Origin of the sequence: Megamonas sp. Calf98-2 (assembly GCF_900110235.1) — a bacterium.
Classification (GTDB): domain Bacteria; phylum Bacillota; class Negativicutes; order Selenomonadales; family Selenomonadaceae; genus Megamonas; species Megamonas funiformis.
In genome coordinates this window covers 1-51,531 of record NZ_FOCY01000021.1, presented here as the reverse complement: position 1 = coordinate 51,531, position 51,531 = coordinate 1, and the positions used below count along the sequence as shown (strand labels likewise).

The window sequence follows — 51,531 nt, the reverse complement described above, 5'->3', positions numbered from 1 at the left end:
AAAAGAGAATATCTGGTGACGATGCCTAAATGGTTCCACCTGTACCCATACCGAACACAGTAGTTAAGCATTTAGAGGCCGAAAGTACTTGCATGGAGACGTGCTGGGAGGATAGGAAGTTGCCAGTTAAGAAAAAGCACTGAATACTTCAGTGCTTTTTTCTTTATATTTTATGAATAATTATTGACAACTCATTAAAAATTTTGCATAATATTTCCATAGAAAAATATTGAATTCGTCATTTTAGACTATAACTTTTTCTGTTTCTGAATAAAACAGAGGAGTTATAGTCTTTTTATTTTATAAAAATTAAAAAAATGGAGGAGCAAATTTATTTATGGAAAAACTTTTGTGGAAAGAGAAATTATCTTATGGAATAGGAGCTTATGGAAAAGATTTTATTTATAATATGATAGCTGCTTTTCTGATGATTTTTTATACTGATGTTGTTGGTGTATCATTAATTTTTGTGAGTACTTTATTTTTAGTGGTTCGCATTGTAGATGCTATTACTAATCCTTTTATGGGTTGGCTTGTTGATAATACAAAAACTAAATGGGGAAAATTTCGCCCTTGGATTTTAATAGGAACAATAATAAATTCTTTCGTTTTAATTCTATTATATTTAAATCCGGCAACTTTTTTACAGGGAATTTTGATAAATGTCTGGTGTATTGTTACATATCTATTATGGAGTCTTACATATACCTTGATGGACGTGCCTTTTTGGGCAATGATACCGGCATTTTCAAATGATGCTAAGGTTAGAAATGAAATTTCTATGTTATCTAGATTATTTGCGACTTTTGGTGGTCAAATGATGTCTACAATTGGTTTATTAGTAATCGCTTGTTTAGGTGTGAATATGGGAGCTAGTGAAAGTGATGGCTATTTGAGATTTGCCGTGATTGTAGCTGTTGTATTCAATATTTGTGAAATAATATGTGTAAGAAATGTTAGTGAACATGTAGTTATAAAAAATAAAAGAGATATTAAACTTAGTGAAGTATTGAATTTTTTGAAGGAAAATGATCAATTATTAATTATTATTTTTATGACGATATTACAGCAAATTGCAGTATTTTTATGGACTGGAATGAATATTTATTTTTTCAAATATGTAGTTTGTCATGAAGAATGGTTTTCTATTTTTGGCATAGTTAATTTTATTGTTGGCTCTATAGGTTTGATAGCTTTTCCATCTTTAGCAAATAAATTTTCACGAAAAGTAGTTTATATTTTATCTGCTGTTTTATTAGTTTTAGGTTTATTGGGTATGTTTTTTGTTGGCGATGACCACAAAGCAAGTGTTGTTTTATTTTTTAGTGTAGCTAGTTTATTTTGTTTAGGAAATGCTTTGGCTGGTGTATCAACTACAGTGATGTTAGCAGATACAGTTGATTATGGTGAATATAAATGTGGTGTTAGAAGTGAAGCAATAGTTTTTTCGGTGCAAACTTTTACAGCAAAATTTGGTTCAGCTATAGCTGGCTTTATAGGGGCAATGGTTTTATCTTTAGTTGGTTATGTACCAAATGTAATGCAAACTGCAGATACGATATTAGGTCTTAGATTAATGATGTTTGTGGCGTCTGCTTCATTATTTATTATTATTTTATTTATCTATCTTAAATTTTATAAATTAAATGGAAGTTTTTATCAAAATATCTTAGATGAATTAGTTATAATGCGTAAAAATAATAATTAGCAAATTGACAGAAAAAATTTTTTTTGATAATCTATTATAAGTAAATTTGCCATGAAAAAGGGCTATAGATTTTGCTGTTTCTGAATCAAACAGCAGTCTATAGCCTTTTTATTTTTAGTTTTAGGAGGTTTTTTTATGAATATTGGTTGGATAAAAATTATAGGAGCAACTTTTTTTGAATTAATCTGGGTAACTGGTTTAAAATATGCTGTATTACCTGTGGAGTGGGCAATAACAATTTTAGCTATCTTGGGTTCTAGTTATTGCTTAATTACAGCAGGTAATACACTTCCCGTTGGAACAGCATATTCTGTATTTGTAGGATTAAGTGCAATTGGTACTATTTTAGTTGAATTTTTAGGTTTTGGTATTTTTCCTAGTTTTTGGCAATTATTATTTATTATTATTTTGATTTTAGGTGTTATTGGCTTGAAATTATTGAATGAAAAAGTAGAAAGATGAGATGATTGATTATGGAATGGATTTATGTTGTTATTGCAGGACTTTTAGAAGTTTTAAGTATAAATTATATGAATAAGTGGCAATTAGTTAAGCATTTAGGGTTAAAAAAATCTGGAATTTTAATTATAAAAATGGTATTAGCTTTTGCTACAAGTTTATTATTATTAAATTTAGCCTTGAAAACTTTACCAATGAGCATTACATATGCAGTATGGTCAGGAATTGGTTCAGTAGGTGGTGTTTTGGTGGGAATTATTCGTTATGGTGAAAGTGCAAATTGGAAAAGACTTGTTTGTATAGCAATGATTTTATCTTCTGTTGTTGGTTTAAAATTAGTTTCTTAAGATTTTATATATTGTAGATTGCGGATATGAGTGAGAAATTTAAAATATTTATTTACGATATTGATGCATTTACCAACAAATAAAGCAGAGATAATAGTACCAATGCCGATACCATTTAATTCGCCAAAGAAGATAAAGGATAATATACAAGCAATTACTATCAAAGTTATATCAAAGTAGATTTTTACTGTACCAAATTTTATTTGTGGCTTTTTCAAAGCAATGACTAAAGCTAAAGCACGGACAACGCCTTCTCCAGGAACAACAATTACATTAGGAGCGACTTCAATAGAAATTCCTATTGCTAAAATAAAGCAACCAATAAAAAGCAATATTAATTTTACGATAAGGGTTTCAGGCTCAAAGGCTGATAGTAAATTCATGCTAACATCAATGAAGAAACTAAATATGATATTGGCTACTATTTGTAAAAATTGTATAGGTTCAAAATCACGGCGTAAAAGTGCTATTTCAATTAAGATAAAAATTATATTGAAGATGAAGGTCGTTAAACCAAAGCTGAAATCGGTATATTCAAGGCTAAAAATATAAGGAATAGATGATATTTGTGAGGTACCTAAATTACTTTTGGTGATAAAAGCTATGCCAAATGAATTTATAATAATACCTAAAAAGAAATAAAAATAACGTAGAGATATGACTTTCAAGATTATTCCTCCTCTAAATTTTTGATTATTGTATTAAGTGTTTTTAAAAGATGTTGTTTTTCTTGAGGTGGAATGTTTTTTAAGGCTTTATCATCAATGCTAAAGCAAATTTCTTTTACTTTATGAGCCATTTGAAGACCTTTTTCAGTCAGATAGATATAAGCAGAACGTTTATCTGTAGAATGTGCTTTTCGCGTAATTAAACCATCTTTTTCCATGCGAACTAATAAACTGGTGATAGTTGATTTGTCTAAGACGCAATAGTTACTTATATCTTTAGCTATAGAGCCATTATGTTCTAAAAGATATTCTAAAATTTTGGGTTGACCAGGTAAAAGCTTTAATGACGAAATCTTTTGGACAATATTTTTGTTACTATGATGAAAACTTTTTAATAAAAGAAAATGCAATTCGTCAGATAACATTTTATTACCTCCAGTATAGTTTGAAATCAAACTATATTATAGAAAGCTATAAATTGAATGTCAACAAATAATATAAATATCCTACTAGACAGAAAATAGAAGTATAGATATAATATATCAGTATTTTTAGTAAGAGGTGATAATATTTTGAGTGTAAAAGAACAGGATTTGAATTTACTTCAAGTGGGGAAAAAAGAACAATATGCAGCTAGAATAATATTTTTTGTTGCAGGTTTTGGTATATCTACATGGGCACCAATGATACCGATTATAAAGGAACGTTTACAAATTGGCGCTGATATATTGGGTTTATTGTTATTATGTATTGGTGTAAGTTCTTTTTTGATGATGCCTATAGCTGGATTGTTTGCACAAAAATTTGGCTGTAAAAAAGTTTTGCGTGTTATGGGTTTGTGCATGGGTGTAGAAATTATAATATTATCCATGTTACCTAATATTTATATGTATGCTATCTTTTTATTTGTTTTAGGTGCTATAGGTGGTATATTGAATGTAAATATGAATATTCACGCAGTAATCGTAGAAAAACTTTCCAAAAAACGCATGATGTCTGGTATGCATGCTTTATGGAGTGTAGGTTGTTTTGCTGGAGCTGGTTTATTTAGTATTTTGGCCAAATTAGGTTTAGGTATTAGTCAAATAGCAATTATACATTGTATTATTATTTTCATGATTATTTTTGCTTTCAGTAGATATTTCTTACCGTATAAAGGTGCTAGTAATGGTAAAGCTATCGCTATACCAAAAGGGATTGTAACTTTATTTGGAGTTTTAGCCGTTATATCCTTTTTGGGTGAAGGTGGTATGATGGACTGGAGTGGTGTATTTTTGACAGAAGCTAAAGGTGTAGATTTATCTTTAGCTGGTGTTGGTTATGCAGTATTTTCAGCAGCGATGCTCATTGGTCGCTTGATTGGTGATAAAGTAGTACAAAAATTAGGTGAACAGCGCGTTGTTATTTTTGGTGGAATAGTAGCAAGTATAGGATATATAATTTCTATTGTTTTTGATAATTTCTTTATGATGCAATTTGGTTTTATTCTTCTTGGTTTTGGAGCTGCAAATATTGTTCCTGTAGTATTCACTTTATTGGGTAGACAAAAAGAAATGCCCATAAATTCAGCAGTAACAGCTGTTACTAGTATGGGTTATTTAGGAGTAATGTTTGGTCCTGCGCTATTAGGTTTTATTGCTCATGGGATTGGTATTGTAACAGTATTTTGTATCTTAGCTGGACTGTTTATTTTGCAAGCAATAGTGTCTTCTTATGTATTTAAAGTTTTAAATTAAATATAATAAAAATAAACCTTGTATAGCTAAAAAAAATTAGGCTATACAAGGTTTTATTATTATAGCTTTTTTTATTAATTTCATATAATATGATATGTATATATAGGAGTTTATCTAAAATAAAAAAAAGAAAAGAGGTTTATTTGTGAGTTTAGAAGACAAAGAGTTAATGCAGTTTAAGGTCGGTAAAAAAGAACAATATGCAGCTAGAATGGCTTTTTTTATACCAGGTTTTGCCATTTCCACATGGGCGCCTATGATACCTATGATTAAAGAACGTTTACATATTGAAGCAGATATTTTGGGATTATTATTATTGTGCATAGGTATAAGTGCTTTTATTGTTATACCGATTGGCGGTCTTTTAGGCAAAAAATTTGGTTGTAAAAAAGTGATGGTTACTACAGGTAGTTTATTTGCGATAGTATTAGTAGCGTTGTCTTGTTTACCTAATGTTTGGTCATATGCTATTTGTTTGATTGTAGTAGGCGCTATTATGGGTTGTATAGAAGTTTGTATGAATATCAATGCTGTTGTTGTTGAAAAATTATCGCAAAAACGCATGATGTCTAGTATGCATGGTTTTTGGAGTGTTGGTTGTTTTTGTAGCGCTGGCTTATTTAGTATTTTAGCTAAGATGGGACTTGATGTATTTTTTATAGCAATTATTCATTGTTTAATAATTTTAGCTATTGTAATTTTCTTTGGCAGATATTTTTTAGATTATAAAAGTGCTAATAGTGAAAGTGCGATTGCTATTCCTAAAGGAATTGTTGTTTTATTCGGCATTTTAGCATGTGTGAGCTTTTTAGGCGAAGGTGCAATCATGGATTGGGGCGGTGTATTTTTAGCTGAGGTAAAAGATGTAGAATTATCTTTAGCTGGTGTAGGATATGCTGTTTTTTCTGTAGCAATGCTTATCATGCGTTTAATTGGGGATAAAGTAGTACAATTTTTAGGCGAGGAAAAAGCTGTAGTATTAGGAAGTAGTTTAGCGGGATTAGGATTTTTATGGATAATTATTATAGATACTTTCTATTTAATGTTGATTGGTTTTGTTTTACTTGGTTTAGGAGCTGCAAATATTGTGCCTGTATTATATAGTTTGTTGCAATATCAAAAAGATATGCCAATAAATGCTGCTGTTACAGCAGTAACTTGTATGGGTTATACAGGCGTTATATTAGGGCCTGCTATCTTGGGATTTATCGCTCAAGGAATAGGAATTATATCCGTATTTTATTTATTGATGATTTTATTTATCATACAAGTTGTTATGGCAAAATATGTATTTAATAGATTAAAATGATTATAAGCAAGAAAAAGATATTCTAGTGAGAATATCTTTTTTTTATATAAAATTATGTTGTTTTATATTGATTTAGGTTAATTTATGACTTATAATAAGAAAAAGAAATTTGATTTTTGTTTATTGTATATTTAAATGAAATTTTGTGAAAAAAAGAACAATTAAATCATATATTATAAATGGAGGCATTTAAATGATTTGTAGAACAATATTAAATGAAACATCTTATTTTGGCAAAGGAGCAATAAAAGAAATTGCAAATGAAGTAATTAATCGTGGCTTGAAAAAAGTTATGTTAGTTACAGATAAAGATTTACTTAAATTCAAAGTAGCTACAAAAGTATGTGATATTTTAGATGAAGCAAAAATAGATTATGAAATTTATGATAAAATAAAAGCTAATCCTACAATCAAAAATGTTACTGAAGGCGTGGATTTTTGTAAACAATGTGGTGCTGATGTAATTGTTGCTGTAGGTGGCGGTAGTGCTATTGATACAAGTAAAGCAATTGCTATCATTATGAAAAATCCAGAATTTGCTGATGTTAGAAGTCTAGAAGGTGCTTCACCAACTAAACATAAAGCAATGCCAATTATTGCCGTATCCACAACATCTGGTACAGCAGCAGAAGTAACTATCAATTATGTAATTACTGATGAAGAAAAAAATCGTAAATTTGTTTGTGCTGACCCACATGATATTCCAGTAGTGGCAATTATCGATCCAGATATGACTGCATCTATGCCACCAAAACTCTGTGCAGCAACAGGAATGGACGCACTTGTTCATGCTATCGAAGGTTATATCACTAAAGGTGCATGGGAATTAACAGATATGATGCATATAAAAGCTATTGAAATCATAGCTCGTTCTTTAAGAGATTCTGTTAAAGGCGATCCAGAAGGTAGAGCACAAATGGCTTTAGGTCAATATATTGCAGGAATGGGCTTTTCTAATGTTGGCTTAGGTATAGTACATTCTATGGCTCATCCATTGAGTGCAGTATATGACATTCCACATGGTGTTGCTTGTGCTATTTTATTAACACCAGTATTGAAATTTAATGCGCCATCAACAGCAAATAAATATCGTGATATCGCAGTAGCTATGGGCGTAAAAAATACAGAAGATATGAGTATTGAACAGGCTCGTCAGGCTTGTATTGAAGCCGTAGAAAAATTGAGTGTAGATGTAGGAATTCCTCAGAAATTGACTCAATTAGGTGTAAAAGAAGAAGACCTTCAATTTTTATCTGAATCTGCTTTTGTTGATGCTTGTACACCAGGAAATCCAAGAAATGTAAGTGTAGAAGCTATTAAAGAAATTTATAAATCTATCATGTAATAAAATTTAAATTAAAAAAAGATAGTTATAGGACTAAATTTTGTCTTATAACTATCTTTTTATTTTATATTTGATTTTAATTTAGGCTAAATGAAAAAGATTTTTTTGAGAGAAAACTACAAGCGTATCTTTTTCTTCTAGAATAGTATCGCCATCAGGTATGATATCTACGCCGTTTCGTTGAATTAAAACAACAAGTGAATCTTTTTTGATATCAATATCGCGAAGTTTTTTGCCAATGAATTCATTATTAGAATCAATATTTATTTCATTTAAAGTGATATTATCGTTGCCTTGATAAGTTTTAGCGCAAATGATGAGTGTATCTCCATCGCGCAAGAAGGTATCGCCTTTTGGCGTTATTGTGGCTCCTTTTCTCAAGATAGCAGCAATCAATGTACCTGGGATAGAACCGATATCGCGAATTTGTTTATTAATCCATGGATGTGAATTATTTAATTCTAAACAAGTGAAATGGATATTGTTTTCGTCAGTGTAATCATTGAAAGTTTTTAATACATTTTCGTGTTCATCAATCATATTTAGATGTTTTGAAGCAGACGGTAATAAAGCACCTTGGAATAATAAAGATAAAAGCACGACACAGAAAACTATGGAGAAAATTGAGTCATCAGCATAATTTGGTGATACGACAGCGACGATCGCAAAAACGATGGAAGCAGCTCCACGAAGACCTGCCCATGACATGATTAATTGTTGATTTAAAGGAGCTTTAAATGGAGATAATAATATTGCCATGGTTATAGGTCTAGCGATGAATGTAAGGAAAATAGCAATAAATAAAGCAGGAACAAAATAATATGGTAATTTTGAAGGAAATACTAATAAACCTAATAAGAAAAAGATGAGCATTTGCATCATGCCATTAAAAGCATCGAAGAAATTTACGAGATTTTTCTTTTTCGGGATATTTTGATTGCCTAAGATGATACCTGCAATATAAGTGCTTAAATAACCATTGCCATCAACTAACGAAGGAAGGGCATAAGCAGCTAAGGCAATAGCAACTAAAAAGATAGAGTCAAAACCATTTTCGCCGAATTGAACATTTTTTAATATCCAAGAAGCGATAAAGGCTAAGACAACACCCATGATAATTCCATAAGCAAATTGAGCAAAAATTAAATAGGAAATATCAAAAAAGTTTAAGCTGCTGCCAATGCTAGTTAATAAAATTATGGTCAGCATATAAGCACAAGGATCATTACTACCACTTTCAATTTCTAGCATAGGAGCAGTACTGTATTTTAGATTTAATTTTTGTGAACGCAAAATAGAAAAGACAGAAGCGGCGTCAGTAGAACTAAGCACAGCACCGATTAATAATCCTTCAAGTGGTGGTAAACCTAATACTAAATGACAAAAAATACCAGTGAGTGCAGCTGTGATAAATACGCCAAAAGTACTCAGTAAAACAGCTTGTTTAGCTATAGGACGAGCAGTTTTCCATTTGGTACCAAAGCCACCATAAAACATGATGAAAATGAGAGCGGCAGAACAGATTTTTTCGGCAAGAGAATAATCTTCAAAATGAATTTTAAATAAACCATCAGAACCAAAGAGCATACCAAGACCAATGAAAAATACAAGTGTAGGTACGCCAAAACGAGTAGATAATTTACTTCCAATTACGCAAGCAATCAAGATAATTGCACTGATTAAAAGAAATAAAGTCATATGTATAATCTATCCTTTTTATTATATTTATATATGAAAATTATCTCAAATAATCAGGAAGATGTCAAAAAAGGCAATTCATCTTATTGAAAAAATAAAATAAATTGCCTTTGTATATAATATTAAGCTTGTTCGGGAACTAAACCATTTTGATAAGCGAGCATTAAATGGTAGATATCATTTATTTGACATTGGATTTCTTCACCTAAATCAGTATCAGCAGTTGAAGAATGATAATTTTGTAATTCTAAAGTACAAGAAACGGACTCAATGTCTTGGTTGGCTTTTAAAGACTCTTTGATATTAGCACATGATTGATGTTCTAAAAGACGTAAACCACGTGAATTAGAAATTAGCGTATAACCGGCAATTCCTGTTTTTTTATGATAAGCTTTACAAAAACCACCATCGATGATAATTAATTTTCCATTTGCTTTTACAGGACTTTCTCCTTCTTTTACTTTTACAGGAACATGACCATTGATTATATGTCCACGTTTTGTTTTTAAGGAAAATTCTTCAAGTATCATATCGCAGATTTTTTCATCATTGCAATATTTATAATATGCATCAGAAGGTTCAATCCATGTATCCGTATCTTCAATAAACATACGTTCAAATGTTTTAAATTCTCTACCAGAAAATGGTGAATATCTGCCACACCAGAAATAATACATTAAGTCGATATTTTTTTGTTCATATAGACCAAGATATGCTTGACGAATAGTTTTATCAACGAAATCTAAATAATTTTTTCCAGAATAATATTTGTTATTTAGATGAATACGCATAAAGCTACCATCATCATTTAGCGGTATACAACCGTGATAAAGTAAATTGTTATTATATGCTTTATAGACGCTACCTTTTTGGTAAAGAAAATCAATATGTTTGCGCAAGCGTACACTATCTAAAAATGCTGATTTTATATCAGATAAAACTTCAGCTTCTTCTAAAGATAATTCATAAGGATTTTGAGGATTTATTGTAGGGAAGGACGGGCTTTTTATTGGATAAGATATATTATTTATTTTTATATGTTTAGAGGTGTAATCTATTTTATCTAATAAAAGACGACTATCCATTTGAAAATCTGGATTGCGTTTGATGAGTTGTCCTTCTAATTTAAATAAAATTATAGAGATAGTGCGTTGCATAGCAATTAATAGTGTTTTATTAGGATAGAGTTTACTAGCTAATGAAGATAGAGAGCGAAGGCTAATAGCATATCCTTTTTCTAAAACGGCAGTATTATTATAAGATAAACAGTTTCGTACTACTGTCGCTATACAAGCTTCATTACCACACATTGCACCCATCCATAAGATATCATGATTGCCCCATTGAATATCTACAGAATGATGTTGGCGTAGCATATCTATGATAGAGTCAGGTCGTTGTCCTCGGTCATAAATATCACCAACGATATGCAAATGAGCAACAGCTAGTTTTTTGATGAACTTTGTAAAGGCAATGATAAAATCTGTACCACTATTAATATTGATTAAAGTGTTTAAGATAGTATTAAAATATACTTCTTGGAAAGTATCATCATTTGGTCTAGCTGTGAGCAATTCAAGAATGATGGTCTCATATCCTTTAGGCAGTAAATTTTTTAATTCTGATTGAGGATATTTATAAGACATCAATCTTGATAGACGCAATAAATAGATGAGATTTTGAGAATACCATTGAGTAGTGATTAATTTTTGTTTTTTTAAATTGAGTATTTTTTCTTTAGGATAATAAATTAAAGTACAAAATTCAGCTTTTTGTGAGGTGGACATTTCTTCAGAAAATAAATAATCTACTTTTTCTTTGATAACACCAGAGCAATTATTGAGAATATGGAAGAAGGATTCATATTCACCATGTAAATCACTCATAAAATGTTCTGTTGGTCGAGCTAAGTTTAAAATAGCTTTTAAGCGAATTAGCTCAGTTACAACAGATTGACGATTAGGGTATTTTTCTGACAATAAATAAAGATATTTGTATTTTTGTTTATTCTTATCCACAACAATACTCCTTTTTACAAGATGTGATATTAGTATTATATAATATTTTCATTTTTATGAAAATAAAGTTTTTTTAGTATACGTTTACTAAAATAGAGAAATAACAATTGCGGAATAATTGATAAAATCTTATAATAGAATAGTTAATATTTAAATGAATTTGAATAATGTGAGGGATAATAATTGGGAAATGGAGATAAAAAAAATAAAAGCAGTTATGTAAAATATATCTTGATATTAGTAGTTGTTTTTATTTTATCCGGTATGGTAGGAGCTTTTTTTGCTAATGCGTTAGTTGATAATAAACCAGATTATAATGAAGATGATAAAAAAGGTATGTTAGTTGCAAAAGATAAGGCTACTGTAATGATTATGGGGGTAGATGAGCGCGCTGATGATGTGGGGAGAAGCGATACCCTAATGATAGCGACATTAGACTCAGATAAAAATCAAGCAGCATTGTTATCTGTGCCTCGTGATACACGTGTAAAAATAAAAGGTCATGGCTTTGATAAGATTAATGCAGCTTATGCCTATGGTGGTAGAAAATTAACTCAAGAAACCATTGAAAGTTTATTAAATACACATATAGATCATTATATAAAAATTAATGTACATGGTTTTACTAAAATTATTGATGCTTTAGGCGGTATTGATATTGATGTAGAAAAACGCATGTATTATGAAGACCCATGGGATGATGATGGCGGTTTATATATTGACCTTCAGCCAGGTATGCAACATATGGACGGCAAGACTGCGATAACATATGTACGATATCGTGATGAAGAGGGTGATATTGGTCGTATTAAACGTCAACAGAATTTCATGAAAGCAGTAATGGACAAATTAGTATCTCCAACAATTATTCCTAAATTGCCAGCTATTGTATCTGCTGTTTCTGATTCAGTGGAAACTGATATGTCAGTTAGTGAAATATTATCTTTCTTGGGAACACTTCAAGATGCAAAAGATAATGGATTAAAATCAGAAATGTTACCAGGTAAACCAGTGTATATAGAAGGTATCAGTTATTGGGTACCAGATATCAGTAAGACAAGACAGATTTTAGCAAATACATTAGGCATAAAAATCAATCAATCAATTACAACATCTATTCATGAAGATAATATAGAATATGAAGAATCTATTCCTGATAATGCTGTAGAAGTAACAGAAAAAGAACGCATAAAAAGAGAAATTGCACAGGAACGTGAAGAAAGATTGCAACGACTTCGTGAAGAACAAGAAAAATCTACAAAACGATTTAAATCTGAAGTAGATGAAGAACGTCCACGAACAAATAGTAATCGAGAAAAAGTAGAAACTAGAGAAGAAACTCCAGTGGAAGATAATACAACAAAACAAAAAGAACCTGTGCCACAAACACCAACAAGAGATGTCCCAGCTATAGATATGAATACTACAGGTAAATCATAAATAAAAAATACCGCAAATAGGATAAAAACTATTTGCGGTATTTTTAGTTAACGAAATAATAAATTTAAGATTAATGTTAAGATAATACTAATTAAAATAGAACTACCTAAAGGAAAATAAACGCCCCAATTATTACCTTCCCATTTAAAATCAAATGGCAATTTACCTAGAGGTAATAATTTTCCACCAAAATGGATTAATAGACCGATAATAACAAGAGCAATTCCTATATAGATGAGTATTTTTCCCATATCATACATAGCAAAATCCTTTTGTCTTATAAATTATTTATCGTCTTCTTTGATTTCAAAAGCAGCAAGAGCAGCTACTTTATCATTATTATCCATATTCATCATTTTTACGCCTTGAGTATTTCTGCCAATTACAGAAACTTCTTCAATATTTGAGCGAATGACGATACCTTCAGTAGAAATGAGCATGAATTCTTGTTGGCTATCTACAACTTTAATGCCGATTACAAAACCAGTTTTTTCAGTGACTTTGATGTTGATAAGACCAATGCCACCGCGAGTTTGTGTGCGATATTCAGAAGTTGCAGTACGTTTGCCAAAGCCATGTTCAGTAACAGTTAAGACTTCGCAATCATCACGAATATTGTCCATGCCAATTACTGTATCTTCACCTTTTAATTTTATGCCAATGACACCGCGGGCAGTTCTACCCATAGGACGAACATCTTGTTCATTGAAGCAAATAGACATACCATCACGAGTACCGATGATGATTTGGCGATTACCATCAGTGAGTTTTACACCGATTAATTCATCATTTTCTTTTAAAGAAAGTGCGATAAGACCTGTCTTTTTGCGATTAGTATCAAATTCGCTAAGACCTGTCTTTTTAACGATACCATGACGAGTAGCCATAAATAAATATCTATCTTTAGAGAATTCCTTAATAGGAATGATAGCTGTGATAGTTTCTTCTTTTGCTAATGGTAAAAGATTTACAATGGCTGTGCCTTTTGCAGTTCTACCGGATTCAGGAATTTCATATCCTTTTAATTGATATACAAGTCCCTTATTAGTAAAGAATAAGATTGTATTGTGTGTAGATGTGATAATCATATTTTCAACATAATCTTCTTCTTTTGTACCCATGCCAGTAACGCCACGACCACCGCGTTTTTGATTGCGGTACGTAGTTACAGGGATACGTTTGATATAGTTATTATGTGTTAAAGTGATTACTACATCTTCTTCAGCAATTAAGTCTGCGATATCTACATCAGAACTATCATCTGTGATTTGAGTGCGACGAGCATCGCCGAATTTAGCTTTAACAGCAGAAAGTTCTTCTTTAATGATATCTAAGATTTTTTGTTCATCTGCTAAGATATTTTGTAAATCAGAGATATAATCTAAGATTTCAAGATATTCATTTTCGATTTTTTCGCGTTCAAGACCAGTTAAACGTTGTAATCTTAAATCCAAAATAGCTTGAGCTTGTTTTTCAGTAAGAGTATAGTCGCTCATTAAGACTTCTTTAGCGCTATCGCCATTTTTAGAATCACGAATAGTTTTAATGATTGGGTCTAAATGGTCAAGTGCTATAGTTAAGCCTTCTAAGATATGAGCACGAGCTTGAGCTTTTGTGAGTTCATACTGTGTACGACGGCGAATAACATCTTCTTGATGTTTGATATAGTAATGTAAAACTTGTTTTAAGTTGAGAATGCGAGGTCTGCCATCAACTAAAGCAAGCATAATTACACCGAAAGTTTCTTGTAATTGAGTATGTTGATATAATTGATTTAAAATAACTTCTGGATTTGCATCACGGCGTAAATCAATTACAATACTCATACCATTGCGGTCTGATTCGTCATTTAAATCGGTAATACCATCAATTGTTTTATCACGAACAAGTTCAGCAATGCGTTCTACAAGACGAGCTTTATTTACTTGATATGGTAATTCAGTTACAGTGATACGTGGTTTACCATTTGGCAAAGTAGTAATTTCTGTGCAAGCACGCATTTTTACTGCACCACGACCTGTTTTATAAGCAGAAATAATGCCATCACGACCCATGATCATTGCTCCAGTAGGGAAATCTGGACCTTTGATAGTTTGCATTAATTCTTCAACAATAATTTCAGGGTTATCAATCATCTGTAAAACGCCATCAATTACTTCGTTTAAATTGTGTGGTGGTATATTAGTTGCCATACCAACGGCAATACCAGAAGAACCATTTACTAAAAGATTTGGTATTTTAGATGGTAATACAGATGGTTCTTGTAGGGATTCATCATAGTTTGGTGTAAAATCCACTGTTTTTTTATCGATGTCTTGGAGCATTAATTCTGCAATTTTTGACATACGAACTTCTGTATAACGCATAGCAGCAGCAGAGTCGCCATCAATAGAACCAAAGTTTCCATGACCATCAGCTAATACATAACGGCAAGAGAAATCTTGAGCCATACGAACAATAGCATCATAAACGGAAGTATCACCATGTGGATGATATTTACCTAGTACTTCCCCGACGATACGAGCAGATTTTTTATATGGTTTATTAGAGCCCATACCAGCTTCTTGCATAGCATACAAAATACGGCGATGAACTGGTTTTAAACCATCACGTACATCAGGTAACGCACGCATAACAATTACACTCATAGCATAATCAATATATGAGTTTTTCATTTCATCTTCAAGATTTACAGGGAGAATTTTTCCTGTATTTATAGTTTCTGTCACATTCTCACCTCAATTTTAATCTACGGTCAAAATATGACCGAAATAACAAATTACGACAATCATCTTAACTAATATATTTTATCATTTTTAGCGAAAAAAGTCTATGATATAAGGCTTTAGGGCTATATTAGATAAAAAAATCAGTTGTTAAATAATGAATGTTAGAAAACAACTGATAAAAATTTTTATAAATTTTTTAATGCTTCTTTATAACGAGAAGAAACTCTACGGGAGTCTCTTATTTTTTGACAAGTCATTTTAAAAACATCTTTAGATAATGACTGTGTTTGCAAAAATTTTAAGCCTTTGTCTGGATAATACGAAAAATATTTACTAAAAGCCCATGCTTTAGCCATATTTACACTATAGGAAATATCTTTTGTGTTATAGACTAATTGAAGTGTATTGTCAGCAAAATCTTCTGTTAAGTAATAGTCTAATAACATCACGATGGCAAAACGCAATTCATATTCGTTAGGGCTGTTTAAATAATTTTTTATAAAAGATAGATATAAATCTTTATCTTTAGTTTTTAATTGGAAACTGGCGCAAAAACTATCGCAAATAGACCAATTATTTATCTTAGGTAAGAAATTTTGAATTAATTTTTGTTTTGCATTTACATCAATAGGAGCATAAGCAATGACAAAGCCTTCAAGCATGATTTGCTCAAAATATTCATTGGTATTTTGCTTTAAAAATTCTTGCCAATTATTTTTTACTAGGTTTTTAGCAATTTTTCGCAATTGTGGTAAACGTATACCGATAATTTTTATATTTTCTCTATCAATATTTTTAGGCAATAATTTTTGTACAAATTGAGCATAATTTTTATCTTGATAGGAGAATAATATTTGTAAAATATCGTTATTTTTTTGCATAAAAAACTAACCTTCAATTACATGAGTATATAAAAATCCTTCACGCATACCAGCGTCTTTATAAGTTATTGCTGTAGCATGGATTAATTTAGCGATTTCATTAGCTATGACCATGCCAGGAATGATAGTATGCAAACGGTCAGGTACGGTTTTTAATAAAGTTGTGATATCTTTATCTGTTAATTTATGCCCACGAGTGAAATGAGAAATCATTTCAGGAATTTTGTCAGCAGGTATAGTTTCATTTGCATCATCTTGAGCGTACATTTCGTTATATAAAGCTCTAGCTCCTTTACATGTACCGCCAATGCCACAGATTTCAGCATGGGAAATATCTTTAAATTCAGGTGCTGTATCAATAATAGCATGAACTTCTTTTATCATTTGTGCGATTTCTTCTTCGCTAGGTAAAAAGTCAGTCGCATATTTTGTATGGAGAGCTAAAGAGCCGATAGGCAAGCTAGTCTTTTGGATAATTTTATTGTCAGCAAAACGAATGAGTTCTGTACTAGCACCACCAATATCAATGATAAAACCATCATGATAATCAAGTTCATGTGTAGCAGCGATAAAATCATAAGTTGCTTCTTCATCACCAGAGATGATATGCAAATCAATACCAGTGCGAGCAATGATTTCAGCGACAGCTTCTTTACTATTTTGAGCATTGCGGAGTGCAGCAGTAGTAAAAGCACTTACATTTTCAATATTAAAAGAAGTCAAGAAGGATTTAAAGCTGTTTAAAATTTCACAAGCTTTATCAATACCAGCTTGTTCCATGACATTATCCTTAACATAACTTGCTAAACCTACAGTATATTTGCGTTTATGAATAAGATTTAACTTATTATCCAAGATTTCATAAATAGCCATACGAATAGTAGTAGAACCAATGTCAATAACTGCATATAACATAAAAATATACCCTCCCAATTATAATATGTTCATTTCTTTGATGACAAAGAAACGAACCAAAGAAATCACCGCAGATAAATTTTTAGCTTTGAAAATAATTTTCGCTTCATGCAACGCTTAGAAACTCGCTTCGCTCAAACATTCAGACTAAAACCGTATTCAGCGACAATTATTTTCAATAACCTAAAGGTTACCACTAAAAATTTATAATGCGGAAAATAATATTACGTGTTATTAATATAATACCAAACTTTCCCGCATTAGCAGACTTTTACGGTAGCTGAAAGCTATTGACAAAGGTAAAACTATGGATACGGTTTTAGTCCTACTGTTTGAGCGAAGCGAGTTTAGAGCCTTGTAGACATAGTTTTATCTTTGTCAAAGTAAAATCAATATTGCGGGTAGGTTTTCTTTTTGGTTCATTTTTCTTTTACATAAAAGAAAAACGAACATTGTATTATTTGAATAAATCAATTACTTGTTTTCCGATTAATACGATGGACATGATGATAAATAAGGTTTTTACGTATGTAGCACCTTTGGCAATGGCCATGCGAGCTCCGCAGAAGGCTCCAACCATCATGGCAAGTCCCATAGGAATGGCGTAGGCGAAATCGACAATGCCAGAGCTAATGAAAAATAATGCACCAGCGATATTACTAGCAAAGTTTAAGCCACGAGCATTAGCAGCAGCACCTATAAAATCGAAACCTATCCAAAGAAATGCAAATAATAAAAATGTGCCAGTACCAGGGCCGAAAAATCCATCATAAAAGCCAAAAATAAATGCAGCAATAGCGCTTAGTATCCACATTTTTTGACTCATACCATTAAATGTAGCGACTTGACCAAATTCTTTTTTTGTCAAAGTATAGATAGTTACAGCTACAAGTAAAATGATAATCAAGGGACGAAGAAAGTCAGAAGGAATTAATTTTAAAATACTAGCACCACAGATTGAGCCAATGAAAGAAAGTGGTAGTAAATATTTTATAGTAGAAAAATCTACTCTACCAGAGCGAACAAAAGAGGCAAAACCAATTGTAGCACCCATAGAAGCAGATACTTTATTCGTAGCTATAGCTGTAACGGGAGGCATGCCAGTAAATAAAAGTGCAGGTAAAGAAATAAGACCACCACCGCCAACTACAGTATCGATAAAAGCTGCGATAAATCCAGTAACAATTAGAAATAAACACATATAGATATTAATATCTTCCATCAAAACATCCTTTCTAAAAATAAATTTAATTTGAGTTAATTAATAATATATTTTATCATAAATTTTTAGGGATAAAAGATATATAGTAAGTTATTTTTGATAATGATAGATATGTTGATAAAAAAAGTCAGTTTTAGTAAAAGCTAAAACTGACTTTTATTTTAATCTTTGTTACTAGAAGTATTGATACCAGCACCAGTTATTGGAATAATAACACGGTAGTTATCTGGTTTTCCTTTTTTGAAATATTTTAAAGCACCAGCAACGGAAGCAGCAGCAGTTGGTTCAATATAGATACCTTTTCTACCTACTTGATGTTGAGCTTCGATAATTTCTTCATCATCTACAGTGAGGACTTCACCATTGCTACGAGTAATTGCCATGAGCATTTCTTTTAAACGCATTGGTTTTTCTACACGTATGGAATCAGCTATAGTATAACCAACTTTGGAACCTTTACGTTTTTTCTTGAATGAATTATATAAAGGACAGCAATTTTCGCTTTGAACAGCGATGAATTTTGGTAAACGACCAATTTCTTCGAATCCATAATAAAGACCGAGAAGCATTGTACCATTACCAACAGGAAGGAAAATATATTCAGGTACATGGTCATTTAATTGATGGTAAATTTCATAAGCTAGAGATTTTATTCCTTCAAAGAATAAAGGATTATAGACATGAGAAGCATAATATGTTTTAGATTTTGTAGCTTCTTTTTGAGCTGTTTTGGCTGCAGTATCACGATTACCAATAACAAGGCGAATTTGAGCACCAAAAGTTTCAATTTGTTTTAATTTGCCTTCAGCTATATTTTCAGGTACATAAGCAGTACATTTCATGTTTGCCGCAGCTGCGTAAGCTGCTATAGCAGAAGCTGCATTTCCTGAAGAATCTTCAATTATGTGTTTTATGCCTAGATTTTTTAGTATGCTAATCATTGTCTTGGCACCACGGGCTTTGAAAGAACCTGTTGGATTTAAGTTTTCCATTTTAAAGAAAAACTCTTGTTTACCAAATTTTATAGGTATAAGCGGTGTTTCAATTTCTCCAATAGAAACTTCTGGTGTTATAGGAACAGTGTTATTTTTATATAATCTAAATAAACCACCACAAGAACAATGGTAAGAAATTGAATTTAATGGATATTCTTTTTTACATTTTTCACAATAAAAATGCATACTAATCATCTCCTAGAAATATTTTTGTAACATAAAATGGGAAATTATTCCTTTGTAGATTTAAGGAAATATTAAAAAATATATTAATATTTAATAAATTAACGAGCGTTATATGTAGGTCATAATTAGACTATTAAGTATATAAATATATATTCTATAGAATAAAATATTTTTCCTTTTAAAATTTTAAATAATGATGAATTTATTAAAAAAGATATAGAAAAAATACAAAAACTTTTGTATGATTATAGTTAAGCATGAAAAAAAGCCTTAATTTATAAGGTTTTTTCAGCTATAAAAACTTTTTTAAAATTTTTTATAAAAAAATTAAAAAAAGGTGTTGACATTTCCTCATAAAGGTCATATAATAATACATGTTCTCACGGGGAACAAGTGAGAAACGGGGCATGGCTCAGTTTGGTAGAGCACCTGGCTTGGGACCAGGGGGTCGCAGGTTCGAATCCTGCTGCTCCGACCATTAGAAATTATAGGAAGCGAAAGCTTCCTTTTTTGTTTATTAGCGAAGGCATAAGCTTTCGCTTTTTTTATAAATAAATTTAATTTCGAGGTATACATAATGTCAACTGAAGTAGTAGTTAAGAAATCTTATTTGCAAGTTATTTTATTAGCAATGGGTCATTTTTTTAATGATTTTTATTGTAATTTTTTACCTATCTTATTGCCGATTTTAATACCCAAATTGGGCTTATCACTTACCTTAAGTGGCGCGTTAGTTATGGTTATGTCTTTATCTGCAAATGTGTTACAGCCTGTTTTTGGTTATTTTATGGATAAATATAATTTTAATAAGATTATGCCACTGATTATTCCTTTTGGAGCTGTATTTATCTGTCTTACTAATTGGGCAAGTAATTTTATTGTATTAGCTGCTTTGATTGGATTTAGTGGATTGGCTGTTTCTACATTTCATCCTATGGGTGCTGGTCTAGTCAGCAAAGTGGCACCTGATGGAAAAATATCAACATGTATCTCAATATTTGTAGCTGGTGGCAGTTTTGGTTTTGCATTGGCTCCTATTTTATTAGTTTATTTTATGCAGATGTATAGTTTGGATTATTTACCTATATTGATTATACCTGCAATTATTTTAGGTGTATTGATGTATAGTTCAGGATTATCTAAAGCGCGTTTTGTCAATGAACAAGTAGCTAAGAATATGCATTTTAATTTAGCTCAAATTTTGCAAAATAAACCGTTAATGTTGCTTAATATATCCATGGGACTTAGAGCATGGTTATTTACAGCTCTAGTTACATTTTTACCTTTATGGGCAATAGAAAAAGGTTGTGATAATACTTTAAGTGGTTGGATTTTGACAATATATTTATGTGGTTCTGTAATCGGTGGTTTAATCGGTGGAGCGTTAAATGATAAAATCGGCTATAAAAAAGTAATTTTGTGGGCTTTGATATTTACATTAATCCCTACAATGTATTTCTTGTTTGCACAACAAATAGATATATTGATGTATATTGCTTTATTTGTTGGTGGTGGCTTGGTCATGGCAGCAAATCCAGGAGCTATAGTTTGGGGTCAGGATTTATTGCCAGATAATCCAGGTATGGCTTCCGGTATGATGCTCGGTTTATCTTTTGGTCTTGGTGGTTTTGGCACAATGCTTACAGGCTCACTTGCTGAAAGTTATGGACTTACTATGGCATTAGCATTGACTGCTATATTAGTAGTTATAAGTATTGTATTAGTTTATTTAACTCCAGAAAAAAGAAGACAATAAATTTATTATGTTGAAATATAAAAAAGGCAAGTAATTTGATTTACTTGCCTTTTGCTTTTATTATATTGTAATCATAATGTAGTTAAGATAAATTCACCTGTGCCGTTTAAGATATATTCACCCATATCAGCAGGAATAAATACACTTTCGCCTTTGGTGATAGTGAAGCTATCACTACCATAAGTCAATGCTATTTGTCCATCTAAAACTAAGATAGAATGGAAGCTATCCTTTTTAGCATTTAATGAGCAATTGCCGTGTAAATCAAAATGACTTACATTGAATAATTTACATTGTGCGAGAATTGTTAAATCATAATCTGCAAAAGCTGTAAGTTTGGCGATAGGTTCAGGTTTTCTAGTTGGTGGTTCAAGTTTAGTTACAGCGAGAGCTTTTTCAATATGAAGTTCACGAAGTTTACCGTCTTTTCCCACACGACCATAATCGTATACTCGATAAGTGGAATTGGAACTTTGTTGAATTTCTGCAATCAATGCTCCTGCACCAATAGCATGGAGTGTACCTGCTTCGATGAAAAATACATCACCTTTTTTTATTGGTACTTGGTTGCAAACTTCAAGAAGAGTATTATCTTTGATGCGACGTTCAAATTCCTGGTGAGAAATTTTATGAGTAAATCCATAGATTAAAGTAGCATCTGGAGTTGCATCCATTACATACCACATTTCAGTTTTACCAGATTCGCCTTCGTGTAAAAGTGCATATTTATCATCTGGGTGAACTTGTACAGATAAACTTTGTTTAGCATCAATAAATTTAATTAAAATAGGGAAATCTTTATCTTTAGGAGCTTTTGTACCAATTACTTGTTTGCCTACTGTTTCAATATATTGGGCTAAAGTTTTACCAGAAAATTCGCCATTACTGATAATGCTTTGTCCATCATGATGGCAAGATAATTCCCAGCTTTCAGCTACAGGATCAATATCAGTTTGTTTATTAAATTCATCGCGTAATCTTGTACCGCCCCATAGATAATCTTTAAAAGCTGCATTTAGTTTTAATGGGTAAAGCATTATATCAAATCCTTTCAATTCGCTTAAATAAAATACTAATTTTATCTTATCATTAATTTAATTTTTGTCTAGTAAATTCATGCTAATTTTTATATTATTTAGAAATTATAAACAATATGTTTTACTTTACATATATTTTTCCGTGTGTTAGGATATAAATAATATTTTTTGTCAAATCTGCACATCTAAATGAGATGTTGCAGATTTTTTGCTATGAAAAACTTTTTGAATGATAATTAATAGCATTTATATTTTTAGGGGATGGGTGATTTTTATGACAGATGCAAATACTTTAAAACGTAATACAGCATGGCTGTCTATTATGTCGAATACTTTATTAGTTATTTTAAAACTAGCTGTTGGTTTATATGTAGGCGCAGTAAGTTTAGTCTCAGAAGCACTTCATTCAGGTGTGGATTTAATAGCTGCTTTTATTGCTTTTTGGGCTGTGCGCAAAGCTGTAGTACCCCCAGATAAAGAACATGATTATGGTCATGGTAAATTTGAAAATTTATCTTCAGCAGTAGAAGCGTTATTGATTGTAGCCACTGCTATCTTTATTATTTATGAAGCAATACACAAATTTAATACACCATTAGACCCAGAATTTTTACAATATGGTATTTATATCATGTTTATTTCTATTGTAGTAAATATAATTGTTTCTCGTCGCTTGATTGCTGTAGCTAAAAAAACTGATTCTCAAGCATTAGAAGCCGATGGATTGCATCTTCAAGCAGATGTTTGGACTTCTGTAGGTGTTTTATTAGGTCTTGTAGGTATGAAAGTCTTTGGCTTTTTATGGTTAGACCCTGTTATTGCAATTATAGTGGCTTTGATTATATTCCGTGCTGGTTATAAAATGGTAGTAGATAGTGCAAGAGAATTGACTGATAGCAGTTTATCTCAAAAAGATGAAGCTATTATTGGAGAAATAATTTTATCACATAAAGGTTTAAAAGGTTATCATCATTTACGCACTAGAAAATCTGGTTCTGATAGACTTTTAGATGTGCATGTTACTTTTGATAAAGACATGCATTTAGAAGAAGTTCATAATATTTGTGATGATATTGAATGTAAGATAAGAAATAGATTTGGCGGATTTGATATCACTATTCACCCAGAACCAGTAGATGAAAATGGTTCAGTCATAAAAAAAACTACGTTGAAGCAGTGAGGTAAAGATGGTGGAAAAAGTTCAATATAAAGTAAATGATGTAGTGCGTATGAAAAAAAAGCATCCATGTGGTAGTGATACATGGACAATACTTAGAGTGGGTATGGACTTTGGTCTAAAATGTAATGGTTGTGGTCACTTTGTAATGATGCCTCGTGTAAAATTTGAAAAAATGGCTAAGGCTATAGTGACTGAAGAATAATAAATCTAGGTATTGTATTTTGATTTTGACAATGATATAATTTTTGTGGTTCTAATCATATCATGAATAAGTGGAGAGGTGTCCGAGTGGTCGAAGGTGATTGACTCGAAATCAATTGTACCGAGAGGTACCGTGGGTTCGAATCCCACCCTCTCTGCCATATGTGCATAATAGACCTGCTCATAAGAGCAGGTCTTTTTTGTTTTTATCTGAGAATAAAGATTGAAGGTGGGTAAAAAGATGGTAGAATGTTCAATTTGTCATAAACATATTGATGAAAAAGTAGCTTTAGTCAATACTGATAAAGATGGCAATAAACGTGTTATTTGCCAAGAGTGTTTTAAGCAAGAAGCAGGCGTAGATTATGAAACTTTTGCTTACCGTAAAGAAAATGCTAAACAAATTTCAATCGCAGTTATTATTTGTTTAGTGATGACCATTTATGCTTTTGTTGAAAAAGGACCATTGTATGGAGCTTTAGGACTTGTTTTAACTGTACTTATATATTTCTTTTCTGGAAAGATAAAATAATAAAAAATATAAGTAACATAATTATGAGGTGATATTATGGCTTATCGTGAATATGTAGAAAAGGGTTATATGCCTTCTCGAGAAATGATGAAAAAATTTCTCATAGAGCAGATTGACTTTAAACGAAATTTTGAAGTTGTAGATTTATATAATGCTGTAGATAAAGTCAGTGCTGAAGATGTGAAGGCAAAAGTCATTTTACCTAAATTGCCAGTAAGTAAAATGGATGGCATCGGTGTTTGTTTTGCAGATTTTAAAAATGGCATACCAGATACTGAGAATTGGCAAGAAGGCAAGGAATATATTTTTGCCAATACTGGCTGTGTAGTGCCAGAGCCATATGATACGGTTATTTTAATAGAAGATGTTCGTTTTATAGATGGTAAATTAAAAATTTTAGCTAAACCTGAAACAAAGGGACAATTAATCGACCCACCAGGAAGTCTTATCGGTAAAGATGAAGTTTTAGTAAATAAATATGAAAAAATCACAGCACCTCAAGTCGGTTTATTAGCATCAGGCGGTATTAAAGAAGTAAAAGTTATAGCAAGACCAAAGATTGCATTTATTCCTACTGGTGATGAATTAGTTTCATGGCAAAGTGAAGATTATCCAGTAGATAAAAATATAGAGTCAAATAGCATGATGTTATCTGCTTTTTGTAAACAATATCAAGCAGATTTAACTATATTTCCGATAATCCCTGATGATAAAGAAAAAATAAAAGAAGCTCTTACAAAAGCAAGTGAAATAGCAGATATTATCTTAATAAATGCAGGTTCTTCTAAAGGAACAAAGGATTTTACGCTTGATTTATTAGAAACAGAAGGTGAAGTTTTAGTTTATGAATTAGGTTGTAGACCAGGTAAACATTCTAGCTTCTCTAAATTTAACCAAAAACCAGTATTAGGTATTGCAGGCCCTCCAAATGGTGCAGAATTAGCTATGCGTTTTTATTTAAAAGCTATTATGCAAGCTTATTATCACCAAAAATTAAGCAGTTTGGAAACAGTAAATGTAACTGTGGATTTTGATTTTACAGCACCGAAAAATGCAGATTTTTGCTTGCAAGTTCATATTTTTAAACAAGATGATAAATATCATGCGCAAATAATTAATCCTAAAGGAGTAACAAGAGCTACTTTATTACAAAAATATAACGGTTTTATCTATCAATTAAAGGGTACAAGTTTAAATGTAGGCGATGAAGTAACTGCTGAATTGATAGTTGAACGCAAAGAGATAGAAAATCAAAATTAAGCTTATGTAAAATAGAAATGATGAGGATTTTGAATGCAAGATTGTTTTAAGCGTAATATAGATTACTTGCGTGTATCACTTACAAGTAATTGCAATTTACGTTGCCAGTATTGTATGCCAGAGCAAAAAATAAAGCAGACAGAAGAAATGCTTTCGCAAAAAGATTTAATACATTTAGTGGAATTAATCAGTTCAACGGGTATAAAAAAAATAAGGCTCACTGGCGGAGAGCCATTATTATATCCGAATATTGAAGATTTAATAATAAGATTTAAAGCAATACAAGGTATAGAAAAAATAGTATTGACTACAAATGGCATATTATTATCTAATAAAGTAGATGTTTTGAAAAAAGCTGGTATAAGTGGTATAAATTTAAGTTTAGATTGTATTGATAAAGATTTATTTAGAGAAATTACACGTGGTGGAGATATAGATAAAGTTATATTAGGAATAAAATTAGCTCAAAAAGAAAATATTCCTTTAAAAATCAACAGTGTAATTATGCAGGGTATAAATGAAAAAGAAATTATACCTTTGATAGAATTTGCCAATTGTAATAAAATAGATTTGCGTTTTATCGAGTTAATGCCGATGAATGTGGCAAAGAATTTTAAAGCGGTAAAAGAAGATGATTTAAAAGCTATAATTAGCAAAAAATATGGAGCTTTAAAACAAATAGATGTATTTGAAGGTCCAGCACATTATTATCAAGTAGAAAATTTATCAATAAAAATAGGATTTATTTCTGCATTATCACATAAATTTTGTGCTAATTGCAATCGTTTACGATTGACATCAACAGGCATGTTAAAACCTTGTCTACATTATAATAGTGGTGTTAATTTAAATGATTTATTGAAAAAGAATGTAACAGATGAAGAAATTTTAGCGATAATAAAAGATACTATTTATCATAAACCTAAAAATCATCACTTAGAAAATGAAGCTTTTTCACAAAAAGAAGATAAATCTATGTCTTTAATTGGTGGATAAGTGATATAATAAATATCACTATATTATATATTTTAATTGAATACAGGAGGTATTTTTAATGAACAAATCTGTACATCCAGTTGATGAAAGATTGCCATTAGGTCAAACGTTTCTCTATGGTCTTCAGCATGTATTAGCAATGTATGCTGGTGCGGTAGCGGTACCACTTATCGTGGCGAATGCTATCGGTCTTAGTACAGAGGATTTAATTTATTTGATTAATGCAGACTTATTTACTGCTGGTATTGCGACTTTAATTCAGACTTTGGGTCCATGTAAAATGGGAAGTAAATTACCAATTGTGCAAGGTGTAACATTTGCAGCTGTTTCGCCGATGATAATGATTGGTCAAGCTGATGGGTTAACAGCGATTTATGGTGCTGTTATAGCCAGCGGGTTGTTCATGTTTTTAATGTCTCCATTTTTTAGCAGATTGGTTGGCTTTTTCCCTCCAGTAGTAACTGGTAGTGTTATTACAATTATTGGTTTGTCTTTATTGCCAGTAGCAGTAAGATGGGCTGGTGGCGGTAATCCAGCTGCTGCAGATTTTGGAAGTATTCCAACTTTATTGTTATCTGCTTTTGTTTTATTATTAGTAATTATATTCTATCGTTGGTTTTCTGGTGTATGGAGAAATATTTCCGTATTGTTAGCATTGGTAATAGGTACAGTAGTAGCTTCTTTCTATGGTTATACAGATTTTAGCCATATCGGTAAAGCTGATTGGCTAGGTCTTGTTACTCCTCTTCATTTTGGTGTACCAACTTTTGATATTCCAGCAATTATTGTAATGATTTTAGTTATCTTAGTTGTTATGACAGAAACTACTGGTGATATTATCGCTGTAGGTGCTATCGTAGGTAGACCAGCAGACCAAAAAACAATTACAAGAGGTCTTCGTGCTGATGGTTTCTCCACTTTACTTGGTGGTATCTTAAATACTTTCCCTTATACAGCATTTGCTCAAAATATCGGTCTTATTACACTCACAAATGTAAAAAGCCGTTTTGTTGTAGCTGGTTCTGGTGTAATTTTAATGTTATTAGGTTTATTCCCTAAAATGGCAGCTTTAGTTGCATGTATTCCAGCTCCTGTACTTGGTGGTGCTGGTATCGCTATGTTTGGTATGGTAGCAGCAAATGGTATTCGTGTATTAGCGAAAGTTGAATATGAAGGCGAAGGCAATTATAATGTCTTAATCGTAGGTATCAGCCTTGCAATGGGTCTTTTATCCATGGCTGTTCCTGAAATCTTCAAACATTTAACTGGCATTTGGAGCATTATCTTCCATAGTGGTATTACAATTGGAAGTTTAACAGCAATTATTTTAAATGCTATTTTAAATAGAAATATTAAATTAAAAAAATAATAAATAATAAAAGAAACTCCTTTAGTTTTTAGCTAAAGGAGTTTTTTATTGTTAGGAAATATGTGGTAAACTTTTATTAAATCATTTGATAAAAAAGTAAAAATAAAATTTTTATAAATTTAATTGATTGAAATTGGGAGGAGGATATTTATGATTTTTTGTAAAAGTGGTGGTTGTAGTGCCAAATTAGGGCCGAAGGTTTTAAGCAAAGTTTTATCTAAATTGCCTAAATTTGAAGATGAAAATTTATTAGTAGGTTTTGATTCAAGTGATGATGCTTCTGTATATAAATTGACAGATGATATTGCAATGATACAGACATTGGATTTTTTCCCACCGATGGTAAATGACCCTTATATTTTTGGGAAGATAGCAGCAACAAATGCGGTAAGTGATATTTATGCTATGGGTGGCATAGTAAAAACTGCACAGAATATAGTGTGTTTTCCTGAAAATGAAGATTTAAATATTTTAGGGCAGATAATGGCTGGTGGAGCTAGTAAAATTATGGAAGCTGGCGGAATTTTATCTGGTGGCCATTCTGTAAATGATGAAAGTATAAAATATGGTTTGGCAGTAACAGGTATTGTCAATCCTCAAAAAATATATCAAAATAATACTATAGAATTAAATGATGATTTAATTTTAACAAAGCCACTAGGTGTAGGCATTATCATGGCGGCAAATTCTGTTAGTGAAGCAAGTGATGAGGCTATGCAAAAAGCCATAAAATCCATGACTACTTTAAATAAAAGAACGGCAGAAATCATGACAGATTATGATGTTCATGCTTGCACTGATGTAACAGGCTTTGGTTTTATTTGTCATCTTTTGGAAATGGTAGCTAAAGATTATAGTGTAGATGTTTACGCAGATAAATTGCCAATTATCAAAGAAGCTTTGACTTATGCAGATAATTTTTTAATTACAAGTGCAGGTCAAAGAAATCGCAATTTTGCAGGAGATAGAGTTTCTTTTGCAGACGAAATATCTTTTGCTATGCAAGAAGTTTTATTTGATCCACAAACTTCTGGCGGTTTATTGATAAGCGTAAATTCTAAGGATAGTAAATCTTTAGTGGAAGAAATGCAAAAAGCAGATATAGATGCTCGCATTGTGGGCAAGGTGACAAATTTAAATAAATATAAAATAAATGTTATGTAATTTTTTTAGAGGTGATTTTTATGGAAAAAACTATAGATGCTAGAGGTCAGGCTTGTCCAAAACCGCTTGTAATGGCTAGAGATACATTAAAAACTTTGACACAAGACGATAAATTAAATGTAGTTGTCGACAATTTAGTTTCTGCACAGAATTTGGAAAAAATGGCAAGCCAGATGAATTTACCATCTCAAAAAGTACAACAAGGTACAGATTATATAGTATCTTTGTTCGTAAAAAAATCCATGTTCATTCCTCAACAAGAAGAAATAAAATGTGAAGTGCCAACAAAGACAGATAATTCTTTTGTCGTTGTAGTCAGCAGTAATGTAATGGGTCATGGCGATGATAAATTAGGCAGTATTTTGATTAAAGGCTTTATTTATTCTTTGACTTGTTTAGAAACTTTACCTAAAGCTGTTATTTTTTATAATAGTGGTGTTAAATTAGCAGTTGAAGGTTCTGAAGTATTAGAGGACTTAAAGACTTTAGCTGATGCTGGTGTAGAAATAGTAGCTTGTGGCACTTGTTTAGAATTTTATCAGTTAAAAGAAAAATTAGCTGTAGGTAAAATCGTAAATATGCTTGATATTGTAGAGCGTCAAGCAAAAGCGACGAAAGTGGTAAAACCATGATTTATTTTGACCAAGCAGCAACGAGTTATTATCGTCCAGATTGTGTAGTTACTGCTGTTATTGAAGCGTTAGCTAATGCTGGCAATTCATCAAGAAGTGCAACAGGGCCATCTATTTGGTCTTCGCGAATTGTTTATGAAGCACGTGAAAAAATTGCTACTTTATTTAATGCAAAACCAGAAAATGTGGCATTTACTTCTGGGGTAACAGAGAGTTTGAATTTAGTCATAGCGTCTTTTTTTAATAAAGGGCATATCATAACTACAGCAAATGACCATAATTCTGTATTGCGTCCATTATATCTACGTGATGGTGATTTGGATTTAACCATAATTCCTGTAGATAAAGATGGAAATTTTGAATATGAATTGATGGAAAGAGCTTTTCGTCCTGATACTTTGGCTGTGATTACAACAGGGGCATCAAATGTTACGGGTAATCTTATGGATATACAGCGTATAGGAACTATAGTTCATGAACATAATGCCTTATTTATTTTAGATGCTGCTCAAGTAGCTGGTTTAATACCGATTGACATGGAAAATTTCAACATAGATATTTTATGTTTTACAGGTCATAAAGAATTATTTGCTCCGCAAGGTACAGGTGGAATAGTTTTGCGAGAAGGTCTTCACCCTGTACCTGTAAAAGTTGGTGGCAGTGGTTTTTATAGTTTTGCGAAAAATCACCCAGATATGATGCCAAATGTATTTGAAGCGGGAACAGCAAATGTTCATGGTATTGCAGGGCTGAATGCTTCTGTAGATTGGATTTTAAAAAATGGTTTAGATACAGATGCACTTTTGTTGGCAAAAGATTTTTATGAAGGTCTAAAAAATATTGAAGATGTAAAAATTTATGGCTGTTTTAAAAGAAATCGCGTACCAGTGATAAGTTTTAATATCAAAGATATAGATTCTTCAATAGTTGCAGATAGATTATGGATGGAATACAGCATTGCTGTCCGCAGTGGTATACATTGTGCACCACTTATTCATCAGGCTTTAGGAACTGATAAACAAGGCACAGTTCGTTTTAGTTTTTCAAGATTTAATACACAAGAAGAAGCAAAACAAGCATTAATAGCAATAAAAGAAATCAGGGACGATTTATGTCAAGATTAGGAAAATCTTTAAAATTAGTGATAACATTTGATAATCCAACACATGCTTTTGCTTTTGAATCTGCTTGTAAAAAAGGAAATATCGCTGGCAGATTATTGCCTGTACCTGTAGAGCTTACAGGTGGTTGTGGCATTGGTTGGACTAGTAAAATAGAAGATAAATCTATAGTAGAAGATTTTATAAAACAAAATAATTTATCAGTTGACCATATTTTAGAGCTTGAGTTTTAGTCTTGAAGTTCATTTAATATGGATAATGTATCTATGTCTACTAATTCTTTAGCAGAATTCACTTCGGTTAAAGTTAATTCATCAAGATGTTTTTGAATGACAATGCGACCGCCTTTATCTCCATGGATAGCGAGTAATTCTGGCACGTATTTTTGAGCGAAAATCACAGGATTACCTCTTTTTCCTTTATATGATAGAGCACAGATATTATCTTTTTTTTGCCATGTTTGATAAAGTTTATTTAGACTTGCAAATGTCAAAAATGGTTGGTCGCAAACGATGAATAAATAGCCGTCAATATTATTATCATTTGTATTATCAGCAGAAGATAATTGTTGGCTGGCTTTTATGGCTAATTGCATAGAATGAGATTGACCCAAATGAGTATCATAGTTAGGAACAACTATTATATTTGGGTCAATTTTTTTTGTGATTTCAGGATATTTAGTAACTAAAATTGTTTGTTTAGGATTTAGTTTTTTGATTAAATTTAAAGTATATTGATACATAGGGATATTATTTATAGAATAAAGTAATTTATTCGCACCGAAACGAGAGCTATTGCCAGCAGCTAAAATAACAACGCATAGAGATTTTTTATACATAGAAAACACCTCATAGGAGAATAAATTTATGTTTTTAGAATATACAAAGAAAAAGTTGATTAATAAAAGTATAGTAGAGTATTTGCAAGTGAAAAATCAAGATATAATTTCTATATCTGGTGCAGGTGGTAAAACGTCTTCGATAAAATTATTAGCTAAAAATTTAATGTGTGAACATAAGAAAGTTTTGATTACAACAACAACAAAGATGTTTAAAACAGCAGATGCTATAACGATAAGAGATAAAAATTTATTAAAGCAAAAATTAAAACAGCAAAATTGGGTATTTACTGGTCAAGATTATGGCAAAAAGATAAGTTCATGGGACGAAGAATTTTTGCGAGAAATCGTATCTTTGGCAGATATAACTTTGATTGAAGCTGATGGAGCAAAAAGATTGCCATTTAAATTCCCTAAACAAAAAGAACCAGTTTATATATCTTCATCAAATAAAGTAGTATATATCGTAGGCATGAGTGCATTAAATCAGCCGTTAAAATCTTTATGTAGAGCCGAACTTTTAGCAAAGTTTTTACAAAAGCAAGTAAACGAAAATCTGACAAAAAATGATATAATAAAAGTGATATCAAGTGAACAAGGAGCAAGGAAAGATATAGGTAAGCGAGAGTTTTTCGTCATCTTAAATCAAGTTGATACTTTACTTGCTTTAAAAGAAGCTATATTTATAGCTGAAAAATTGACAGAATGTAAAATAAAAGTGGCGATAAGTAGTTATCGTAATGAGTTTTAGAAAGTAAAAATAGAGAAGGTAAAGGTAATTTTAATGGAAAAAATATTGATAAAAGGCGCTGGCGATTTAGCATCAGGTATTGCTTGGCGATTGCAACGAGCAGGATTTCCGATTATTATGACGGAGATAGAAAAACCTTTGACTGTAAGATTGACAGTGTCTTATTCTAATGCCGTCTATGAAAATGAAGTAAATATAGAAGGTATAAAAGGAAAGTTGGTAAGTAATTATCAAGAGGCACAAGAAGTTATCGCACAAGATAAAATCGCTGTAATTGTTGATGAAAATGCTGATATTGTGAAAGAGTATAAACCAGATATTATCATTGATGCTATAATGGCTAAGAAAAATATAAATACAAAAATTGATGATGCACCGATTGTCATTGCTGTAGGACCTGGATTTACAGCTAAAAAAGATTGCGATTATGTTATCGAAACGAAAAGAGGTCATTTTTTAGGTAAGGTAATCGAAGATGGCAGTGCTATAAAAAATACAGGTGTTCCAGGAAATATTGGCGGTTATACTGTAGAGCGAATTATCAGAGCTAATGGCGAAGGCGTATTTAAATCCGTGGTCAAAATTGGTGATTTTGTAAAAAAAGGCGATATTGTAGCTTATGTTGATGACAGAGAAGTAACAGCCTTAATAGATGGTATCGTTCGCGGTATGTTGCATGATGGCATTGTAGTTACAGATAAGATGAAATGTGGAGATATTGACCCACGAGCAGAGCAAAGCCATTGTTTTAGTATATCTGATAAATCTAGAGCTATAGGTGGCGGTGCTTTAGAAGCTGTATTATATGGCTTGAAAAATTTGAGAAAGCAGGGCAAGAAATGATTACAATAAAAGCTTTTTGGCAAAAAGTGCAGACACAATTAAAAGCAAATAATCCTGTGATTTTGGCAATGGTCATGGAGAAAAAAGGCTCTGCTCCGCGTGGAGTGGGTGCACATATGCTTATTTTATCTGATGGCTCAACGGTGGATACAATTGGTGGTGGCCCTTTAGAATATTTGGCTATACAGGAAGCTAAACAAAATATAAAAAATGGTAAATCCATAGTGCAGACTTTTTCTTTGAATAATGCTACTGCTGGTGAATACGGTATGGTTTGTGGCGGTCAGTTGACAGTTGCTCTATATTGTTTACAGAAAAAAGATTTAGTTCAAGTGGAAAAAGCATTGACTTTAATTAATACGAAAAATAAAATCGTTTTGAGTTTAGGTTGGCAAAATGAAAATTTTGATTTTAAAGTTTATGACTTAGCGGAAAGCTTTGCTTTGAAAGAAAAATTGACTAAAAAATCTTTATTGCAGATGGATACAACAAATCAATATGGGCAGTATTTAGAAATCATGAAGCAAAGCCCTAGAGTTTATTTGTTCGGTGGCGGATATGTAGCTCAAGAAGTCGCAAAATTATTGCCAAATTTAGAATTTGAATATATCGTGCTTGAAGAACGCAGTGAATTTGCTAAAAAAGAATTATTTCCAGACGCTAAACGCATTGTAGTTGTAGATTACGCAGATTTTAGTGAGCAAGTGGAAATCAAAAATAGTGATTATGTAATAGTTGTAACTAATGGTCATACAAAAGATACTTTGGTTTTAGAAAGTTTATTGAAAAATTCTCCAGCATATATTGGTGTGATTGGCAGTAGACATAAAAAAATTCATGTAGAAAATTACTTGGCAGAAAAAGGTTTTAGCGAAGATTTAATAAAACAAATTATCATGCCTATAGGGCTAGATATTAAAGCGGAAACACCTTCCGAAATTGCGATTAGTATTGTAGCTCAGTTAATTCAAAAAAGAGCACAGTAAAATAATTTTAGATGGGAGAAAAATAGATGTTTGGATTAGGTATACCAGAATTAATTTTAATTTTAGTGATTGCTTTAGTGGTATTTGGCCCTAAGAAATTGCCAGAAATAAGTAAGGCTTTAGGTAAAAGTATAAAAGAATTTAGAAATTCAACATCAGATATCACAGATACAGTGAATACTGTTAAAGATGTAACTGATGTGGCTAAAAAATTAAAATAATAAATTATAAATGAGGAAAATATGGCGAATTTTACGCATTTTAATCAAGATGGTGAAGCTATCATGGTTGATGTCAGTCAAAAAGATATTACCATGCGTATAGCTATTGCCGAAGGTAGTATAAAAGTAAATCAAGAAGTTTTTCGTTCAATCAAAGAGCAGACTAATAAAAAAGGTGATGTATTAGCTGTTGCTAGAATAGCTGGTATCATGGCAGCGAAAAAAACAAGTGATATGATACCGCTTTGTCATCCATTATTTATTACAAAAGTTACGATTGATTTTGAATTAGACGAAGAAAATTATATGATAAAAGCTATTGCGACAACAAAAGTCAATGGTAAGACTGGCGTTGAGATGGAAGCACTCCATGCTGTATCAGTTACTTTATTAACGATTTATGATATGTGCAAGGCTATAGATAAAAGTATGGAAATATCAGATATACGTCTATTGCATAAAGAAGGCGGAAAATCTGGTGTTTATGATTATGAAAAATAATAAGGAGTATAGAATTTAATTGATGGGAAAAATTTTAGCTGTATGTATCAGTGAACAAAAAGGCACTTTAAAAACTGCTGTAGATAAGGGCTTGATGATAAAGAATTTTGGTTTAGAACATGATGCCCATGCTGGAAAATGGCATCGTCAGATAAGTTTATTAGCAGTAGAAGCGGTGAGGGCTTTTGAAGAAAAATATAATTTCAAAGTTCCTGCTGGTGCATTTGGCGAAAATCTTTTAGTTGAAGGTATTGATTTAAAAAATTTGCCGATTGGTACAAGATTAAAAGTAAATGATATTTTATTGGAAATCACTCAGATAGGTAAAAAATGCCATTTAGGTTGCAATATTCAAAAGCAAACAGGTGAATGTATCATGCCTAATGAAGGTGTATTTGCGATTGTATTAAATGGCGGAGAAATTAAAGCACAAGATACAATTTTTGTAGAAGCTTGAGAAGGTGAAAGAAATGTTTGAAGTGGCGATAATCACTGCAAGTGATAAAGGTGCAAAAGGTCTTCGTGAAGATTTAAGTGGTCCATGTATAAAGCAGATTGTAGAAGAGTCTGATTATAAAGTAGTATCTATGGAAATTTTGCCAGATAATAGAGCTTTATTGGCAGACAAAATGATAGAGCTTGCGGATAAAGAAATTCCTTTGATTTTGACAACAGGTGGTACAGGTTTTTCGCCAAGAGATAATACACCTGAAGCGACAAAAGATGTAATTGAAAAAGAAACACCAGGAATTTCTGAAGCTATGCGTATGTATAGTTTAAAAATTACACCGAGAGCTATGTTGAGTCGAGCAACTTCAGGCATTAGAAAAAAATCTTTGATTATTAATTTGCCAGGAAGTCCTAAAGCTGTAAGAGAATGCTTAGAATATTTATTGCCGACATTAGACCATGGTCTTAAAATTATGCTTAATTTAGATAGTGAATGTGCTAGAAAATAATAAAAAACTAGATGTAGTTTAACTGCATCTAGTTTTTTTATTTTAATTATTAAATTGTATGAACAATAGGTTTCATTTTGTCAAATGTATAAATATATTTAAATTCTAAAGCCTTTAATATTTGTTTAGTTTCTTGGATTTTAAAGCCATATTGGTCAACATCATGACCGTTAGAACCAATGGTTATAATATCGCCACCTAATTTTTTATAGAGTTTTAAAATTTCAATGGAAGGCGTTAAATCTTTTAGACCATAACGATAACAAGAAGTATTAATTTCAATGCCTTTGTGGTCATTTATGACTTGTTTTAAAATTTCATTTACAAGGTCAAAGACTTTATTGAAAGGATAAATCCCTTTTTGGTCGTAACGATTAATCATATCTAAATGACCGAGAACACAATAATCTTTATATTGTTGGATTACTTTTAAAATTTCTTGGTAATAAAGTTCATTATATTTTTGTTGTGTTTTTCCTTGTTGAAAAGCTTGGTTCCAAAATTCAAGATTATCGACTTGATGACAAGAAAGTATTATAAAATCAAAGGGATAACTAGTAAATGTTTTGGCAAATTGATTGATAGTATGTGTTTGCATACCAAATTCCATGCCGAATTTTAGTTTTATTTGGGGAGAAAATAATTTTTGATAATATGTAAATTTTTCAAGATATTTTTGACAATCACAATTTAAATCTGTTTTTACACCATAATCAATATGTTCAGTAAAACAGATTTCATCAAGATTTTTCGCTATTGCTGTTTGTATAGCTTTTTCCATAGGGCAAGTAGAGTCATCACTAAATTTAGTGTGCATATGATAATCAGCTAGCATGATAAAACCTCCTAAAATAATTAATTATAGAGTCATAATAATATATAATAGGGGATAATACTATCAATATTGACCGAGTTTTTTATAACAATAATCTGCTGAGGATGAGCTTTATGCATATAATAGAAAATAATTTAGAAGTAGTAGAATATGAAAATTTATTATTGCCAATATCTATAAAGATAAGAGAATTAATACAATATAAAAATAAAAGAGCTTTATGTCATTGGCATGATGATATAGAAATTATAAAAATTTTATCAGGTTCAATGAATTTTTATATAAATGGAGAAATTTTTCATTTAATAAAAGATGATATTTTAATTGTAAATTCAAAGCAGATACATTATGGTTATGAATATAATCATGATGATTGTAAATTTATTTGTTTAATGGTAAATCCTTCAGTATTAAAAATTAATAAAGCTATGTATCGAGAATATGTAATTCCTATTATTGAGAATAATGGACTATTGGCATGGTGTTTGAAAAATAATGAAGGAAAACAATTAGATAGAATATTATTTGCATTAATAGATTGGCAGGAAAAATCTTGTAGAGCAAAAGAATGGAAATTGTTGTCTTTAGTATATGATTTATGGTATCAAATATATAATTTAATAGATAATGATAAAAATTTAAACTTAATAAAAGATGATACTTCTGATGATGTGAACATATTTAAACAGATGGTAATATTTATTTATCAAAATTATAAAAAAGCAATAATTTTACAAGATATTGCAAAATCTGGAAATGTAGGTAAAAGTAAGTGTTATGAACTTTTTAAGCGATATGTAAATAAAACACCAAATGATTTTGTTAATTTATATAGATTAGAAAAAAGTAAGATTTTATTAAAGAATGAAGATTTATCAATTACAGAAGTTGCATTAGAATGTGGATTTAATAGTGGAAGTTATTATGCAGAACTTTTTAAAAAATATAATGGATGTACTCCAAGAAATTTTCGTAAATATAAAAAATAATCTGTTCATCTAAAAAAGAAAATGAACAGATTATTAAAAGTTAGAAGCTATTAATAGTTTTTATAAAGAATGCGAATGGAGTTTAAAATACAAATCATAGCTACACCAGTATCGGCAAAAACGGCTGCCCACATGGAAGCAAAGCCCATAAGACCGAGAACCATGATGAGTATTTTTATACCTAAGGCAAAGACTACATTTTGCCATGCTATGCGAATGGTATCGCGAGAAATATTTATCGCTTGGAAAATAGAATGAACTTTAGAATTCATAAATACTACATCAGCAGCTTCAATGGCAGCATCAGCACCACTACCCATAGCAGCGCCAACATCAGCACCAGCGAGAATAGGAGCGTCGTTTATACCATCGCCGACAAAAAATACATTACCATGTTCTTGTCTAAGTGAGGATAATTTTTTTAATTTATCTTCAGGTAAAAGTTTAGCATGAACTTTATCAATGCCTACTTTATTAGCTACAGCATAAGCACTATGTTCATTATCACCTGTGAGCATAGCTGTAGTTAAACCTAAATTTTTTAATTTAGCAATAGTGGATTTTGCATCATCTTTGATGGTGTCATCAATAACAATAGAGCCAGCATATTTATCATCTATACCAATAAATATTTCTGTACCAGCATTAATAAGTAAATCATCAGGTAAAGCAATATTAAATCGTTGCATTAAGCGTTTATTACCACAATAAATTTTTTGCTTGTCGATAGTGCAGATTATACCTTCACCAGCAATTTCTTGATTATCAGTAGTAGTTTTTAAATTGAGTTTTTGTTTAGTGGCTTCATTGATAATGCTGATAGCAATAGGGTGAGAGGAAATTTTTTCACAACTAGCACAAAGAGAAAGTAATTCTTCTTTTGTGTAATTATTTGCAGGATTTATAGTTTTAACTGTGAAATTACCATGAGTCAGTGTACCTGTTTTATCCATGACGATAGTTTTTATATTTTTTAAAGCTTCTAAAGCTAGACCACCTTTAAATAAAATTCCCTGTTTGGAACCACTGCCAATACCAGAAAAGAAAGCAAGTGGCACACTTAATACTAAAGCACAAGGGCAACTAATTACTAAAAAAGTTAAAGCTGTATAAATCCAATGTTCCCAATCACCTGTAATCAGTGAAGGAATGATAGCTGTGACAAGGGCAACAGCAACAACAATTGGAGTATAGATACGAGCAAAACGAGTGATGAATTTATCTATTTTAGGTTTATTAGCAGCAGCATTTTCTACAGATTGTAAAATACGCGAAACCATAGATTCAGATAATGGCTTTTCCACTTTCATTTTGATAGCACCAGAAATATTCAAACAACCAGAAGTGATAGAGCTATTAGGGGCAATTTTTATTGGAATAGGTTCGCCAGTAACAGGTGATGTATCCAAACGACTTTCTCCTTCAATGACAATGCCATCAACAGGAATTCTATCACCAGCACGAACTAATAAAATATCGCCAACCTTGGCTTCATGAGCAGAAATAACAGACATTTTATCACTATGGAGAAGATTTACTGTTTCAGGTCGTAAATCAACAGCATCCATAATTTGACTGCGACTTTTTTCTGTAGCACGTTCTTCAAAATATTCGCCAATGCGATAAAAGAGCATAACACCGACAGCTTCAGGATATTCTTTGATAGCAAATGCTCCCAAAGTTGCGATACTCATGAGAAAGTTTTCATCGAAGACATTGCCATGAAATAAATTGGTGATGGCAGTTTTTAGTACATGGAAACCTAAAATTAAATAAGCTACGATATATAGATAAAGTGTATATTGGTCAGGTACAAGAGAGGTAAATTCGCCAATGATAAATAAAATAGCACCAAATACAATTTCAATAATATCAATGCTTTTTTCATCAAAAAATTTTTTTGTATTTTGATGAGATTTTGAAGAAGATTCATCAGCATTTATGATTTTTACACCATTTTCAATGGAATTAGCTATTTTATTTATTTGAGGTAGAAGTACATCAGGATTTTGAGCTACTATTTTTAATTTTTTAGTAGCAAATGTCAATTGAGCAGATTTGATTTCAGGTAATTCATTTAATTTTTTTTCGATTTTAGCACCACAGTTAGCACAATCTAAATTTTCGATTAGATAGATTTTTTCTTTATAATTAGAAGCATTTTCTTCAAGTTGAGTGATTATAGTGCCAGGTTCAATTTTGTCTGCTATTTTTTGAATAGTAGGTAATAATTCATCAGGATTTTTAGCTGTTAAAGTTAATTGTTTAGTCAAAATAGAAATAGTAGCGTTATCTACATCAGATAATTCGTTGATTTTTCGTTCGATTTTGGCAGCACAATTAGCACAATGGATATTGATTGAATATGCTTTTTGTTTGTGATTATTATTATCAATAGATAAATTAGAAGTAGTAGCCATATGTACGCCTCTTTTCTAAAATAATTACATACCCCCAGGGGTATTATCTTTGCGTCTTTAGTATACCCTATGTGGTATATAGTGTCAAGAATGAATATCAATAATGATTAAATTTTTATTTGACTCAATATAAATTTTGACTAGAATTATTTAGTATAAATATTTGTATAGATTTTAAGTAAAAATTTAGTTATTGAGGAGAGATTTTAATGAAGAATGATGAAAAAATAATTTTTCGTTTAGCCAAAATAGATGATGCAGAAAAATTAGTAGAAATTTATGCTCCCTATGTAAAAAATACAAATATCACTTTTGAATATGAAGTGCCAATAATTGACGAATTTAAACAGCGTATAACAAAAATAATGTCGAAATTTCCTTATATTTTAGCTTGTATTGGTGATGAAATAGTAGGTTATACATATGCTTCTACTTTTAGGGAACGACAAGCTTATAATTGGTGTGTAGAAACTTCTATTTATATTAATGAAAAATATCAAGGTAGAAAAATAGGAGAAATTTTATATACGAAATTAGAAGCGATTTTAAAATTGCAAAATATAACTAATTTAGTAGCAAGCATAACCTATCCCAATCCGCAAAGTATAGCTTTCCATGAAAAATTTAATTATAAGAAAATAGCTCATTTTACAAAATGTGGTTATAAGCAAAATTGTTGGTATGATATGGTTTTCATGGAAAAAATGATAAATAAACATGAAACATTGGCAAAAGAAATTATTTATTTGCCTGATTTAGATAAAAATTTAGTGGAAAAGATATTGAAGAAATAATAATTTGATTTGCAGTATTAATGGATAATGCCTATAATATAATATATTAAATTAAATAGAGATAGGTGCGTAAGCTTAATAAGGAAACTGGAAGAGCCAGTACGGTCCCGCCACTGTAAGGGGAGCTATTTTTAATTATGTCACTGAAATAATTTATTTTGGGAAGGCGAAAATCAGCGAGGAACCTAAGTCAGGAGACTTGCCTATTGGAAAAACACCGTGAAATTTATAGATGATATATTTTTCAGACTCACGAGAGATGGGCAGGTGGAGAATTTTTCGTAGAAATACGGGATAAGTCTATCTCCCTGCCCAAAGGGAGATTTTTTTATGCGTAAAGAAATGAAAAGTGGCTATACAACAGGTTCTTGTGCAGCTGCTGGTACAAAAGCTGCTATACTTGCTTTACAGGGAAATGTCGTTCAAGAGATTGAATTATATGCTCTAAGTGGAGAATTATTGCATATTCCCATTAAAAATGTAGAGCTTACATCAACTGGAGCAAGAGCAGAAGTCATAAAAGATGCTGGTGATGACCCAGATATCACACATGGAGCTTCTGTATTTACGGAAGTAAAAATAAATAAAGATGATGATAAAATCAATTTTTATGCTGGCTTAGGTATTGGAAAAGTTACAGAGGCAGGTTTATCTATTCCGCCAGGAGAGCCGGCAATAAATCCAGGACCACGAAAAATGATGACGAAAGTCGTTCGTGAATTATTGCCAGAAGGTTATGGCTGTGATATTACGATTTCTATTCCTAAAGGAGTGGAACTAGCGAAAAAAACGCTTAATCCTATATTGGGTATAGAAGGCGGTATTTCTGTAATTGGCACTACTGGCGTGGTGCGTCCAATGTCTGAAGAAGGCTTTAAAAATTCGCTTACACCGCAGATTTCTGTAGCTAAAGCAAATGGATTTGATGATATTATTTTTGTTCCTGGAAAAATTGGTGAAAATATTGCTAGTAAATTAAATCTTCCAGCAAAAGCTATGGTACAGACAAGTAATTTTATCGGTCATATGTTGGAATTTGCTGCTGATGAAGGAATTAAATCAGTGCTTTTATTTGGTCATTTAGGTAAATTGGTAAAAGTAGCTGGAGGAATTTTCTATACACATAGTAAAATAGCTGATGCTCGCTTGGAAATATTAGCTTCTTATGCTGCTCTTTTGGGCATGGATAAAAAAGGCGTAGAGGAAATTTTTAAAGTGAAGACAACAGAAGCAGCTATGCCAATCATTGAAAGATATGGATTGGTAGAAAAAGGTTTTTATGATTTATTAGCTAAAAGAGCTAGTCTTCGCAGTGAACAACATGTATTTAATGCTTTCAAAGTAGGAACTGTGATGGTTACTTTGAAAGGTGAAATTTTGGGTATGGACGATAATGCAAGAGAAATAGGTGGTAGATTAGGTTGGAACATAAAATAATTGTGGCTGGAATTGGTCCAGGAGCGAAAGAATATGTCATTCCTATGGCTATGCAAGCTATAAATGAAGCAAATGTTTTAGTTGGAGGAACGAGAGCATTAAATGAATTTTCTCATCAAGGTCAAAAAACTTTTGCCATAAAAGCAGATATCAGTGCTGTAATGGATTTTATAAAAGTTGAATTAAATGATAATGATGTAGTAGTAATGGTATCTGGTGATCCGGGATATTATTCTTTGTTAAGTGCTTTGCGTAAGAACTTTCCTTTAGAAAATATAAAAGTAATTCCGGGACTAAGTTCCATGCAAACAGCTTTTGCTAAGATAGCACTTCCATGGCAAGAAGCTAGTCTACTTAGTTTTCATGGACGTGTGCCGAGTGATGAAGACTTAAAATATTATCCAGGTCGCATAATCGGTATGCTCACAGATAATAAATTTAATTCTAATGCTATAGCCACATATTTGATAGCAAGAGGCTGGGATAAAAATGCGAGAGCATATATTTGTTCTAGACTTTCTTATCCTGATGAAAAGATAGTCAGCTTATCTTTAGATGAAGCACAGACAAAAGCATGTGCGAGTCATTGTGTGATGATAGTTGAAGGTTAATATAAAATAAATTATGAATAGAAAGTTGGTGCATATTTGAATTTACCAGGAATAGCAGATGAAGAATTTATTCGCGATAAAGTGCCAATGACAAAAGAAGAAATTCGCATTTTGACAATGTGCAAGGCAAAAATTCGTCCTGATAATATTATTTGGGATATTGGTGCTGGTACAGGTTCTTTATCTATTGAAGCGGCTTTACTTGCTCCTCAAGGAGAAGTTTATGCTATAGAGAAAAAAGATTTAGCGGTTGATTTATTACATCAAAATATTGCTAAATTTAAATTAGAAGATAAAGTTAAAGTCATTGCCACAGAAGCACCAAAAGGATTAGATGAATTGCCAAATTGTGATGTTGTATTCATCGGTGGTAGTGGCAAACATATGTTTGAGATTTTAGATATAATTGATAGTAAATTAAATGAAGGTGGACGTATTATCGTAAATGCGGTAACAATCCAGACAATATCTGAAATCACAACATATATGAAGCAAAAAGAAAGTTACACTTATGAAGCAATTCAAGTACAAGTAAATCGTTTAAGACAAATCGGTTCATACGATATGTTCAATGCACAAAATCCAGTTTATATTGTTACTTGTAAAAAACTAAAATAAGATGAATTAGGGAGGATATTTTTTATGGTTTATATTATTGGTGCAGGTCCTGGGGATCCTGAACTTATTACAGTTAAAGGTCAAAGATTATTAAAAGAGGCAGATGTAATTATTTATGCTGGTTCTCTTGTAAATCCTGCATTATTAGATTATGCAAAAGCAGATTGTGAAATTTATAATAGTGCTTCTATGACTTTAGGTGAAGTTATTGAAACAATTACAGCAGCAGAACAAGAAGGTAAAATGACAGTTCGACTCCATACTGGTGACCCTGCAATTTATGGTGCTATTCAAGAACAGATGGACGAATTATCTCGTCGCAATATTGAATACACTGTAATTCCAGGTGTAAGTTCTTTCTTAGCTACAGCAGCAGCTTTAAAACAGGAATATACACTTCCTGAAATTTCTCAGACTGTAATCATCACACGCAATGAAGGTAGAACACCTGTTCCTGAAAAAGAAAAATTAAAATCCTTAGCAGCTCATCAAGCTACTATGTGTATTTTCTTGAGCGTGCATATGATTTCTGAAGTAGTAGAACAGTTGATTGAAGGTGGCTATGAACCATCTACACCTATTGCTATCGTGCAGAAAGCTTCTTGGCCTGAACAAAAAATTGTACGTGGCACACTTGAAACTATTGCCGATATTGTTAAAGAAAATAATATTTCTCGTACAGCTATGATTGTTGTAAGTAAATGTTTAGATACAGAATATGCAAAATCTCGTCTTTATGCACCAGAATTTAGTCATATGTATCGTCAAGGTACAGATAAAGCTTAATGAAATATGCAATTATTACTGTAACTAAAAATGGTGCTGATTTAGCTTGTAAATTGCAAAATACCTTGAAAACTTGTGATATCTATGTAAAAAAAGATAGATATGATATTAGTTTAGCTGGTCATATATATGAGTATGACAAAATGAATGAAGTGATAAAAAATATTTTTGCTGAGTATGAAGCGATTATATTTTTCACTTCGACAGGTATTGCTGTGCGAATGATAGCACCATTTATCGTGCATAAAGTCAAAGACCCAGCTGTAATAGTTTTAGATGAAAAAGCTAATTTTGTGATAAGTTTGTTATCTGGTCATTTGGGTGGAGCAAATGAACTCACGTTGAAGATTGCTGATATATTAAATGCTATGCCAGTTATTACTACAGCTACAGATACGAATAAAATAATTGCTCCTGATGTGGTGGCAAGAAAATATAATTTAGTGCCATATCCTTTAGAACATATAAAAATAATTAATTCAGCATTAATTCAACACCAAAAAGTTATTTATTATGTAGATAAAGATTTAAAGCAAAGTGAACAGATGATAATCAATTTGGCTAGAGATTTTAAGATTGAAGCTAAATTGATTGATGTAGAAGAACTTGATAGGCAAAATGATTTTTGTGTATTTATCACAGATAAACGACAAGTGCGAGAAAATATATTATTTTTAACGCGAAAACAATTGATAATTGGCGTTGGTTGTCGCAAAGATGTTGAATTAAATCTTGTGGAACAGGCAATAAATGAAGCTAAAAAAATGGCAGATTGTGAAGATTTAAAAATCAAAGCATTAGTTTCTACAATCGTCAAGCAAAATGAGAAAGCTTTACATCAATGGGCAGAAAAATATAAAGTAGAAACTCATTTTTATGATAATACAATCATGCAAAATGTGATTGATAAATATAAATTACCTGAATCTAATTTTGTGAAAAAACAAATTGGTATAGGAAATGTATGTCAAGCTGCTATATTGGCATATAATGAAAGGGCAAAGATAATTTTGCCGAAGACAAAATTTGAGAAAGTGACGGTGTCCTTAGCATGGGAATGATTAAAGTAATTGGAATTGGTCCAGGTGGTAAAGAGGATATGACTCCTCGTGCTTTAAATGCTATTTTAGAAGCTGATACAGTAGCAGGATATAACACATATATTAAATTGATTAAACATCTTTTAGATGGAAAAAATGTAATTGGCACAGGAATGATGCAAGAAGTTGACCGCTGTAAAATGGCTATTGAAGAAGCTGTAAAAGGTCATAATGTTGCAGTAGTTTCAAGTGGTGACTCTGGTGTATATGGTATGGCAGGTCTTGTTTTAGAATTATTATTGAAATTGCCAAAAGAAGAAAGACCACAAGTACAGATTGTAGCAGGTCTTTCTGCTGTAAATGCGGCTGCTGCTGTATTAGGTGCTCCACTTATGCATGATTTTGCAATCATCAGCCTAAGTGATTTATTGACTCCATGGGAATTGATTAAAAAACGTGCAGACCTTGCAGCTCAAGGTGATTTTGTAATTGGTTTATACAATCCAAAAAGCCATAAACGTGTACAGCATATCGAAGAAATTCGTGAAATTATGTTAAAACATAAAGACCCTAAAACTCCAGTTGGCATTGTAAATAGTGCAAGCCGTGAAAATGAAACAATGGTTATTTCTGATTTAGAAAACTTCACAAAAGAAGATATCAATATGTTTTCTATGGTAATCATTGGCAATAGCAAAACTTTTGCTAAAGAAGGCTTTATGATAACACCTAGAGGCTATGAAGTATGATTTTTGTAGCTTCAGGAACGCAAGATGGTAGAGGTCTTGTAGAATATTTATTAAAGCAAAATTATAAAGTTATGGCTTCTGTAGTTACTAATTATGGTAAAGAGTTATTACCGAAAGATGAAAATTTAATCATCAATGACCATAAATTAGATGAAGAAGCTATGAAGAATTGCTTAAAAGAAAATCAGATAAAAGTTTTTGTAGATGCTACGCACCCATATGCGGTGAATGTATCTAAAACAGCTATGCAGGTTTGTGATGAATTAAATATACCTTATATTCGCTATGAAAGAGAAGTAACGCCAATACCTGCTTATGAAAAACTTCATTTAGTGAAAACTTATGAAGAAGCATCTGACCTTGCTATGCAATTAGGTGAAAATATCTTTTTGACAACAGGTAGTAATCGTTTAGACTTATTTGCTAAAGATAGTAAAAAATACAATAAGCATATTATAGCGAGAGTACTTCCTGCTATTGCTTCTCTGCAAATCTGTGAAAATTGTGGAATATCTCCCAAAGATATAGTAGCTGTGCAAGGACCTTTTTCGGAAAGCTTGAATATAGCTTTATATGAAAAATACAATGCAGATGTTGTTGTGATGAAAAATAGTGGCACTTTAGGTGGCACAGAAACAAAATTGACAGCTGCAATTAAATTAGGTCTAGAAATTGTCATTATTGATAGACCAAGAATAGATTATAAAAATTTAACTCATGATTATGATTGTGTAGGCACATTTGTTGCCAAATATGAAAAATAGGAGGGATTTTGATGGAATTTATCAAAGACCCAATGGCTATAGAAGTTCGTAGTTTTGAAATTATTAAACCATATATTGAAAAATTAAATTTAAGCGAAGAAGAAACAAAAATTTATTCTCGTATTATTCACGCTTCTGGCGATGTGGATTATGCACCAATCATTCGTATTCATAAAGATGTAGTAGCTTCTATGAAAAAAGCTTTGCTTTCTGGTTGCAAAATCTATACTGATGTAGAAATGGTTCGCACCGGTATCAATAAACGCAAATTAGCTTCTTGGGGTGGCTCTGTAGAATGTAAAATTGCAGATCCTGAAATTGCAAAATATGCAAAAGAACATGGTATTACTCGTTCTATTGCTGCTATGCGTCATTTTGGCAAAGAATTAGATGGAGCAATCGTTGCTATTGGTAATGCACCAACAGCTTTATTTGAAGTTATCCGTTTAATGAATGAAGAAAATATTCGTCCAGCTGCTATCATTGGTACACCAGTTGGTTTTGTAGGAGCTGCTGAATCAAAAGATTTATTAATTGCTGAATCAAAAGTTCCATATATTACAGTAACAGGAACAAAAGGCGGCAGCCCAATTGCTGCTTCTTGCATTAATGCAGTAATGTATATCATTGATAATACACGCATTTAATAAGGTGATTTAATGATGAAAAAAGTAAATATTCCTCGTGTAGTTATTGCAGCCACTCAAAGTAGTTCAGGTAAGACTACAGTCGTTACAGGAATACTTCGTGCATTAAAAAATAAAGGTTTAAAAGTACAACCGTATAAAGTTGGCCCTGATTATATTGATCCTAGTTATCATGGTATGGCGGCAGGAAGAAAAGGTCATAATCTCGATACATGGCTTGTTGATGAAAGCATGATAAATGATTTATTTGTGCAAGAATCAAAAGATGCCGATATAGCGATTATCGAAGGTGTTATGGGGCTTTATGATGGCGGAAAAAATGGTGTTAGTTCTACAGCACAATTAGCGAAAAAATTAAATGCACCTGTGATTTTAGTCATCAATGTGCAATCAATGGGCGATTCAGCCGCAGCTATAGCACTTGGTTTTAAATTATATGATAGTGATGTGAATTTAGCCGGTGTAATTTTAAATAAATTAGGTTCACCAACACATAAAGCTTTGATTGAAGAAGCTATGAAGAAAATAAATGTGCCTGTTTATGGTGCAATTTTCCGTGATGATAGTGTGCATATGCCAGAGCGTCATTTAGGTTTGACACCAGCTGGAGAAAATAATGCACGTGAGGTCATCGAAAAGATTTCTGAAAAAATTGCTCAAGAAGTGTATTTAGATGAAATCATTGAACTTGCTAAAACAGCACCAGCTATCGAAGTTGAAGAATTTGAAGCCGAAAATATCAAAAAAGATATAACTATAGGTATTGCACAAGATAAAGCTTTTTCTTTTTACTATCCAGCAAGTTTAGCTCAATTAGAAAATTTAGGGGCGAAGTTGAAGTTTTTTAGTCCATTAGAAGATGAAGCTATTCCTGATGATGTTGATGCTTTGATTTTTGGCGGAGGTTTTCCAGAAGTTTTTGCTCAAGAACTTATGCAAAATACTTCGATGATAAAATCCATACGCAAAGCTAATGAAGGCAAAATGCCAATATATGCTGAATGTGGTGGCTTTATGTATTTAATGCAGGGAATTTATGATTTTGAGCAAAAATTTTATGAAATGGTGGGGATTATTCCTGCGAAAGCTCAAATGAATAAAAAATTGCAGACTGTGGGTTATGTGAAAGCAAAAATTCTGCAAGATAATATTTTAGGAAAACAAAATGATGAGATAAAAGGTCATGAATTTCATTTTTCAACGCAGATTGATACACAAGATGAAAGTTTTCCATGGGCATTTGAATTTACGAAAATGCGTAATAATATGAAATACAAAGCAGGATATGCTAAAGATAATATTGTAGGTTCATATTTGCATTTACATTTTTTAGGCTCAAAGCAAAATGCTAAATATTTTGTGGAACAAATAAGAGCTTATAAAAAATCACTAGAGATGGAGGAAAACTGATGACTAAACATATTATGTTACAAGGTACTTCTTCTCATGTAGGAAAAAGTATTTTAACTACAGCTTTATGCAGAATTTTTTATCAAGAAGGTATGTCTGTAGTGCCATTTAAAGCACAGAATATGGCACTTAATTCTTATGTAACTAAAGATGGCGATGAAATGGGTAGAGCTCAAGTAGCTCAAGCAGAAGCAGCAGGTCTTGAGCCATTTGTAGAGATGAACCCTGTATTATTGAAGCCAACAGGAAATGCTTGTTCACAAGTTATTTTAATGGGAAAAGCTGTAGGAAATATGTCTGCACGTGAATATCATAAGGGCTATTCATTAAAAGCTTTTGATACTGTAAAAGAAGCTATTCGTCGTTTAGAAGAACGCTTTGAGATGATGGTAATTGAAGGTGCAGGCAGTCCAGCAGAAGTGAATTTAAAAGCAAATGATATCGTAAATATGCGTATTGCTAAATATTTAAATGCACCAGTATTGCTGATTGCTGATATTGACCGTGGCGGAGCATTGGCTTCCCTTGTGGGAACTTTAGAGCTTTTAGAACCAGATGAAAGAGCTTTAGTAAAAGGACTTATCATCAATAAATTCCGTGGCGATGTAACTATTTTACAGCCTGCACTTGATTTCCTCGAAGAAAAAACAGGAAAACCAGTTTTAGGTGTAATTCCTTATTTACCTGATTTAGGTATTGAAGATGAAGATTCTGTATCTTTAGAAGATAAACAAGTCCAAGCAAAAGATAAAGCAAATGCACCAATAAAAATTGCAGTAATTCAAACTCCTAAAATTTCTAATTTCACTGATTTTGATGCTTTGAGTAAAGAAGACGATGTAAATCTTTATTATGTAAAAGAAGGTCAAGAAATCGGTGAGGCAGATTTAATTTTACTTCCAGGTAGCAAAAACACTACAGAAGATATGCTTTATTTGCGTGATAGTGGTATGGAAAAAGCTTTAAATGAAGCTCATGAAAAAAACATTCCTATCATTGGTATCTGTGGTGGTTATCAAATGCTTGGTGAAAAAATCAGTGATCCATTGCATACTGAATCAGATAATGACAGTGTAAAAGGACTTGGCTTCTTGCCAATGGAAACTACTTTTATAGAGAAAAAACTTACTTCACAAGTTGAAGCAAAATGTCTTTCTTGGGAATTTTTAGGTGAAAAATTGTCTATAGATGATTTATTTGGCTATGAAATTCATATGGGAACTACTAAATTTACAAAAGAAGAAAATCATCCATTTATGATCACAAAACGTGCTGATAAAGATGTGCAGGTGGCAGAAGGTATGATAAATCAAGAACAAAATGTCATGGGTGCATATATTCATGGTATTTTTGATAATGATAAATATCGTCGTAGTCTGATCAATATATTGCGTAAACGCAAAGGTTTAGAAGCGTTATCTGTAAGCACAAATTATGCAGCAGCTAAACAAGCAGCATTTAATCGTTTAGCAGATACTGTTCGTCAAAATATGAATATGGAAAAATTAAGAGAAATCTTACAAGACGCATAAAAAAATGCACCTTAAGACTTAATATAGTTTTAAGGTGCATTTTTATTATGTACTTTAGTTAGTTGAGTACGCAGAGCGTGCGAAACAAAAAACCACTCGTTTTACGAGTGGTTAATAAGTTTCTTATAGAAATAGAAATTCTCCTCTATTAAAATAATAAGTGTTCAAGTCATTATTAAAGAGAGGAGAATTTCTATGGAAAGAAGTTTAGCACATACAAGATGGATGTGCAAGTATCATATAGTATTTACCCCAAAATATAGAAGAAAAATTATATATAATAAATTGCGTAGAGATATCGTACAAATAATAAAAGATTTATGTAAGTGGAAAGGCATAGAGATAATAGAAGGGAAAGCTATGCCGGATCATATTCATATTTTGGTTAAGATACCACCAAAAATGAGTATATCAAATTTTATGGGGTATTTAAAAGGAAAAAGTGCAATGATGATATTTGCAAGACATGGAAATTTAAAATATAAATTTGGAAACAATAATTTTTGGTCAACAGGATATTATGTATCGACAGTAGGACTAAATGAAGCAACAATAGCGAAATATATAAAAGAACAAGATACGTATGATAAAATGATGGATAAAATAAGCACAAAAGAATTAAATGATCCCTTTAGGGATTGTTAATTAATCAGTGCACAATGGCTTGAACGAAGAGAAAGCCAGCGTCATTTAGGCACTGGCTATTGTTAAAAGCCTTATAGGCTTGTGCAAGCCACACGTTTTACGTGTGGTACTTGATTTTACAGTTTTTTTGAGTAGTTATATTATAAAATTGACATACTCCCCATGCCTAAATGCAGGGGATTCTTGGATACAAACGATACTTGCCTACTAAAATAGCAGGTCTTACTATATCTCTCCAAAGAAGGTTGATG

The 51,531-nt window shown here is 31.7% G+C and carries 52 protein-coding genes, 2 tRNA genes, 1 rRNA gene and 1 riboswitch; of the genes, 41 read left to right on the top strand and 14 right to left on the bottom strand.

Going from position 1 to position 51,531, the window contains the following annotated elements; translation table 11 throughout:
* Positions 1-11 precede the first annotated feature (11 nt).
* The 4 genes from rrf (at position 12) to BMX03_RS07635 (ending at position 2,514) form a co-directional block, all read left to right on the top strand.
* Positions 12-128 (top strand): 5S ribosomal RNA (gene rrf, locus BMX03_RS07650).
* Between the two features lie 209 nt (positions 129-337).
* The gene (locus tag BMX03_RS07645; RefSeq protein WP_022227914.1) at positions 338-1,708 is read left to right on the top strand and encodes a glycoside-pentoside-hexuronide (GPH):cation symporter; all 1,371 of its coding nucleotides are present in this window, start codon (positions 338-340) and stop codon (positions 1,706-1,708) included.
* 135 nt (positions 1,709-1,843) lie between these two features.
* Entirely contained in the window at positions 1,844-2,170 is a 327-nt protein-coding gene (locus BMX03_RS07640; RefSeq protein ID WP_008539081.1) for a DMT family transporter, read from the top strand.
* A gap of 11 nt (positions 2,171-2,181) precedes the next feature.
* Positions 2,182-2,514: a DMT family transporter gene (locus tag BMX03_RS07635; RefSeq protein ID WP_008539080.1), complete on the top strand. Its 333-nt coding sequence runs from the start codon at positions 2,182-2,184 to the stop codon at positions 2,512-2,514.
* Here BMX03_RS07635 and BMX03_RS07630 read toward each other — a convergent pair.
* Both BMX03_RS07630 and BMX03_RS07625 read right to left on the bottom strand, forming a co-directional pair.
* On the bottom strand, positions 2,511-3,182 hold the full coding sequence (locus tag BMX03_RS07630) for a YczE/YyaS/YitT family protein (RefSeq protein ID WP_091694689.1): 672 nt from the start codon (positions 3,180-3,182) through the stop codon (positions 2,511-2,513). The two genes, BMX03_RS07635 and BMX03_RS07630, sit on opposite strands and share 4 nt — an antisense overlap.
* 2 nt (positions 3,183-3,184) lie before the next feature.
* Positions 3,185-3,607, bottom strand: a complete 423-nt coding sequence (locus BMX03_RS07625; protein WP_091694686.1) for a MarR family winged helix-turn-helix transcriptional regulator — start codon at positions 3,605-3,607, stop codon at positions 3,185-3,187.
* 147 nt (positions 3,608-3,754) lie between these two features.
* Here BMX03_RS07625 and BMX03_RS07620 point away from each other — a divergent pair, with 147 nt between their 5' ends.
* The 3 genes from BMX03_RS07620 (at position 3,755) to fucO (ending at position 7,572) form a co-directional block, all read left to right on the top strand.
* Positions 3,755-4,918 (top strand): MFS transporter, encoded by a 1,164-nt coding sequence (locus BMX03_RS07620; RefSeq protein ID WP_091694683.1) that lies wholly within the window; start codon positions 3,755-3,757, stop codon positions 4,916-4,918.
* Between the two features lie 145 nt (positions 4,919-5,063).
* Complete coding sequence (locus tag BMX03_RS07615) at positions 5,064-6,227, top strand: MFS transporter (RefSeq protein WP_022228709.1); 1,164 nt, start codon at positions 5,064-5,066, stop codon at positions 6,225-6,227.
* A 193-nt stretch (positions 6,228-6,420) separates the two neighbouring features.
* Positions 6,421-7,572, top strand: a complete 1,152-nt coding sequence (gene fucO / locus BMX03_RS07610; RefSeq protein WP_015563060.1) for a lactaldehyde reductase — start codon at positions 6,421-6,423, stop codon at positions 7,570-7,572.
* A gap of 81 nt (positions 7,573-7,653) precedes the next feature.
* Here fucO and BMX03_RS07605 read toward each other — a convergent pair whose 3' ends face one another.
* Both BMX03_RS07605 and BMX03_RS07600 read right to left on the bottom strand, forming a co-directional pair.
* Complete coding sequence (locus BMX03_RS07605; protein ID WP_022228708.1) at positions 7,654-9,270, bottom strand: potassium/proton antiporter; 1,617 nt, start codon at positions 9,268-9,270, stop codon at positions 7,654-7,656.
* Positions 9,271-9,392: 122 nt separating this feature from the next.
* Positions 9,393-11,288, bottom strand: coding sequence for a fructose-bisphosphatase class III (locus tag BMX03_RS07600; RefSeq protein ID WP_022228707.1), 1,896 nt, complete (start codon positions 11,286-11,288; stop codon positions 9,393-9,395).
* A 183-nt stretch (positions 11,289-11,471) separates the two neighbouring features.
* Between BMX03_RS07600 and BMX03_RS07595 the strand changes: the two genes are divergently transcribed.
* Positions 11,472-12,728, top strand: a complete 1,257-nt coding sequence (locus tag BMX03_RS07595; protein ID WP_022228706.1) for an LCP family glycopolymer transferase — start codon at positions 11,472-11,474, stop codon at positions 12,726-12,728.
* 47 nt (positions 12,729-12,775) lie between these two features.
* Here the strand turns inward: BMX03_RS07595 and BMX03_RS07590 are convergent, their stop codons facing one another.
* The 6 genes from BMX03_RS07590 to BMX03_RS07565 form a co-directional block, all read right to left on the bottom strand.
* Positions 12,776-12,988: a DUF2905 domain-containing protein gene (locus BMX03_RS07590; RefSeq protein ID WP_008539068.1), complete on the bottom strand. Its 213-nt coding sequence runs from the start codon at positions 12,986-12,988 to the stop codon at positions 12,776-12,778.
* Positions 12,989-13,012: 24 nt separating this feature from the next.
* Positions 13,013-15,457 (bottom strand): DNA gyrase subunit A, encoded by a 2,445-nt coding sequence (gyrA, locus tag BMX03_RS07585; RefSeq protein WP_091694680.1) that lies wholly within the window; start codon positions 15,455-15,457, stop codon positions 13,013-13,015.
* Between the two features lie 185 nt (positions 15,458-15,642).
* Entirely contained in the window at positions 15,643-16,338 is a 696-nt protein-coding gene (locus BMX03_RS07580; RefSeq protein ID WP_075555090.1) for a DNA alkylation repair protein, read from the bottom strand.
* 6 nt (positions 16,339-16,344) lie between these two features.
* The gene (locus tag BMX03_RS07575) at positions 16,345-17,253 is read right to left on the bottom strand and encodes a Ppx/GppA phosphatase family protein (RefSeq protein ID WP_018998626.1); all 909 of its coding nucleotides are present in this window, start codon (positions 17,251-17,253) and stop codon (positions 16,345-16,347) included.
* A 457-nt stretch (positions 17,254-17,710) separates the two neighbouring features.
* Positions 17,711-18,475 carry a TSUP family transporter gene (locus tag BMX03_RS07570; protein WP_008539065.1) on the bottom strand — a complete coding sequence of 255 codons (765 nt, stop codon included), beginning with the start codon at positions 18,473-18,475 and terminating at the stop codon, positions 17,711-17,713.
* Between the two features lie 161 nt (positions 18,476-18,636).
* Entirely contained in the window at positions 18,637-19,656 is a 1,020-nt protein-coding gene (locus BMX03_RS07565) for a pyridoxal-phosphate dependent enzyme (RefSeq protein ID WP_075555091.1), read from the bottom strand.
* 401 nt (positions 19,657-20,057) lie between these two features.
* On the opposite strand from BMX03_RS07565, the gene BMX03_RS07560 reads away from it, so the two are divergent.
* Positions 20,058-20,134: transfer RNA gene (locus tag BMX03_RS07560), tRNA-Pro, on the top strand.
* Between the two features lie 99 nt (positions 20,135-20,233).
* Complete coding sequence (locus BMX03_RS07555) at positions 20,234-21,412, top strand: MFS transporter (protein ID WP_091694678.1); 1,179 nt, start codon at positions 20,234-20,236, stop codon at positions 21,410-21,412.
* 71 nt (positions 21,413-21,483) lie between these two features.
* Here the strand turns inward: BMX03_RS07555 and BMX03_RS07550 are convergent, their stop codons facing one another.
* Positions 21,484-22,449 (bottom strand): type I phosphomannose isomerase catalytic subunit, encoded by a 966-nt coding sequence (locus BMX03_RS07550; RefSeq protein ID WP_091694675.1) that lies wholly within the window; start codon positions 22,447-22,449, stop codon positions 21,484-21,486.
* A 274-nt stretch (positions 22,450-22,723) separates the two neighbouring features.
* Between BMX03_RS07550 and BMX03_RS07545 the strand changes: the two genes are divergently transcribed.
* From BMX03_RS07545 to BMX03_RS07495, 11 genes are all read left to right on the top strand, one after another.
* Positions 22,724-23,629, top strand: coding sequence for a cation diffusion facilitator family transporter (locus tag BMX03_RS07545; RefSeq protein ID WP_091694673.1), 906 nt, complete (start codon positions 22,724-22,726; stop codon positions 23,627-23,629).
* 7 nt (positions 23,630-23,636) lie between these two features.
* Entirely contained in the window at positions 23,637-23,831 is a 195-nt protein-coding gene (locus BMX03_RS07540; protein ID WP_008539055.1) for a DUF951 domain-containing protein, read from the top strand.
* A 72-nt stretch (positions 23,832-23,903) separates the two neighbouring features.
* Positions 23,904-23,991: transfer RNA gene (locus BMX03_RS07535), tRNA-Ser, on the top strand.
* An 80-nt stretch (positions 23,992-24,071) separates the two neighbouring features.
* Entirely contained in the window at positions 24,072-24,362 is a 291-nt protein-coding gene (locus BMX03_RS07530) for a hypothetical protein (RefSeq protein WP_008539053.1), read from the top strand.
* A gap of 36 nt (positions 24,363-24,398) precedes the next feature.
* Complete coding sequence (locus tag BMX03_RS07525; RefSeq protein ID WP_022228699.1) at positions 24,399-25,622, top strand: molybdopterin molybdotransferase MoeA; 1,224 nt, start codon at positions 24,399-24,401, stop codon at positions 25,620-25,622.
* Between the two features lie 33 nt (positions 25,623-25,655).
* The gene (moaA, locus tag BMX03_RS07520; protein WP_018998620.1) at positions 25,656-26,618 is read left to right on the top strand and encodes a GTP 3',8-cyclase MoaA; all 963 of its coding nucleotides are present in this window, start codon (positions 25,656-25,658) and stop codon (positions 26,616-26,618) included.
* Between the two features lie 58 nt (positions 26,619-26,676).
* On the top strand, positions 26,677-27,987 hold the full coding sequence (locus BMX03_RS07515; protein ID WP_022228697.1) for a nucleobase:cation symporter-2 family protein: 1,311 nt from the start codon (positions 26,677-26,679) through the stop codon (positions 27,985-27,987).
* Positions 27,988-28,137: 150 nt separating this feature from the next.
* On the top strand, positions 28,138-29,151 hold the full coding sequence (selD, locus tag BMX03_RS07510; RefSeq protein WP_015563045.1) for a selenide, water dikinase SelD: 1,014 nt from the start codon (positions 28,138-28,140) through the stop codon (positions 29,149-29,151).
* Positions 29,152-29,171: 20 nt separating this feature from the next.
* Entirely contained in the window at positions 29,172-29,783 is a 612-nt protein-coding gene (gene yedF / locus BMX03_RS07505; protein WP_008539041.1) for a sulfurtransferase-like selenium metabolism protein YedF, read from the top strand.
* Positions 29,780-30,907 carry an aminotransferase class V-fold PLP-dependent enzyme gene (locus BMX03_RS07500; RefSeq protein ID WP_091694670.1) on the top strand — a complete coding sequence of 376 codons (1,128 nt, stop codon included), beginning with the start codon at positions 29,780-29,782 and terminating at the stop codon, positions 30,905-30,907. Before yedF ends, BMX03_RS07500 begins: the two co-directional genes overlap by 4 nt.
* Entirely contained in the window at positions 30,895-31,137 is a 243-nt protein-coding gene (locus tag BMX03_RS07495; RefSeq protein WP_075555103.1) for a putative Se/S carrier protein, read from the top strand. The genes BMX03_RS07500 and BMX03_RS07495 overlap by 13 nt, the downstream gene beginning before the upstream one ends.
* Here BMX03_RS07495 and BMX03_RS07490 read toward each other — a convergent pair.
* A complete protein-coding gene (locus BMX03_RS07490) occupies positions 31,134-31,742 on the bottom strand; it encodes a nucleotidyltransferase family protein (RefSeq protein ID WP_022228695.1) in 609 nt (202 codons plus the stop codon). The two genes, BMX03_RS07495 and BMX03_RS07490, sit on opposite strands and share 4 nt — an antisense overlap.
* Positions 31,743-31,770: 28 nt before the next feature.
* Here BMX03_RS07490 and yqeC point away from each other — a divergent pair, with 28 nt between their 5' ends.
* The 7 genes from yqeC to BMX03_RS07455 are packed head-to-tail and all read left to right on the top strand — an operon-like array spanning position 31,771 to position 36,003.
* Complete coding sequence (gene yqeC / locus BMX03_RS07485) at positions 31,771-32,493, top strand: selenium cofactor biosynthesis protein YqeC (protein ID WP_075555104.1); 723 nt, start codon at positions 31,771-31,773, stop codon at positions 32,491-32,493.
* A 33-nt stretch (positions 32,494-32,526) separates the two neighbouring features.
* Positions 32,527-33,336 carry a selenium-dependent molybdenum cofactor biosynthesis protein YqeB gene (gene yqeB, locus BMX03_RS07480; RefSeq protein WP_091694667.1) on the top strand — a complete coding sequence of 270 codons (810 nt, stop codon included), beginning with the start codon at positions 32,527-32,529 and terminating at the stop codon, positions 33,334-33,336.
* Complete coding sequence (locus BMX03_RS07475) at positions 33,333-34,322, top strand: XdhC family protein (RefSeq protein WP_091694664.1); 990 nt, start codon at positions 33,333-33,335, stop codon at positions 34,320-34,322. The genes yqeB and BMX03_RS07475 overlap by 4 nt, the downstream gene beginning before the upstream one ends.
* A gap of 26 nt (positions 34,323-34,348) precedes the next feature.
* Positions 34,349-34,543: a twin-arginine translocase TatA/TatE family subunit gene (tatA, locus tag BMX03_RS07470; protein ID WP_008539032.1), complete on the top strand. Its 195-nt coding sequence runs from the start codon at positions 34,349-34,351 to the stop codon at positions 34,541-34,543.
* A gap of 21 nt (positions 34,544-34,564) precedes the next feature.
* A complete protein-coding gene (moaC, locus tag BMX03_RS07465) occupies positions 34,565-35,044 on the top strand; it encodes a cyclic pyranopterin monophosphate synthase MoaC (RefSeq protein ID WP_022228692.1) in 480 nt (159 codons plus the stop codon).
* Between the two features lie 22 nt (positions 35,045-35,066).
* Complete coding sequence (locus BMX03_RS07460) at positions 35,067-35,501, top strand: MOSC domain-containing protein (RefSeq protein ID WP_022228691.1); 435 nt, start codon at positions 35,067-35,069, stop codon at positions 35,499-35,501.
* A gap of 13 nt (positions 35,502-35,514) precedes the next feature.
* On the top strand, positions 35,515-36,003 hold the full coding sequence (locus BMX03_RS07455) for a MogA/MoaB family molybdenum cofactor biosynthesis protein (protein WP_022228690.1): 489 nt from the start codon (positions 35,515-35,517) through the stop codon (positions 36,001-36,003).
* A gap of 49 nt (positions 36,004-36,052) precedes the next feature.
* Here the strand turns inward: BMX03_RS07455 and BMX03_RS07450 are convergent, their stop codons facing one another.
* Positions 36,053-36,838, bottom strand: coding sequence for a histidinol-phosphatase HisJ family protein (locus BMX03_RS07450; RefSeq protein ID WP_091694661.1), 786 nt, complete (start codon positions 36,836-36,838; stop codon positions 36,053-36,055).
* A gap of 113 nt (positions 36,839-36,951) precedes the next feature.
* Here BMX03_RS07450 and BMX03_RS07445 point away from each other — a divergent pair, with 113 nt between their 5' ends.
* Complete coding sequence (locus BMX03_RS07445; protein WP_022228688.1) at positions 36,952-37,827, top strand: AraC family transcriptional regulator; 876 nt, start codon at positions 36,952-36,954, stop codon at positions 37,825-37,827.
* A 50-nt stretch (positions 37,828-37,877) separates the two neighbouring features.
* Here BMX03_RS07445 and BMX03_RS07440 read toward each other — a convergent pair whose 3' ends face one another.
* The gene (locus BMX03_RS07440; protein ID WP_091694659.1) at positions 37,878-40,247 is read right to left on the bottom strand and encodes a heavy metal translocating P-type ATPase; all 2,370 of its coding nucleotides are present in this window, start codon (positions 40,245-40,247) and stop codon (positions 37,878-37,880) included.
* Between the two features lie 209 nt (positions 40,248-40,456).
* On the opposite strand from BMX03_RS07440, the gene BMX03_RS07435 reads away from it, so the two are divergent.
* The 12 genes from BMX03_RS07435 to tnpA all read left to right on the top strand — a co-directional run bounded on the left by BMX03_RS07435 (position 40,457) and on the right by tnpA (position 51,280).
* Positions 40,457-41,041: a GNAT family N-acetyltransferase gene (locus tag BMX03_RS07435; protein ID WP_075555110.1), complete on the top strand. Its 585-nt coding sequence runs from the start codon at positions 40,457-40,459 to the stop codon at positions 41,039-41,041.
* Between the two features lie 46 nt (positions 41,042-41,087).
* Positions 41,088-41,263: riboswitch (cobalamin riboswitch) on the top strand.
* 108 nt (positions 41,264-41,371) lie between these two features.
* Positions 41,372-42,478, top strand: coding sequence for a cobalt-precorrin-5B (C(1))-methyltransferase CbiD (gene cbiD, locus BMX03_RS07430; RefSeq protein WP_008539020.1), 1,107 nt, complete (start codon positions 41,372-41,374; stop codon positions 42,476-42,478).
* Positions 42,463-43,089: a precorrin-6y C5,15-methyltransferase (decarboxylating) subunit CbiE gene (gene cbiE / locus BMX03_RS07425; protein WP_091694656.1), complete on the top strand. Its 627-nt coding sequence runs from the start codon at positions 42,463-42,465 to the stop codon at positions 43,087-43,089. Before cbiD ends, cbiE begins: the two co-directional genes overlap by 16 nt.
* A gap of 36 nt (positions 43,090-43,125) precedes the next feature.
* Positions 43,126-43,707 carry a precorrin-6Y C5,15-methyltransferase (decarboxylating) subunit CbiT gene (gene cbiT / locus BMX03_RS07420; RefSeq protein WP_022228684.1) on the top strand — a complete coding sequence of 194 codons (582 nt, stop codon included), beginning with the start codon at positions 43,126-43,128 and terminating at the stop codon, positions 43,705-43,707.
* Positions 43,708-43,731: 24 nt separating this feature from the next.
* Positions 43,732-44,493, top strand: a complete 762-nt coding sequence (gene cobM, locus BMX03_RS07415; protein ID WP_008539017.1) for a precorrin-4 C(11)-methyltransferase — start codon at positions 43,732-43,734, stop codon at positions 44,491-44,493.
* Positions 44,493-45,554, top strand: a complete 1,062-nt coding sequence (locus BMX03_RS07410) for a cobalt-precorrin 5A hydrolase (protein ID WP_091694653.1) — start codon at positions 44,493-44,495, stop codon at positions 45,552-45,554. Before cobM ends, BMX03_RS07410 begins: the two co-directional genes overlap by 1 nt.
* Positions 45,545-46,282 carry a precorrin-3B C(17)-methyltransferase gene (gene cobJ / locus BMX03_RS07405; RefSeq protein ID WP_015563025.1) on the top strand — a complete coding sequence of 246 codons (738 nt, stop codon included), beginning with the start codon at positions 45,545-45,547 and terminating at the stop codon, positions 46,280-46,282. Before BMX03_RS07410 ends, cobJ begins: the two co-directional genes overlap by 10 nt.
* A complete protein-coding gene (locus tag BMX03_RS07400) occupies positions 46,279-47,046 on the top strand; it encodes a cobalt-precorrin-6A reductase (RefSeq protein WP_015563024.1) in 768 nt (255 codons plus the stop codon). The genes cobJ and BMX03_RS07400 overlap by 4 nt, the downstream gene beginning before the upstream one ends.
* An 11-nt stretch (positions 47,047-47,057) precedes the next feature.
* A complete protein-coding gene (locus BMX03_RS07395; RefSeq protein WP_008539011.1) occupies positions 47,058-47,693 on the top strand; it encodes a precorrin-8X methylmutase in 636 nt (211 codons plus the stop codon).
* Positions 47,694-47,708: 15 nt separating this feature from the next.
* Positions 47,709-49,103, top strand: a complete 1,395-nt coding sequence (locus BMX03_RS07390; RefSeq protein ID WP_091694651.1) for a cobyrinate a,c-diamide synthase — start codon at positions 47,709-47,711, stop codon at positions 49,101-49,103.
* On the top strand, positions 49,103-50,635 hold the full coding sequence (locus BMX03_RS07385; RefSeq protein WP_091694648.1) for a cobyric acid synthase: 1,533 nt from the start codon (positions 49,103-49,105) through the stop codon (positions 50,633-50,635). The genes BMX03_RS07390 and BMX03_RS07385 overlap by 1 nt, the downstream gene beginning before the upstream one ends.
* Positions 50,636-50,830: 195 nt before the next feature.
* Positions 50,831-51,280 carry an IS200/IS605 family transposase gene (tnpA, locus tag BMX03_RS07380; protein ID WP_022228680.1) on the top strand — a complete coding sequence of 150 codons (450 nt, stop codon included), beginning with the start codon at positions 50,831-50,833 and terminating at the stop codon, positions 51,278-51,280.
* The last annotated feature ends 251 nt before the right edge of the window (positions 51,281-51,531 follow it).

Bases quoted from the DNA above. Each gene is read 5' to 3' on its own strand.
- BMX03_RS07475 (WP_091694664.1), top strand. From the start codon at position 33,333: ATGATTACAATAAAAGCTTTTTGGCAAAAAGTGCAGACACAATTAAAA.
- BMX03_RS07575 (WP_018998626.1), bottom strand. From the start codon at position 17,253: ATGTTATATGCAGTTATTGACATTGGTTCTACTACTATTCGTATGGCT.
- BMX03_RS07590 (WP_008539068.1), bottom strand. From the start codon at position 12,988: ATGTATGATATGGGAAAAATACTCATCTATATAGGAATTGCTCTTGTT.
- cbiD (WP_008539020.1), top strand. From the start codon at position 41,372: ATGCGTAAAGAAATGAAAAGTGGCTATACAACAGGTTCTTGTGCAGCT.
- yedF (WP_008539041.1), top strand. From the start codon at position 29,172: ATGGAAAAAACTATAGATGCTAGAGGTCAGGCTTGTCCAAAACCGCTT.
- BMX03_RS07500 (WP_091694670.1), top strand. From the start codon at position 29,780: ATGATTTATTTTGACCAAGCAGCAACGAGTTATTATCGTCCAGATTGT.
- BMX03_RS07555 (WP_091694678.1), top strand. From the start codon at position 20,234: ATGTCAACTGAAGTAGTAGTTAAGAAATCTTATTTGCAAGTTATTTTA.
- BMX03_RS07460 (WP_022228691.1), top strand. From the start codon at position 35,067: ATGGGAAAAATTTTAGCTGTATGTATCAGTGAACAAAAAGGCACTTTA.
- BMX03_RS07445 (WP_022228688.1), top strand. From the start codon at position 36,952: ATGCATATAATAGAAAATAATTTAGAAGTAGTAGAATATGAAAATTTA.
- BMX03_RS07410 (WP_091694653.1), top strand. From the start codon at position 44,493: ATGAAATATGCAATTATTACTGTAACTAAAAATGGTGCTGATTTAGCT.
- tnpA (WP_022228680.1), top strand. From the start codon at position 50,831: ATGGAAAGAAGTTTAGCACATACAAGATGGATGTGCAAGTATCATATA.
- selD (WP_015563045.1), top strand. From the start codon at position 28,138: ATGATTTTTTGTAAAAGTGGTGGTTGTAGTGCCAAATTAGGGCCGAAG.
- BMX03_RS07570 (WP_008539065.1), bottom strand. From the start codon at position 18,475: ATGGAAGATATTAATATCTATATGTGTTTATTTCTAATTGTTACTGGA.
- BMX03_RS07530 (WP_008539053.1), top strand. From the start codon at position 24,072: ATGGTAGAATGTTCAATTTGTCATAAACATATTGATGAAAAAGTAGCT.
- BMX03_RS07495 (WP_075555103.1), top strand. From the start codon at position 30,895: ATGTCAAGATTAGGAAAATCTTTAAAATTAGTGATAACATTTGATAAT.
- BMX03_RS07625 (WP_091694686.1), bottom strand. From the start codon at position 3,607: ATGTTATCTGACGAATTGCATTTTCTTTTATTAAAAAGTTTTCATCAT.
- BMX03_RS07540 (WP_008539055.1), top strand. From the start codon at position 23,637: ATGGTGGAAAAAGTTCAATATAAAGTAAATGATGTAGTGCGTATGAAA.
- BMX03_RS07525 (WP_022228699.1), top strand. From the start codon at position 24,399: ATGGCTTATCGTGAATATGTAGAAAAGGGTTATATGCCTTCTCGAGAA.
- BMX03_RS07580 (WP_075555090.1), bottom strand. From the start codon at position 16,338: ATGCAAAAAAATAACGATATTTTACAAATATTATTCTCCTATCAAGAT.
- BMX03_RS07435 (WP_075555110.1), top strand. From the start codon at position 40,457: ATGAAGAATGATGAAAAAATAATTTTTCGTTTAGCCAAAATAGATGAT.
- moaC (WP_022228692.1), top strand. From the start codon at position 34,565: ATGGCGAATTTTACGCATTTTAATCAAGATGGTGAAGCTATCATGGTT.
- cobM (WP_008539017.1), top strand. From the start codon at position 43,732: ATGGTTTATATTATTGGTGCAGGTCCTGGGGATCCTGAACTTATTACA.
- BMX03_RS07605 (WP_022228708.1), bottom strand. From the start codon at position 9,270: ATGACTTTATTTCTTTTAATCAGTGCAATTATCTTGATTGCTTGCGTA.
- BMX03_RS07645 (WP_022227914.1), top strand. From the start codon at position 338: ATGGAAAAACTTTTGTGGAAAGAGAAATTATCTTATGGAATAGGAGCT.
- BMX03_RS07390 (WP_091694651.1), top strand. From the start codon at position 47,709: ATGAAAAAAGTAAATATTCCTCGTGTAGTTATTGCAGCCACTCAAAGT.
- BMX03_RS07550 (WP_091694675.1), bottom strand. From the start codon at position 22,449: ATGCTTTACCCATTAAAACTAAATGCAGCTTTTAAAGATTATCTATGG.
- BMX03_RS07450 (WP_091694661.1), bottom strand. From the start codon at position 36,838: ATGCTAGCTGATTATCATATGCACACTAAATTTAGTGATGACTCTACT.
- BMX03_RS07515 (WP_022228697.1), top strand. From the start codon at position 26,677: ATGAACAAATCTGTACATCCAGTTGATGAAAGATTGCCATTAGGTCAA.
- fucO (WP_015563060.1), top strand. From the start codon at position 6,421: ATGATTTGTAGAACAATATTAAATGAAACATCTTATTTTGGCAAAGGA.
- BMX03_RS07545 (WP_091694673.1), top strand. From the start codon at position 22,724: ATGACAGATGCAAATACTTTAAAACGTAATACAGCATGGCTGTCTATT.
- cobJ (WP_015563025.1), top strand. From the start codon at position 45,545: ATGGGAATGATTAAAGTAATTGGAATTGGTCCAGGTGGTAAAGAGGAT.
- BMX03_RS07400 (WP_015563024.1), top strand. From the start codon at position 46,279: ATGATTTTTGTAGCTTCAGGAACGCAAGATGGTAGAGGTCTTGTAGAA.
- BMX03_RS07640 (WP_008539081.1), top strand. From the start codon at position 1,844: ATGAATATTGGTTGGATAAAAATTATAGGAGCAACTTTTTTTGAATTA.
- tatA (WP_008539032.1), top strand. From the start codon at position 34,349: ATGTTTGGATTAGGTATACCAGAATTAATTTTAATTTTAGTGATTGCT.
- BMX03_RS07385 (WP_091694648.1), top strand. From the start codon at position 49,103: ATGACTAAACATATTATGTTACAAGGTACTTCTTCTCATGTAGGAAAA.
- BMX03_RS07565 (WP_075555091.1), bottom strand. From the start codon at position 19,656: ATGCATTTTTATTGTGAAAAATGTAAAAAAGAATATCCATTAAATTCA.
- BMX03_RS07440 (WP_091694659.1), bottom strand. From the start codon at position 40,247: ATGGCTACTACTTCTAATTTATCTATTGATAATAATAATCACAAACAA.
- moaA (WP_018998620.1), top strand. From the start codon at position 25,656: ATGCAAGATTGTTTTAAGCGTAATATAGATTACTTGCGTGTATCACTT.
- BMX03_RS07395 (WP_008539011.1), top strand. From the start codon at position 47,058: ATGGAATTTATCAAAGACCCAATGGCTATAGAAGTTCGTAGTTTTGAA.
- BMX03_RS07490 (WP_022228695.1), bottom strand. From the start codon at position 31,742: ATGTATAAAAAATCTCTATGCGTTGTTATTTTAGCTGCTGGCAATAGC.
- yqeC (WP_075555104.1), top strand. From the start codon at position 31,771: ATGTTTTTAGAATATACAAAGAAAAAGTTGATTAATAAAAGTATAGTA.
- yqeB (WP_091694667.1), top strand. From the start codon at position 32,527: ATGGAAAAAATATTGATAAAAGGCGCTGGCGATTTAGCATCAGGTATT.
- BMX03_RS07635 (WP_008539080.1), top strand. From the start codon at position 2,182: ATGGAATGGATTTATGTTGTTATTGCAGGACTTTTAGAAGTTTTAAGT.
- BMX03_RS07455 (WP_022228690.1), top strand. From the start codon at position 35,515: ATGTTTGAAGTGGCGATAATCACTGCAAGTGATAAAGGTGCAAAAGGT.